General features: G+C 38.4%; 49 protein-coding genes, 1 pseudogene and 2 riboswitches (1 of these 52 running past the window's edge). Of the genes and pseudogenes, 43 read left to right on the top strand and 7 right to left on the bottom strand.

Going from position 1 to position 57,671, the window contains the following annotated elements; genetic code table 11:
• The 4 genes from thiT to nrdH form a co-directional block, all read right to left on the bottom strand.
• A protein-coding gene (thiT, locus tag SFC32_RS04410; protein ID WP_411049423.1) for an energy-coupled thiamine transporter ThiT crosses the window boundary here: on the bottom strand, nucleotides 1-202 show its start. 365 nt of this gene lie to the left of the window's left edge; 202 of the gene's 567 nt are visible here — the first part of the coding sequence; its start codon is at nucleotides 200-202; its stop codon lies beyond the left edge, outside the window.
• 68 nt (nucleotides 203-270) lie between these two features.
• Nucleotides 271-368, bottom strand: a riboswitch (TPP riboswitch).
• Nucleotides 369-437: 69 nt separating this feature from the next.
• The gene (gene nrdF / locus SFC32_RS04405; RefSeq protein WP_411049424.1) at nucleotides 438-1,400 is read right to left on the bottom strand and encodes a class 1b ribonucleoside-diphosphate reductase subunit beta; all 963 of its coding nucleotides are present in this window, start codon (nucleotides 1,398-1,400) and stop codon (nucleotides 438-440) included.
• 261 nt (nucleotides 1,401-1,661) lie between these two features.
• Nucleotides 1,662-3,821: a class 1b ribonucleoside-diphosphate reductase subunit alpha gene (gene nrdE, locus SFC32_RS04400; protein ID WP_411049425.1), complete on the bottom strand. Its 2,160-nt coding sequence runs from the start codon at nucleotides 3,819-3,821 to the stop codon at nucleotides 1,662-1,664.
• 70 nt (nucleotides 3,822-3,891) lie between these two features.
• Entirely contained in the window at nucleotides 3,892-4,119 is a 228-nt protein-coding gene (gene nrdH / locus SFC32_RS04395) for a glutaredoxin-like protein NrdH (RefSeq protein ID WP_014334480.1), read from the bottom strand.
• A gap of 284 nt (nucleotides 4,120-4,403) precedes the next feature.
• On the opposite strand from nrdH, the gene acnA reads away from it, so the two are divergent.
• The 9 genes from acnA (at nucleotide 4,404) to SFC32_RS04350 (ending at nucleotide 20,979) form a co-directional block, all read left to right on the top strand.
• Nucleotides 4,404-7,067 carry an aconitate hydratase AcnA gene (gene acnA, locus SFC32_RS04390; RefSeq protein ID WP_411049426.1) on the top strand — a complete coding sequence of 888 codons (2,664 nt, stop codon included), beginning with the start codon at nucleotides 4,404-4,406 and terminating at the stop codon, nucleotides 7,065-7,067.
• A 3-nt stretch (nucleotides 7,068-7,070) separates the two neighbouring features.
• The gene (locus SFC32_RS04385; protein WP_074563355.1) at nucleotides 7,071-8,189 is read left to right on the top strand and encodes a citrate synthase; all 1,119 of its coding nucleotides are present in this window, start codon (nucleotides 7,071-7,073) and stop codon (nucleotides 8,187-8,189) included.
• A gap of 29 nt (nucleotides 8,190-8,218) precedes the next feature.
• Nucleotides 8,219-9,394: an NADP-dependent isocitrate dehydrogenase gene (gene icd, locus SFC32_RS04380; RefSeq protein WP_093815313.1), complete on the top strand. Its 1,176-nt coding sequence runs from the start codon at nucleotides 8,219-8,221 to the stop codon at nucleotides 9,392-9,394.
• A 77-nt stretch (nucleotides 9,395-9,471) separates the two neighbouring features.
• Entirely contained in the window at nucleotides 9,472-10,272 is an 801-nt protein-coding gene (locus SFC32_RS04375) for a putative ABC transporter permease (RefSeq protein ID WP_411049427.1), read from the top strand.
• A gap of 219 nt (nucleotides 10,273-10,491) precedes the next feature.
• Nucleotides 10,492-10,755 (top strand): phosphocarrier protein HPr, encoded by a 264-nt coding sequence (locus SFC32_RS04370; protein WP_003064009.1) that lies wholly within the window; start codon nucleotides 10,492-10,494, stop codon nucleotides 10,753-10,755.
• A 4-nt stretch (nucleotides 10,756-10,759) separates the two neighbouring features.
• Nucleotides 10,760-12,493 carry a phosphoenolpyruvate--protein phosphotransferase gene (gene ptsP / locus SFC32_RS04365; RefSeq protein WP_411049428.1) on the top strand — a complete coding sequence of 578 codons (1,734 nt, stop codon included), beginning with the start codon at nucleotides 10,760-10,762 and terminating at the stop codon, nucleotides 12,491-12,493.
• A gap of 349 nt (nucleotides 12,494-12,842) precedes the next feature.
• Nucleotides 12,843-14,273 carry an NADP-dependent glyceraldehyde-3-phosphate dehydrogenase gene (locus SFC32_RS04360; protein WP_074563359.1) on the top strand — a complete coding sequence of 477 codons (1,431 nt, stop codon included), beginning with the start codon at nucleotides 12,843-12,845 and terminating at the stop codon, nucleotides 14,271-14,273.
• A gap of 184 nt (nucleotides 14,274-14,457) precedes the next feature.
• A complete protein-coding gene (locus SFC32_RS04355; protein WP_074601545.1) occupies nucleotides 14,458-16,101 on the top strand; it encodes a phosphoenolpyruvate carboxykinase (ATP) in 1,644 nt (547 codons plus the stop codon).
• A gap of 303 nt (nucleotides 16,102-16,404) precedes the next feature.
• Nucleotides 16,405-20,979 carry a S8 family serine peptidase gene (locus tag SFC32_RS04350; protein WP_411050175.1) on the top strand — a complete coding sequence of 1,525 codons (4,575 nt, stop codon included), beginning with the start codon at nucleotides 16,405-16,407 and terminating at the stop codon, nucleotides 20,977-20,979.
• A 43-nt stretch (nucleotides 20,980-21,022) separates the two neighbouring features.
• Here SFC32_RS04350 and SFC32_RS04345 read toward each other — a convergent pair whose 3' ends face one another.
• Nucleotides 21,023-22,105: a DEAD/DEAH box helicase gene (locus SFC32_RS04345; RefSeq protein ID WP_411050174.1), complete on the bottom strand. Its 1,083-nt coding sequence runs from the start codon at nucleotides 22,103-22,105 to the stop codon at nucleotides 21,023-21,025.
• Between the two features lie 155 nt (nucleotides 22,106-22,260).
• Here SFC32_RS04345 and udk point away from each other — a divergent pair, with 155 nt between their 5' ends.
• From udk to SFC32_RS04300, 9 genes are all read left to right on the top strand, one after another.
• Nucleotides 22,261-22,893 carry a uridine kinase gene (udk, locus tag SFC32_RS04340; protein WP_039697172.1) on the top strand — a complete coding sequence of 211 codons (633 nt, stop codon included), beginning with the start codon at nucleotides 22,261-22,263 and terminating at the stop codon, nucleotides 22,891-22,893.
• A 308-nt stretch (nucleotides 22,894-23,201) separates the two neighbouring features.
• A complete protein-coding gene (locus SFC32_RS04335) occupies nucleotides 23,202-24,767 on the top strand; it encodes a 2-isopropylmalate synthase (protein ID WP_074563365.1) in 1,566 nt (521 codons plus the stop codon).
• A 45-nt stretch (nucleotides 24,768-24,812) separates the two neighbouring features.
• Nucleotides 24,813-25,850 (top strand): 3-isopropylmalate dehydrogenase, encoded by a 1,038-nt coding sequence (gene leuB, locus SFC32_RS04330; protein ID WP_039697170.1) that lies wholly within the window; start codon nucleotides 24,813-24,815, stop codon nucleotides 25,848-25,850.
• Nucleotides 25,847-26,125: a DUF1294 domain-containing protein gene (locus SFC32_RS04325; protein ID WP_133017605.1), complete on the top strand. Its 279-nt coding sequence runs from the start codon at nucleotides 25,847-25,849 to the stop codon at nucleotides 26,123-26,125. The genes leuB and SFC32_RS04325 overlap by 4 nt, the downstream gene beginning before the upstream one ends.
• 38 nt (nucleotides 26,126-26,163) lie before the next feature.
• On the top strand, nucleotides 26,164-27,552 hold the full coding sequence (gene leuC / locus SFC32_RS04320) for a 3-isopropylmalate dehydratase large subunit (RefSeq protein WP_074601554.1): 1,389 nt from the start codon (nucleotides 26,164-26,166) through the stop codon (nucleotides 27,550-27,552).
• A gap of 12 nt (nucleotides 27,553-27,564) precedes the next feature.
• Nucleotides 27,565-28,155 (top strand): 3-isopropylmalate dehydratase small subunit, encoded by a 591-nt coding sequence (leuD, locus tag SFC32_RS04315; RefSeq protein ID WP_411050184.1) that lies wholly within the window; start codon nucleotides 27,565-27,567, stop codon nucleotides 28,153-28,155.
• A gap of 152 nt (nucleotides 28,156-28,307) precedes the next feature.
• The gene (locus SFC32_RS04310; protein ID WP_411050185.1) at nucleotides 28,308-28,805 is read left to right on the top strand and encodes a GAF domain-containing protein; all 498 of its coding nucleotides are present in this window, start codon (nucleotides 28,308-28,310) and stop codon (nucleotides 28,803-28,805) included.
• Nucleotides 28,805-30,484 carry a DNA polymerase III subunit gamma/tau gene (gene dnaX, locus SFC32_RS04305; RefSeq protein ID WP_411050186.1) on the top strand — a complete coding sequence of 560 codons (1,680 nt, stop codon included), beginning with the start codon at nucleotides 28,805-28,807 and terminating at the stop codon, nucleotides 30,482-30,484. The genes SFC32_RS04310 and dnaX overlap by 1 nt, the downstream gene beginning before the upstream one ends.
• A gap of 87 nt (nucleotides 30,485-30,571) precedes the next feature.
• On the top strand, nucleotides 30,572-30,766 hold the full coding sequence (locus tag SFC32_RS04300; protein WP_043878416.1) for a DUF3272 family protein: 195 nt from the start codon (nucleotides 30,572-30,574) through the stop codon (nucleotides 30,764-30,766).
• Here SFC32_RS04300 and birA read toward each other — a convergent pair.
• Nucleotides 30,747-31,679 (bottom strand): bifunctional biotin--[acetyl-CoA-carboxylase] ligase/biotin operon repressor BirA, encoded by a 933-nt coding sequence (gene birA / locus SFC32_RS04295; protein WP_411050232.1) that lies wholly within the window; start codon nucleotides 31,677-31,679, stop codon nucleotides 30,747-30,749. The two genes, SFC32_RS04300 and birA, sit on opposite strands and share 20 nt — an antisense overlap.
• A gap of 385 nt (nucleotides 31,680-32,064) precedes the next feature.
• Here birA and metK point away from each other — a divergent pair, with 385 nt between their 5' ends.
• The 7 genes and pseudogenes from metK to SFC32_RS04260 all read left to right on the top strand — a co-directional run bounded on the left by metK (nucleotide 32,065) and on the right by SFC32_RS04260 (nucleotide 39,542).
• On the top strand, nucleotides 32,065-33,255 hold the full coding sequence (metK, locus tag SFC32_RS04290) for a methionine adenosyltransferase (protein ID WP_074563374.1): 1,191 nt from the start codon (nucleotides 32,065-32,067) through the stop codon (nucleotides 33,253-33,255).
• A gap of 115 nt (nucleotides 33,256-33,370) precedes the next feature.
• Nucleotides 33,371-34,215: pseudogene (locus SFC32_RS04285) on the top strand (effector binding domain-containing protein).
• 266 nt (nucleotides 34,216-34,481) lie between these two features.
• A complete protein-coding gene (locus SFC32_RS04280) occupies nucleotides 34,482-35,741 on the top strand; it encodes a UDP-N-acetylglucosamine 1-carboxyvinyltransferase (RefSeq protein ID WP_039697159.1) in 1,260 nt (419 codons plus the stop codon).
• 75 nt (nucleotides 35,742-35,816) lie between these two features.
• Nucleotides 35,817-36,371 (top strand): GNAT family N-acetyltransferase, encoded by a 555-nt coding sequence (locus SFC32_RS04275; RefSeq protein ID WP_411049779.1) that lies wholly within the window; start codon nucleotides 35,817-35,819, stop codon nucleotides 36,369-36,371.
• On the top strand, nucleotides 36,364-37,647 hold the full coding sequence (gene spxR / locus SFC32_RS04270; RefSeq protein WP_411049778.1) for a CBS-HotDog domain-containing transcription factor SpxR: 1,284 nt from the start codon (nucleotides 36,364-36,366) through the stop codon (nucleotides 37,645-37,647). The genes SFC32_RS04275 and spxR overlap by 8 nt, the downstream gene beginning before the upstream one ends.
• Before the next feature lie 112 nt (nucleotides 37,648-37,759).
• Nucleotides 37,760-38,620, top strand: coding sequence for a methionyl aminopeptidase (locus SFC32_RS04265; protein ID WP_411049777.1), 861 nt, complete (start codon nucleotides 37,760-37,762; stop codon nucleotides 38,618-38,620).
• A 1-nt stretch (nucleotide 38,621) separates the two neighbouring features.
• Complete coding sequence (locus SFC32_RS04260) at nucleotides 38,622-39,542, top strand: YihY/virulence factor BrkB family protein (RefSeq protein ID WP_074559668.1); 921 nt, start codon at nucleotides 38,622-38,624, stop codon at nucleotides 39,540-39,542.
• A 12-nt stretch (nucleotides 39,543-39,554) separates the two neighbouring features.
• Here SFC32_RS04260 and SFC32_RS04255 read toward each other — a convergent pair whose 3' ends face one another.
• Nucleotides 39,555-39,980 (bottom strand): GtrA family protein, encoded by a 426-nt coding sequence (locus SFC32_RS04255; RefSeq protein WP_411049776.1) that lies wholly within the window; start codon nucleotides 39,978-39,980, stop codon nucleotides 39,555-39,557.
• A gap of 28 nt (nucleotides 39,981-40,008) precedes the next feature.
• A riboswitch (PreQ1 riboswitch) is annotated at nucleotides 40,009-40,121 on the top strand.
• On the opposite strand from SFC32_RS04255, the gene SFC32_RS04250 reads away from it, so the two are divergent.
• The 18 genes from SFC32_RS04250 to pheT all read left to right on the top strand — a co-directional run bounded on the left by SFC32_RS04250 (nucleotide 40,119) and on the right by pheT (nucleotide 57,605).
• Complete coding sequence (locus SFC32_RS04250; protein WP_074563380.1) at nucleotides 40,119-40,628, top strand: QueT transporter family protein; 510 nt, start codon at nucleotides 40,119-40,121, stop codon at nucleotides 40,626-40,628. Its footprint overlaps the riboswitch before it by 3 nt.
• A 108-nt stretch (nucleotides 40,629-40,736) precedes the next feature.
• Entirely contained in the window at nucleotides 40,737-42,695 is a 1,959-nt protein-coding gene (gene ligA, locus SFC32_RS04245; RefSeq protein ID WP_074481977.1) for an NAD-dependent DNA ligase LigA, read from the top strand.
• A 20-nt stretch (nucleotides 42,696-42,715) separates the two neighbouring features.
• A complete protein-coding gene (locus SFC32_RS04240; RefSeq protein ID WP_039697152.1) occupies nucleotides 42,716-43,741 on the top strand; it encodes a diacylglycerol kinase family lipid kinase in 1,026 nt (341 codons plus the stop codon).
• 318 nt (nucleotides 43,742-44,059) lie between these two features.
• A complete protein-coding gene (locus SFC32_RS04235) occupies nucleotides 44,060-44,263 on the top strand; it encodes a F0F1 ATP synthase subunit C (protein ID WP_039697151.1) in 204 nt (67 codons plus the stop codon).
• Nucleotides 44,264-44,301: 38 nt separating this feature from the next.
• Nucleotides 44,302-45,021, top strand: a complete 720-nt coding sequence (atpB, locus tag SFC32_RS04230) for a F0F1 ATP synthase subunit A (RefSeq protein WP_258255877.1) — start codon at nucleotides 44,302-44,304, stop codon at nucleotides 45,019-45,021.
• Between the two features lie 14 nt (nucleotides 45,022-45,035).
• Nucleotides 45,036-45,533, top strand: a complete 498-nt coding sequence (gene atpF / locus SFC32_RS04225) for a F0F1 ATP synthase subunit B (protein WP_411049775.1) — start codon at nucleotides 45,036-45,038, stop codon at nucleotides 45,531-45,533.
• A complete protein-coding gene (locus tag SFC32_RS04220) occupies nucleotides 45,533-46,069 on the top strand; it encodes a F0F1 ATP synthase subunit delta (RefSeq protein ID WP_039697148.1) in 537 nt (178 codons plus the stop codon). Before atpF ends, SFC32_RS04220 begins: the two co-directional genes overlap by 1 nt.
• 15 nt (nucleotides 46,070-46,084) lie before the next feature.
• Complete coding sequence (gene atpA / locus SFC32_RS04215; RefSeq protein WP_039697147.1) at nucleotides 46,085-47,590, top strand: F0F1 ATP synthase subunit alpha; 1,506 nt, start codon at nucleotides 46,085-46,087, stop codon at nucleotides 47,588-47,590.
• Nucleotides 47,591-47,604: 14 nt separating this feature from the next.
• On the top strand, nucleotides 47,605-48,480 hold the full coding sequence (locus tag SFC32_RS04210; protein WP_020916491.1) for a F0F1 ATP synthase subunit gamma: 876 nt from the start codon (nucleotides 47,605-47,607) through the stop codon (nucleotides 48,478-48,480).
• Nucleotides 48,481-48,544: 64 nt separating this feature from the next.
• The gene (gene atpD / locus SFC32_RS04205; RefSeq protein ID WP_039697146.1) at nucleotides 48,545-49,951 is read left to right on the top strand and encodes a F0F1 ATP synthase subunit beta; all 1,407 of its coding nucleotides are present in this window, start codon (nucleotides 48,545-48,547) and stop codon (nucleotides 49,949-49,951) included.
• Nucleotides 49,952-49,963: 12 nt separating this feature from the next.
• Complete coding sequence (locus SFC32_RS04200) at nucleotides 49,964-50,380, top strand: F0F1 ATP synthase subunit epsilon (RefSeq protein ID WP_004231089.1); 417 nt, start codon at nucleotides 49,964-49,966, stop codon at nucleotides 50,378-50,380.
• Nucleotides 50,381-50,502: 122 nt separating this feature from the next.
• Nucleotides 50,503-50,739, top strand: a complete 237-nt coding sequence (locus SFC32_RS04195) for a DUF1146 family protein (RefSeq protein ID WP_004231090.1) — start codon at nucleotides 50,503-50,505, stop codon at nucleotides 50,737-50,739.
• 61 nt (nucleotides 50,740-50,800) lie between these two features.
• Nucleotides 50,801-52,075, top strand: coding sequence for a UDP-N-acetylglucosamine 1-carboxyvinyltransferase (murA, locus tag SFC32_RS04190; RefSeq protein ID WP_074964794.1), 1,275 nt, complete (start codon nucleotides 50,801-50,803; stop codon nucleotides 52,073-52,075).
• Nucleotides 52,076-52,078: 3 nt separating this feature from the next.
• Nucleotides 52,079-52,267 (top strand): DNA-directed RNA polymerase subunit beta, encoded by a 189-nt coding sequence (locus tag SFC32_RS04185; RefSeq protein WP_020916495.1) that lies wholly within the window; start codon nucleotides 52,079-52,081, stop codon nucleotides 52,265-52,267.
• Between the two features lie 104 nt (nucleotides 52,268-52,371).
• A complete protein-coding gene (locus SFC32_RS04180; protein ID WP_411049774.1) occupies nucleotides 52,372-53,238 on the top strand; it encodes a DNA/RNA non-specific endonuclease in 867 nt (288 codons plus the stop codon).
• A 291-nt stretch (nucleotides 53,239-53,529) separates the two neighbouring features.
• On the top strand, nucleotides 53,530-54,573 hold the full coding sequence (pheS, locus tag SFC32_RS04175) for a phenylalanine--tRNA ligase subunit alpha (protein WP_411049773.1): 1,044 nt from the start codon (nucleotides 53,530-53,532) through the stop codon (nucleotides 54,571-54,573).
• Between the two features lie 32 nt (nucleotides 54,574-54,605).
• Complete coding sequence (locus SFC32_RS04170) at nucleotides 54,606-55,130, top strand: GNAT family N-acetyltransferase (protein ID WP_411049772.1); 525 nt, start codon at nucleotides 54,606-54,608, stop codon at nucleotides 55,128-55,130.
• Between the two features lie 69 nt (nucleotides 55,131-55,199).
• On the top strand, nucleotides 55,200-57,605 hold the full coding sequence (gene pheT, locus SFC32_RS04165; RefSeq protein ID WP_411049771.1) for a phenylalanine--tRNA ligase subunit beta: 2,406 nt from the start codon (nucleotides 55,200-55,202) through the stop codon (nucleotides 57,603-57,605).
• The last annotated feature ends 66 nt before the right edge of the window (nucleotides 57,606-57,671 follow it).

Below are 57,671 nucleotides of genomic sequence, written 5' to 3'. Positions count from 1 at the left end.
TGAAGTGAAGCAAGCCCCAGATAAGACCAGCTAGAGTTCCGTACTTTGGACCGCGACGTAGGGCAAAAAGGACGACTGGCACCGCACCGAATGAAGGGGTGAACCAGCTAGCAAAATCTGGAATATAAGATAAAGCCATAGCAAAAGCAGCAACCAATGCAGTCTCAATTAAAGCAGACAATTGAGAATTCTTCGACGACATAAAAAAGCTCCTTCTAACACAAAGGAGCTTTTCTGATAATATGTTCAATGCTATTTTAATCACGTTTAAAAAAGTCATATCACAATCCCTACGCTCGTCCTAACGAGATCAGGTTATCAGGATTTCGCAAATGCGATCTCAGCCGAAGGCACTCCTTTGTGAATTCAATTTGTTTATAGTCTAGCATGAAAGAAACTTTCTTGTCAAGACAGTTCGAAAATATTTTTTGAAAATTCTAATCAAGGCCATAATTGTAATCATCATCTTGCATAGCTTCAACAGAACCAAGAAGGTATCCGTTTCCGACCTGACTAAAGAAGTCGTGGTTTGAAGTTCCTGTTGAAATACCATTCATGACGATTGGGTTGACGTCATTTGCGGTATCAGGGAAAAGCGGGTCTTGCCCTAAGTTCATGAGAGCTTTGTTGGCGTTATAACGTAAGAAAGTCAGAACTTCCTCAGTCCAGCCAACTTGGTCATAAAGTGTTTTGGTGTAATTTTCTTCATTTTCATAGAGTTGATAAAGTAAGTCATACATCCAATCACGCAGGTCATCTTGCTCTTTCTCAGACAATTCATTGAAACCAAGTTGGAATTTATAGCCAATGTAAGTTCCGTGGACAGATTCATCGCGGATGATTAATTTGATAATTTCAGCGACATTTGCCAATTTATTATTGCCAAGATAATAAAGAGGAGTGAAAAATCCAGAGTAGAAGAGGAAAGTTTCAAGGAAAGTTGAGGCAACTTTCTTTTGCAGCGCAGTACCATTTTCATAAATATCATTGATAATTTTGGCTTTTTTCTGTAAGTATTCGTTGTTGTTCGTCCATTCAAAGATTTCTTCGATTTCTGATTTTGTATTAAGCGTTGAAAAAATGGAAGAGTATGATTTGGCGTGGACAGATTCCATAAATTGGATATTGTTGAGAACAGCTTCTTCATGAGGTGTTCTGACATCTGCACGAATAGCTTCAACACCAGATTCGGATTGCATGGTATCAAGAAGAGTTAAGCCACCAAATACCTTACCAACCAAATCTTTTTCTTGGTCTGAGAGTTTACGCCAGTCATCTAAATCATTTGAGAGAGGAATACGCGTATCAAGCCAGAATTGTTCGGTCAACTTTTCCCAAGTTGATTTATCAATGACATCTTCAATCTCATTCCAATTAATGGCTTTATAATATGTTGTCATGTTTTTTGATTTCTCCTAAGAGTAGTTGTAAGAAAGCCAACCAAAAGACCGGCATTTCAAATAGTGATTCAAGTTATGTTTTTTATCCTGTTTGGGTCGTAACGCCTACAGAGATAAAACAAAGTGTTCAATAAAGTCACGACACGAAACCAAACGACTTGATAATAGTCATTTGATGAAGTTAGTAAGTGAACTAGGCAAACCGCCCTAGCGGTTGCCGTCTTGTTATTAGGTCCTTTAGGACCAATAACAAGTGTTCAGTTAAATCGCACAGCTTTCGCATTGGTTTGAGCCAACTTCTTCACCATCATCTGTAAAGGTGCGAATGTAGTAGATTGATTTGAGTCCTTTATTAAAAGCATAGTGACGTAAGATAGAAAGGTCACGAGTGGTTTGTTTGCTTTGCATTTTCCATTCGTAGAGTCCTTCTGGAATATCGCTGCGCAAGAACAAAGTGAGGGACAATCCTTGATCGACATGTTCAGTAGCTGCAGCGTAAACATCGATGACCTTACGCATATCCATGTCGTAAGCAGACGTGTAATAAGGAATTGTGTCTGTAGACAACCCAGCTGCTGGGTAGTAAATCTTACCAATTTTCTTTTCTTGACGTTCTTCAATACGTTGTGTAATGGGATGAAGCGATGCTGAGACATCGTTGATGTATGAAATCGAACCATTTGGGGCAACAGCTAAGCGATTTTGGTGATAGAGCCCGTCTGTCATAATAGCATCACGAAGCTCAGCCCAATCTTTACCACTAGGAATAAAGTGCTCAGCGAAGAGTTCCTTGACGCGGTCAGATTTTGGTACAAAGTCACCTGTGATGTATTTATCAAAGTAGCTGCCATCAGCGTAGCTTGATTTTTCAAAGCCTACAAAGGTTTGCTTGCGTTCGCGGGCAATCTGATTAGATTCGACTAATGTCCAGTAATTGAGCAACATGAAATAGATGTTTGTAAATTCAATAGATTCCGGACTTCCATAGTGAATATGGTTTTGAGCTAGGTAGGTGTGAAGTCCCATAGCACCAAGTCCAAAGGTATGAGCTTGTTCATTCCCATGCTTGATTGTTGGCACAGCTTCAATTGATGACGTATCTGAAACAAAAGTTAGAGCGCGTGTCATAGCTTTAATAGAGCGACCAAAATCTGGAGAAGTCATCATATTAACGATGTTAGTTGAACCCAAATTACATGAAATATCTGTTCCCATTTTGACAAATTCTTGGGCATCATTGATAATGCTTGGCTTTTGAACTTGAAGCACTTCAGAACAGAGATTTGACATGATGATTTTACCATCGATTGGATTAGTACGGTTAGCTGTGTCAATGTTAATTACATAAGGATAACCAGATTCTTGTTGGAGTTTTGAAATTTCAGTTTCCAAATCACGCGCTTTAATCTTAGTTTTGACAATATTAGGATTTGCAACCATTTTGTCGTATTCTGCTGTGATGTCCACGTAGCTGTAAGGAACACCGTACTCACGCTCAACACTATATGGGCTGAAGAGATACATGTCTTCATTTTTGCGAGCTAGTTCGTAGAATTTATCAGGAACGGTGATTCCAAGTGACAGTGTTTTGACACGCACTTTTTCATCAGCGTTTTCTTTTTTAGTAGATAAGAAAGCCATGATATCTGGGTGGAAAACATCAAGGTAAACCGCACCGGCACCTTGGCGTTGACCAAGTTGGTTAGAATATGAAAAGCTATCTTCAAAGAGTTTCATGACTGGTACCACACCAGATGCTGCACCTTCATATCCTTTAATAGGAGCTCCAGCCTCACGCAAATTTGAAAGGCTAATACCAACACCGCCTCCGATTCGTGATAATTGCAGAGCTGAGTTGATGGAACGTCCAATAGCATTCATGTCATCAGTAACTGAAATTAGGAAACACGATACAAATTCTCCGCGTCGACTTCGTCCAGCGTTCAAAAAAGAAGGTGTCGCAGGCTGATAACGTTGGTTTATCATCTCAAGCGCTAAATCGCGTGCCAGCTCCTCATTTCCGTCAGCAAAATAAAGGGCATTAAAGAGCACACGGTCTTCGATACTTTCAAGATATTGGCTGCCGTCATTAGTTTTTAAAGCATACTGTTGGTAGAACTTGTAAGCTGCCATGAAAGATTTGAAGCGAAATTTGTGAGCTTGCAAGTCTTTAGCTAAGTTTTCAATAAAGTCTGGTGAGTATTTACGGATGAATTCAGCTTCAATGTAGTCATTTGCAATCAGATAATTGATTTTTTCTATGATAGTCGTAAATGTCATGGTGTTTGGAATGACATTTTCAAGAAAGAAAGCTTTGAGAGCTTCTTTATCTTTGTTTAAAGGGATTTGTCCGTTAACTGGACGGTTGATTTCATTATTAAGGCGAAAGTAAGAAACATCGCCGAGATTTTTAAGACTCATAAATAAAGTAAGTTACCTAGTTCATAGATTGAGTAAGGTAATTCCTTTCTAATTCAAAATGGAAGGACGGTTAAATAATTTCTTTTAGTTTATTTGGTTGAAATCCTGAAAAGGCAATTTCGCCAGCTTTGATAACTGGAGCGGCTGTAAAACCAAGACTTTTAACGTAATCAATCATATCTGGACGTTCATCCATGTTAATTTCTTGGAATTCAGCGCCCGCTTTTTCTAAAAGTTTTTTAGTCATTTTGCATTGCATGCAATTATTTTTTGAAAAAAGTGTAATTTTATTAGCCATTAGGCTTTCCTCCATAAATCGTTATCTTTTTTTAATTCAATGTTTAATTAGAATAGCCAAAATATACCAAAAAAGCAACCAAAAAGGCTTACAAAAACACCATATGTAGTGGTTGGTGATTGTCGTTTGTACAAAATGTAGTGATATCAAGGTTTAACAGCTTTTTTATTTTTAAGTAACACATCATGTCAGGAAATCTAACACGCACTTGTAAATTAATGTTGACAAAATTTTCTGAATTTTGTATAATTAAAAACAATATTATTATAATCGGGGGTCCGTACATGACAGAGTTCTTATCTAAATTTTCTTTCAAAGAGAATGACTATTCTTACCTAAATCTTGAAGAAGCCGTTTCTCATTATGGAGGAAATATCAAAAGAATCCCTTACACTATTCGTATATTACTTGAAAGTTTACTCAGAAAGTATGATGGAGTAGATGTTACAAAAAGTCACATTGAAAATTTAGCAACTTACAATCCTAAAAACATCCAAGGCGAAGTTCCATTCAAACCAAGTCGTGTTATCCTACAAGATTTCACTGGTGTACCAGTTGTTGTCGACCTTGCATCAATGCGTGATGCCATCGTTTCAAATGGTGGTGATGCAGATTTAATCAACCCTGAAATCCCAGTTGATTTGGTTATTGACCACAGTGTCCAGGTTGATTTCTTTGGCTGCGATACAGCTTTAGAAGATAACATTAATATGGAATTTAAACGTAACAATGAGCGTTACGAATTTTTGAAATGGGCTGAAAAATCATTCGATAATTACCGTGCTGTTCCACCAGCAACAGGGATTATTCACCAAGTTAATATTGAGTATTTAAGTGATGTTGTCATTGAAAAAGATGGCATGCTTTACCCTGATTCAATGTTTGGTACTGATAGTCACACAACAATGATCAATGGTATTGGTGTGCTTGGTTGGGGTGTCGGAGGTATTGAAGCAGAAGCAGCTATGCTTGGTGAAGCTTCATTCTTCCCAATTCCAGAAGTCATCGGTGTCCGTTTGACAGGTAAATTGCCTAAGATTGCGACTGCAACTGACTTGGCACTTAAAGTGACACAAGTCCTTCGTCAAGAAAAAGTTGTCGGCAAATTCGTTGAGTACTTTGGTGATGGTCTTTCAAATCTTAGTCTTGCAGAGCGTGCAACTATCGCTAATATGGCTCCTGAATACGGTGCAACATGTGGTTATTTCCCAATCGATGATGAAACGCTTAACTACATGCGTTTGACAAACCGTGATGAAGACCACATTGCATTGACAAAAGAATATGCTAAACGTAACAATCTTTTCTATGATCCAGAGCATCAAGCTGAATACACTAAAGTTGTTGAGATTGATTTGTCTACCATCTCACCAAGTATCTCTGGACCAAAACGTCCACAGGATTTGATTGATTTGACACAAGCAAAACAAACTTTCCAAGAAAGTTTGGTACGTGAAGCAGGTGTTCAAGGATTTGGTCTAACAGCTGATGAAATTAATAAAACAGCAACTGTTCATTTTGAAGATCAAGATGTTGAGATTAAGACTGGACATGTGGCAATTGCAGCTATCACATCATGTACGAATACTTCAAATCCTTACGTGCTCATGTCAGCTGGTTTGCTTGCCAAAAACGCTGTTGAACGTGGTTTACGCGTAGCTCCGACAGTCAAAACATCACTTGCCCCTGGTTCAAAAGTGGTGACAGGTTATCTTCGTAACTCTGGTTTGCAAACTTACCTAGATACACTTGGCTTTAACATTGTCGGTTACGGTTGTACAACATGTATCGGTAACTCAGGTAGCCTTCGCCCAGAAGTCGCTGAAGCAATTACGAATACCGATTTGTTAGCGTCAGCTGTTTTGTCAGGTAACCGTAACTTTGAAGGACGTGTTAATCCACTTGTCAAAGCAAACTTCCTTGCTAGCCCACCACTTGTTGTGGCTTATGCACTCGCTGGAAATACTAACATTGACTTGACAACAGAACCACTTGGTTTTGATCAAAACAATGAGCCAGTCTATCTTAAAGACATCATGCCAACAAATGATGAAGTAGCAAAATACGTTGACCAATTTGTCACACGTGAATTGTTCGAACACGAGTATGAGCATGTTTTCACTGACAGTGAAAAGTGGAACCAAATTCCAACAGAAGAAAGTAAAATCTATCATTGGAATGAAGCCTCAACATACATCCAAAACCCACCATACTTTGATAACTTGGGTGATGATTTAGCAATCAAACCACTTAAAAACCTTAAACCATTGGCTAAATTTGGCGATAGTGTTACAACTGACCATATTTCACCAGCAGGTAACATCGCTAAAAACAGTCCAGCTGCTAAATATTTGACAGAACATGGTGTTGATTACCTTGATTTCAACTCATATGGTAGCCGCCGTGGTAACCACGAAGTCATGATGCGCGGAACATTTGCCAACATTCGAATTCAAAACCAATTAGCCGACGGTAAAATTGGTGGTTACACAAAATACAATGGTGAATTAATGCCAATCTACGATGCAGCCATGCATTATAAAGAAGATAAGGTTGATACTTTGGTCATTGCTGGTAAAGACTATGGTATGGGATCAAGTCGTGACTGGGCTGCCAAAGGGTCAAATCTTCTTGGAGTTAAAGCTGTTCTTGCTGAAAGCTTTGAACGTATTCACCGCTCAAACCTTGTCATGATGGGGGTTTTACCATTGCAATTCTTAGAAGGTGAAACAGCAGAAAGCCTTGGATTAACAGGTTACGAAACATACGATATTAACCTTTCAGAAAATCCTGGTATTCACGATATTGTTGATGTGATTGCACGTGATGAATCAGGTGAAAAACATTTTAAAGCCATGGTACGTTTTGATGCGGATGCTGACATCCGTTACTACAAAAATGGCGGAATTCTACCAATGGTTGTTAGAAAGAAATTAGGGGGTGCTTAATATATGACAGGATCAAGTGGATTAAAAGATTTAATCGCCTGTAATACCCGTATTAGTTCGATTATTAATGATAATTTATCTTATGCAGGTTACAATATTTCAGAATTGATGGACAATGATGCTAGTTTCGAAGAAGTGATTTACCTTCTTTGGAACCTTCATTTGCCAAATAAAACAGAGCTTGATGATTTTGTAAAATTACTTCGTGATAACTATGAAATCAGTGACGCTGTTGTGCAATGTATTATGATTCAATCACGTAATCATTTGCATCCGATGAGTGTTCTTCGGTCAACAGTTAGCTTGCTAGGTGTTTACAACGTTAATGCAGAAGATAACTCAGAAGAAGCAACTTACGAACAATCTATTCAATTAATGGCAAAAATGCCAACGATTATTGCAGCTTTTGCTCGTTTGCGTGAAGGAAAAACTCCTGTGGCACCACGTAAAGATTTGTGTTTTGCAGCCAATTTCCTTTATATGTTAAACGGCGAAGAACCAACTGATTTGCAAGTTAAAGCTCTTAATCGTGCTTTGGTACTACATGCTGACCACGAATTAAATGCCTCAACATTTGCTGCACGTGTCTGTGCGTCAACTTTGGCTGATATTTATTCTTGTGTAACAACGGCGATTGGTACCCTTAAAGGACCTCTTCACGGTGGCGCTAATGAACGTGTTTTCGACATGCTGACTGAAATCCGTGAAATGGGTGATACTAAAGCTTATCTAAAAGAAAAACTTGATTCACAAGAAAAAATTATGGGATTTGGCCACCGCGTTTATAAAACACAAGACCCACGTGAAAAATATCTTCGTGAAATGGCGCAAGCTTTAACAGAAGGAACTGAAAATGAAATTTGGTTTGACTTGTCTCGTGAAATTGAAGATTACATGAAACATACTAAAGGTTTGATTCCAAATGTCGATTTCTATTCAGCGACGGTTTACCATGTGCTTGGTATTGATAGTTCAATCTTTACGTTGATTTTTGCCATGAGTCGTGTTGCTGGTTGGATTGCTCATATTCAAGAACAACAAAAACATAATAAATTGATTCGTCCACGTTCTCGTTATAAAGGTGAACTTGGTTTGAAATATGTTCCACTTGAAGATCGTTAAAAAAGATTACGAAAGGAAAAAGGAAAATTATGGCTGATAAAATCACTTTAGAAAATGGCCAATTGGTCGTTTCTAATCATCCAATTATCCCTTTTATTGAAGGGGATGGCGTTGGACGTGACATTTGGAAAAATGCGCGTGCTGTCTTTGATGCAGCTGTTGAAAAAGCTTATCAAGGTCAAAAAAAAGTTGAATGGCATGAACTTTTAGCTGGTAAAAAAGCGCATGAAGCAACTGGGAAATGGTTACCAGAAGAAACGCTTGATACGATTAAAGAAGATTTGATTGCTATCAAAGGACCACTTGAAACTCCAGTTGGTGGTGGGATTCGTTCGTTAAATGTTACACTTCGCCAAGAATTGGATTTGTATGCTTGTGTTCGCCCAGTTCGCTATTTCAAAGGAATTGAAAGTCCACTTAAAGAACCAGAAAAAACAAGTATTACTATTTTCCGTGAAAATACTGAAGATATTTACGCTGGTATTGAATGGGAAGCTGGTACAGCAGAAGTGAAAAAAGTCATTGAATTCTTGCAAAATGAAATGTCTGTCAACAAGATTCGTTTTCCTGAATCAAGTAGTATTGGTATCAAACCAATTTCAAAAGAAGGTAGTGAACGTCTGATTCGCTCAGCTATTGAATACGCTCTTGCTAATCAACTAACAAATGTCACAATTGTTCACAAAGGAAATATCCAGAAATTCACTGAAGGTGGTTTCCGCAAATGGGGTTACGAACTTGCAGAACGTGAATACGCTGATGAATTAGCAAGTGGGAAATTGGTTATGAATGACATCATTGCCGATAACTTCTTGCAACAAATCCTACTAAATCCTGAAAAATTTGATGTCGTCGCTTTGACAAACTTAAACGGTGACTATGCGAGTGATGCTCTTGCTGCTCAAGTTGGTGGAATTGGTATCTCACCAGGTGCTAATATCAACTACGTAACTGGACATGCAATCTTTGAAGCAACTCACGGAACAGCTCCTGATATTGCTGGAAAAGATATTGCTAATCCATGTTCTGTTCTTTTATCTGGTTGTATGTTGTTTGATTATATCGGATGGACAGAAGTTGCCAGCTTGATTTCTCAAGCAATTGAAACAACTTTTGCCAAAGGTCAATTTACAGCAGATTTGGCGCAAGGAAAAGCCGCTTGCTCAACAAGTGAATTTGCAGCTAAACTTATTGAAAATATGTAAAAGCTCGCCTAGAACAAGTCTTGTTCTAGGTTTTTTGTTATAATGAGAATAGTTTGAAATTTAGAGGTTGACGTTTTATGGGCTATTCTATAACGGATATTATTTTTCTATTTTTTATTTATTCATTTATCGGTTGGCTATGGGAAACCATTTATTGCTCTATTCGTGATAAAAAGTTTGCTTATCGTGGTTTCTTAGCTGGGCCTTATTGTCCAGTTTATGGCTTTGCGGTGGCGACGGTTTTAATCGGCACAAAACCATTTCAAAACAATCTACTAGGACTTTTTATCAGTGGCATGCTCATTGCGACGATTTTTGAATTTCTGGCTGGCTGGTTTTTGGAGAACTTCTTTCATATGAAACTTTGGGATTATAGCCATTTATTTGGTAATGTTAAAGGTTGGATTGCTCCTGAAATTTCACTTTTTTGGGGAGTTAGTATTTTGATACTTGTTAAATTTGTCCAGCCGACGGTCATGGCTGTTATCAATCGTTTGAATGGCTGGTTTGCCCTAGTGATTGTTTCTATCATGACAGCGGATTTGATTTGGACAGTTATAGATACTGTGAAATTTCAACAAGCAGCAGCAACGGTTGAAAAATATGTTCGCTCTGAACAGGAAAGATTGCTTCGATCTGTTAAAACAGAATTTGACGACTGGACTAAACAAAGAGAAGCTTTCAGCAAACGTTTGGAGAAATTTAGACTTCAGCTAAATGAGAATTTAAAAGTTAAGGGTGTTCAGCCATTTCGTTTTAACCAACGTCGTATGTTGCGGAACTATAAAAATCTTAGCTTGACAACAGCACCATTCTTTAATGAAATTCGTAAACAAACAGCAGCCCTAAAAAAGAAAAAAGCTGAAAAGAAAGATTAATCAATAAATGGAAGCGAGTTCAACTTGTTTCTATTTATTTTTGAAAAAAACAGGTAATTTTACAGCCTGAAAGTGCCGTTTTTCCTTAATTTTTCAAAAAAGAAGGCGCATACAAGGTGTGTAACTATTGAAATAAAAAAGGGTTTATGCTATAATCATAGCTTGTAAGGGTTATCATAAGGTAATCCGAAAAAACACAAATAAAAGGAGAACCATAATATGGCTTCAAAAGATTTTCACATTGTTGCAGAAACAGGTATTCACGCACGTCCAGCTACTTTGCTTGTTCAAACAGCTAGCAAATTCGCTTCAGACATCACTCTTGACTACAAAGGTAAAGCAGTAAACCTTAAATCAATCATGGGTGTTATGAGTCTTGGTGTTGGTCAAGGTGCTGACGTAACTATCTCTGCTGAAGGTGCTGACGCTGATGACGCACTTGCAGCAATCGAAGAAACAATGACAAAAGAAGGATTGGCTTAAGAAAATGACAGAAATGCTTAAAGGAATTGCCGCATCTGATGGTGTTGCTGTTGCTAAAGCGTATCTACTCGTTCAACCTGATTTGTCATTTGAAACTGTTACAGTTGAAGATACAAGTGCAGAGGAAGCTCGCCTAGATGCCGCATTGAAAGCATCACAAGACGAGCTTTCTATTATACGTGAAAAAGCAGTAGAAACACTTGGCGAAGAAGCAGCTGCCGTATTTGACGCACATTTAATGGTTCTTGCTGACCCAGAAATGATCAGCCAAATTAAAGAAACTATTCGTGCAAAACAAACTAACGCAGAAGCAGGACTTAAAGAAGTGACTGATATGTTCATCACTATCTTTGAAGGAATGGAAGATAACCCATACATGCAAGAACGTGCCGCAGATATCCGCGACGTTGCTAAACGTGTATTGGCTCACCTTCTTGGTGCTAAACTTCCAAACCCTGCTACAATTGATGAAGAATCAATCGTTATTGCACACGATTTGACACCTTCTGATACTGCCCAATTGAACAAACAATTTGTTAAAGCCTTTGTTACAAACATTGGTGGACGTACAAGTCACTCAGCTATCATGGCTCGTACACTTGAAATTGCTGCTGTTCTTGGAACAAACGATATCACTAGCCGTGTTAAAGATGGCGATATCGTTGCTGTAAACGGTATCACTGGTGAAGTGATCATCAACCCAACAGATGAACAAGTTGCTGAATTTAAAGCTGCTGGTGAAGCATATGCTAAACAAAAAGCTGAATGGGCTCTTCTTAAAGACGCTAAAACAGTAACAGCAGATGGTAAACACTTCGAATTGGCAGCTAACATTGGTACACCTAAAGACGTTGAAGGTGTTAATGCTAATGGTGCAGAAGCAGTTGGTCTTTACCGTACAGAATTCTTGTACATGGATTCACAAGACTTCCCAACTGAAGATGAACAATATGAAGCATACAAGGCTGTTCTTGAAGGCATGAATGGTAAACCAGTTGTGGTTCGTACAATGGATATCGGTGGGGACAAAGAACTTCCTTACTTCGACCTTCCAAAAGAAATGAACCCATTCCTTGGATTCCGTGCACTTCGTATTTCTATCTCAGAAACAGGAAATGCAATGTTCCGTACACAAATCCGTGCTCTTCTTCGTGCATCTGTACACGGACAACTTCGTATCATGTTCCCAATGGTTGCACTTCTTAAAGAATTCCGTGCTGCTAAAGCAATCTTTGATGAAGAAAAAGCTAACCTTAAAGCTGAAGGTATTGCCGTTTCAGATGATATCCAAGTTGGTATCATGATTGAAATCCCAGCTGCAGCTATGCTTGCTGACCAATTTGCGAAAGAAGTTGACTTCTTCTCAATCGGAACAAACGACCTTATCCAATACACAATGGCTGCTGACCGTATGAACGAACAAGTTTCATACCTTTACCAACCATACAACCCATCAATCCTTCGTTTGATTAACAACGTTATCAAAGCAGCTCACGCTGAAGGTAAATGGGCTGGTATGTGTGGTGAAATGGCCGGTGACCAAAAAGCTGTTCCACTTCTTGTCGGAATGGGGCTTGACGAGTTCTCTATGTCAGCTACGTCAATTCTTCGTACACGTAGCTTGATGAAGAAACTTGACACTGCTAAAATGCAAGAATACGCTAACCGCGCTCTTACAGAATGCTCAACAATGGAAGAAGTTCTTGAACTTAGCAAAGAATATGTTAATGTTGACTAATTAACATGAGAAAGCTTTTAACGTAATGTTAAAAGCTTTTTTTGATGTTAAAAATCAGGAAATCCTAATTGAATTCATTTGAAATGTTACTGTTTTTTTAATGAAAAAATATACAATTATCGAATAAAATAAAAAGTTATTCAATTGAAAAAATTCACTAAATTCTGATATTACAAGCACATAGAGGTCTTACAATGGGATTATAAATATTATTTATAAGTTTTATAATTATAACTATTTGACACCACAAAGTTTTTGTCTAAATTTTCAGAATTTTTTCGTGTTAAAATATTGAAAAAAGCTAAAAAAGTGATAAAATGGAGTTATCACATTTAAAAGGAGATATCGCTTGACTAAACAATATAAAAATTACGTCAACGGTGAGTGGAAACTTTCTAAAGAAGAAATCAAAATTTACGCTCCCGCAACTGGTGAAGAACTTGGTTCTGTTCCTGCAATGAGCCAAGAAGAAGTTGACTATGTTTATGCATCAGCTAAAGCTGCTCAAAAAGCATGGCGTGCACTTTCATATGTAGAACGTGCTGAATACCTTCACAAAGCAGCTGATATTTTGATGCGTGATGCTGAAAAAATTGGTGCTGTTCTTTCTAAAGAAATCGCTAAAGGTTACAAATCAGCTGTCGGTGAAGTTATTCGTACTGCTGAAATCATTAACTATGCTGCTGAAGAAGGCGTTCGTCTTGAAGGTGAAGTTCTTGAAGGTGGTAGCTTTGATCCAGCAAGCAAGAAAAAAATTGCTATCGTTCGTCGCGAACCAGTAGGTTTGGTGCTTGCTATTTCACCATTTAACTACCCAATCAACCTTGCAGGTTCTAAGATTGCTCCTGCCCTTATTTCAGGGAACGTTGTTGCCCTTAAACCACCTACGCAAGGTTCTATTTCAGGTCTTCTTTTGGCTGAAGCATTTGCTGAAGCTGGGCTTCCTGCAGGTGTATTCAATACAATCACAGGACGTGGTTCAGTTATTGGTGACTACATTGTAGAACATGAAGCTGTTAACTACATCAACTTTACAGGTTCTACACCAGTTGGTGAACACATTGGTCACTTGGCTGGTATGCGTCCAATCATGCTTGAACTTGGTGGTAAAGACTCAGCTATCATCCTTGAAGATGCTGATCTTGACTTGGCTGCTAAAAACATTGTTGCTGGTGCTTATGGATACTCAGGACAACGTTGTACAGCTGTAAAACGTGTTCTTGTTATGGATAGCATTGCTGACAAATTAGTTGAAAAAGTTTCTGCACTTGTTAACGACTTGACTGTTGGTATGCCAGAAGATAACGCTGATATCACTCCACTTATCGATACAAAAGCTGCAGACTATGTTGAAGGTCTTATCAAAGATGCTCAAGAAAAAGGCGCTAAAGAAGTTATCTCATTCAAACGTGAAGGTAACCTTATCAGCCCAGTCTTGTTCGATAACGTTACAACTGATATGCGCTTGGCTTGGGAAGAACCATTTGGTCCAGTCCTTCCATTTATCCGTGTGAACTCAGTTGAAGAAGCTATCGAAATTTCAAACAAATCTGAATACGGTCTTCAAGCTTCTGTATTTACAAACAATTTCCCATTGGCATTCAAGATTGCTGAACAACTTGAAGTGGGTACTGTTCACATTAACAACAAAACACAACGTGGTACAGATAACTTCCCATTCCTTGGTGCTAAAAAATCTGGTGCTGGAACACAAGGTGTGAAATATTCTATTGAAGCTATGACAACTGTCAAATCTACTGTATTTGATATTGCCAAATAATACATTTAAGGTTAGAACATTGTTCTAGCCTTTTTGTTTTTTCAGAAATAGGCGTAAGTAGACTTGTGCTTTTTTTGAAAATTTTTAGAAATTATTTCTTTTTTCTAATATTTTTACACTTTTAATTATGAAAACGCATACTTTTTTGGTAGAATGAAATTAACCATACAATAGGAGGTAGAAAATGGTAACACGTAATCAATTTTCAACTTTAGAAATGCGCAAATCAAGTCCGTATTTTTCTGCATTAAAAACTATTGTCGAAACAGCATTTTATGAAAACCAGGTTCACCCAATTAAAACCTTAGAAGAGGCATATCAACTGGCTTCAAATGCTGCAGGTACAGTGATTTTAGACATGCCTGTCATTCATACTAAGGAATTGGGACTGCCTTCCTATGCTCGTGTGTTGTTAACAAATTCTGGTGCAGTCGTTGGACGAACAGCTAAAGCCCGTCGAATTTTTGGCCAAGACGAAGAGGAAGATGAGCGTTTGTTATCCATTGTCAGAAGTGCTGTCTATCAAGCACATCGTCGTCAATTTTACAAAGCTGATGCTATTGTTGGGTTAGATGAAAAATTCATGGTACGCGCCCATTTGATGGTGCCAGAAGAAGAAGTCAATAATCTTTATTCATGGTTATTGAATTTCCAAATTCTAGATGAAGAATTCAAAAATCGTTTGAAAGTTTCTAAGGTCTACAATGAAGATGATATTTTTGTCTTCTTTAATCCAAGATGGTCTCATCCAGATTACCCAGATGGTTTGGTCTATTTTGATACTAATCACAACTGTGTAGCTATTTTAGGACTCAATTATTTTGGTGAATTGAAGAAAGCGACTTTGACACTTGCCTGGGGAACAGCTGCACGTAATGGTTACGTGTCATGCCACGGTGGTTTGAAGATTTTCCAAGGAAAAGAAGGTCAGAAGGATTATGTAGCTTCATTCTTTGGTTTGTCAGGTTCAGGAAAATCTACTTTGACTCACGCTAAACATAATGGAAAATATGATATCAAAGTTCTACACGATGATGCTTTTGTTATTTCTGAAAAAGATGGCTCATCAATTGCCCTAGAACCATCATATTTTGATAAGACAAATGATTACCCAACAGGACATCCTGAACAAGATTTCTTTGTGACAGTTCAAAACTGCGGGGTGACTTTGGATGAAAATGGTCGTAAAAAATTGATGACAGAAGATATCCGAAATGGTAACGGTCGAACGGTTAAATCTCGTTTTGCGACACCAAATCGTGTTGACCATATCGAAGAGCCGATTAATGCCATCTTTTGGATTATGAAAGACGATTCTCTACCTCCATTGATTAAGGTTAATGACCCTCTCATGGCAGCAACGATGGGATGTACCTTGATGACTAAACGGTCAAGTGCTGAAAATATTGAAGGAAATAAACAAACACTTGTCATCGAACCATTTGCCAACCCATTTAGGGTTTATCCGCTCGTTGAAGATTATCAAAAATTCCGTTCACTATTTGAAGGAGATGTTGATTGTTACATCATCAATACTGGTACTTACATGGGACAAAGTATTCCGAAAGAAGTTTCTTTAGGTATTATTGAAAAGTTAGTTGATGGTGATGCTGAGTTTAAAGATTTTGGACCAATCGAAGGTTTCCAATATTTGGATTTGGCAGAATACCCTGTTCATCATTTTGACAGCAAATATAAACAACTCATCCGTTCACGTATGCAGTTCCGTTTGAATTATTTGCTTTCATTCAACCAAAACAACCCAAAACTTGCTTTGCCAGTAGAAGCCATTTCACGTTTGGAACGGGTGATTAACAATCTAAAATAAGGTCATACTCTTATAAAACTATTTATTCGATGAAAAAGTATCCCTAGCGGATACTTTTTTGATATTTTTAATAAAAATACAATTTTTGTATCATAATTATAAGCAAGGTAATCACCAGTATTTATCACATTGTTTGTCAATAAATCTGACTATAAAAGTTTTAAATATATACCTACAACTATAAAATATGGTAAAAATAAAAGAATTTTCAGAAAATGATTGATTTTTTAATAAACTTGTGTTTTAATATCTTTTATATTGACGAGCCGTCAATATGAAATAACCATTTTTGGAGGTTTATTTATGGGTAAAAAAGAACGTTTCTCGTTGAGAAAGTACAAGGTCGGATTGGTTTCTGTATTGATTGGAGCAGTCTTCTTAGCGGGGCATGTAGCAGCAGATGAGGTTAATTCTGCGCTACAACTTAATCAGGTGGGAACAGAGCAAGTTGTTCAAGTAGTTGATAGCAGTCTGCCGGTAGATGAAAATCAAGCTGAGCTTGCTACAGAACAAACATCAGAAGTTTTGTCTCAGACTGTTAATCAAGGTGATGTCACTTTGTCTGACAATCAAGAAGCAAGTCTTCCGACAGAAAATGAAGTGACTGACAACACTCAAGATAAAATCAGTACAGTCAGCAATCAAACACTTGACACGGCATCACAGCAAGAAGCAAGTCAAGCTAAACAACCAGAAACTCCACAAAGTATTGATACAGATGAGCAAATCAAAGTTCCAGAGGTTTGGGAGAGCGGCTATAAAGGTCAAGGAACTGTTGTAGCAATCATTGATTCAGGTTTGGATGTTGATCATGATGTTTTGCACATCACAGATCCATCAAAAGCAAAATACAAGAGTCAAGAGGAAATGGATGCGGCTAAAGCTGCTGCAGGCATTACTTACGGAAAATGGTTTAATGACAAGGTTATTTTCGGTTATAACTACGTTGATGGAAATACCAATTTGAAAGAGGGAATTGAAGATTCTCATGGTATGCACGTTACAGGGATTGCAGCTGGGAACCCAACTCAAAAAGCTGGAGATGAGTATATCTATGGTGTGGCACCAGAAGCTCAAGTCATTTTCTTGCGAGTTTTTTCAGATTTGAAAAATACAACTGGTCCGGCATTGTATGTTAGAGCAATCGAAGACGCTGTTAAGCTTGGAGCTGATTCTATTAATCTAAGCCTCGGTAGTACCACGGGTTCAACAGCTAATATTGAGGAGAGCCTGCTTGAGGCTATTGAAGCAGCCCAACGAGCAGGTGTAACGGTTGTTATTTCAGCAGGGAACGATGGGGCATTTGGTGATAATCAAAAACCTTTTGCTGAAAATATTGATTATGGCTTAGTTGGCAATCCTTCAACAGCAAAAGGAGCCATTTCTGTTGCGTCTTACAATAGCGATTATACCAGAGGTCAAGCCATTACATTTGTTGGAATGGAGAATAATGCGGATTTAGACTACGGAAGATGCCCATTTTCTGACCCAAATAAAAGTGAAAAGAAATTTGAAATTGGTAGAGATTATGACTATGTCTACGTAGGTACAGGTACAGCAGAAGAAGTGCAAGGGGTTGATTTAACAGGAAAAATTGCTCTTATTAAGCGTGGTGGTTTAACCTTCTCTGAAAAAATTGCTAACGCCATTGCTCAAGGAGCTGAAGGAGTCGTTATTTTTAACAACGACCCTCAAGGAGCAAACATCAGTATGTCTCTTGATGATTCAGCCATTGCTATTCCAGCCGTATTTATTCCGTATAAATTTGGTAATGCTCTTGCAAACGGTAATTATAAAATTCGTTTCAGTGGTAATCTTGAAAAATTTGATAATATCGAAGCTGGGCATTTTTCAAGCTTTAGTAGCTGGGGATTGACGAGTGATGGTGAGTTAAAACCTGATGTTTCAGCACCCGGAGGAAGTATTTATTCATCGTTTAATGATGGTCAATACGGTTTGATGAGTGGTACAAGTATGGCTGCTCCTCACGTAACAGGTGTTGTAGCTTTGGTTAAGCAGTACCTCAAGGAAAAATACCCAGAAAAATCAGATGCCGAAATAGCTTACTTGGTAAAAGCTTTGATTATGAGCAATGCTAAGGCGCATTATGATGAACAAGCAGGTGAATTTAGTTCGCCACGCCAACAAGGAGCAGGGCTAGTTGACACAGCATCAGCTATTAGTTCTGGTTTATATCTGACAGGTGATGACGGTTACGGCAGTATTACTCTAGGAAATGTTGGAGATACTTTTAATTTTGATGTAACTATTCATAACATTAGCGACCAAGATAAGACATTAACCTATGAAACAAATCTTCAAACAGATGCTGTCGAGGATGGTAAGATTACTTTATCACCACGACACTTGGCAAGTATCGCTGGTAGAACTATTACTGTGAAGGCTAATAGTTCTGAGAAAGTAACGATTGCTGTTGATGCACGTCAGTTTGCTGAGCTATTAACAAAAGAAATGCCAAATGGTTATTATCTTGAAGGTTTTGTTCGTTTCTTGGATTCAGTTGATTTTGCTGAAGTTGTCAGCCTTCCGTTTGTTGGATTTAGAGGTGATTTCCAAAATCTAGCTGTTGTGGAAGATCCTGTCTACAAATTGGTAGCTGATGGTAAAGAAGGTTTTTATCTAGAAATTGATGGTGACCATATTGTTTCTGGTTCTGATGATACGACAGCTTTACTAACAAATTCGACTGATAGTTCAAAACCAATCGTTCTCGGTACTTATGCCAACAATGATGGAGACTTTGTCTTGCACATGGATGAAAATGGCACAACTCGACTTGCCATCTCACCAAATAATGACGGCAAGCAAGATTTCGTAGCTTTCAAAGGTGTCTTTTTAAGAAATTATACTGATGCTAGCGCTGCGGTGTATGCAGCAGATGATGTCAATTTTGAGCATCCTTTATGGCAAAGTGAGACTTTTTCTGGAGTTAAAAATTATAAGAGCGAAAGAGGTTCAACAGCTCTTTCATCAACGATTTGGTATGGTGATAATTTGGACGGTAAGGACTTGTCAGATGGTTCATACAAGTATGTCTTGACTTACTATCCAACCGTTATTGGTGCACAAGCTCAACATTTAGCATTTGATATTATTGTCGATCGTAAAAATCCAGTTATCACAACTGCAACTTATGATGCTGCTAGCCAAAACTTTAATCCTAGAAAAGCTTTAGATGATGGTTCAGGCGTTTTACGTGGACGTGTTTATTATATCGATGACCATTACACCCCTGTTTATCTTGAACAAAATCCAGATGGCTCGTTTACTTTGCCGCTTGATGCTGCTTCGCTAGAAGATTTTTACTATGTGGTAGAAGATTTTGCTGGCAATACGGAAACGGCTAAAGTTAGTGATTTGGTCAATGTCGGGAATGAAAGTGGGCGTGTTACAATCAACCTTCTTGATGGTCAGACAAATGTTGCAAGTTATGTTGATTATACGTTTATTGTCAAAGACCATGATGGTAATGTTATCACTGATTTGAAGTATTATGGCAATGATTTATCTACGGTTAATTTGCCATTTGGTGATTATACTGTAGAACTTGCACTTTATGATACAGATGCTGCCGAATTAGCTGGTCCAACTAGCCAAATTATTAAGCTTTCAGATGCGGATAGTTACAAAACAGTGAATTTCTATGTTCATATGCGTAATCAGGCAGCATTGGTACTTGATTTTGATAAGGAACTTCCAAAAAGTACAACAGTTTCTATTTCAAATAAAAATGGCAAACTGACAGTTATTCCAGCAGCAAGATATGCTAAGAAAGATTATGGTAAAAACGTATATGTTGGAGACTACACATTAGAATTGCCACTTCCAGTTGGTTATGAGCTTTATGAGGATCCACATTTCACAGTTGTTTATGGAAAACAAAATCATATTGCTTTTAGTATTATTGATAAAACTGCTTTGATTGCGGCGACACAAGCAATAAATGGTATTGAAAATGAAGCGCGTTATTATAATGCTTCACTAGAAAAACTCTTAGCTTATCGAGATGCATTGACAAGCGCGCAAGCCATTTTGTCAGGAAAATACACACAAGTTGAAGTTGATGCAGCACTTCAAACATTACAAGATGCTATTGAAGCTTTAGATGGCAAAACGACAGACTTTAAGGCATTGACTGAAGAAGATAGTCAGTTTCAAGCAGAACAAGAAGACCCAGCTTATTACAATGCTGGAGTCGCAGCACGTACCACTTATGACACTCAGCACCGTAAAGCGAACTTAGTGCTTGCAAAAGGTTCAGTAACCCAAGAAGAAGTTGATGCGACATTGAAAAAATTGAAATCTGCGCGTGAAGCTCTTGATGGAAAAGCAACAGATTTCCGAGCACTTTCAAATCTTTCAAACAAATCAAAAGTCTTGAAAGTCACATCAGCTAAATATAAAAATGCAAGTGAACCAGCAAAAACAGCCTATAATCAAGCTTTAGTCGAAGCGCAAGCTGTTTTGAGCAACTCAGAAGCAACTCAAGGTGAGGTCGATGCTGCCTTAGCTAACCTAAAAGCGGCAGAAGCTGAGCTTGATGGAAAAGAAAAGCAAACCACATCTACTCAAACTGAGCTTAATGATTTCATTCCAAAAGAGGTTATTAAGAGTGAAACACCACCACAATCGATGAGAACTCAAAGTGCCAGTGAGAAAGGAGGAGAGGTAGTAGCACTAGGGGTGAATAAACGAGGTTTAGCAGGAAAATCTGCTTCGCCACTTAAACAATCCAAAGAGACTGCTTATCTTCCTACGACATCTAGTCAATCAGAATCATTCTTAGTTTCATTAGGATTTATAATCTTAGCAGGTGTTTCTCTTATTTGGGAAAATCGAAAACACGTACAAGAATAAAAAATAATGCATAGCCTAGATGGCTATGCATTTTTAGATATTATTATTTCAAATGAAGTTCTTGTTTTTTAAGATAAACTTCTGAGACATCAGCGAATTTTTTAAGTTTTTTCAAGTCTTCTTTGTGGCTGACAAATGTGATAACAACACCTGATTTTCCCATACGTCCTGTACGGCCAGCACGGTGTGTGTAAGTTTCCTTATCACGAGCAACTTCAAAATTGATGACATATTCAAGATTGTCAATATCGATACCGCGTGCCACCAAATCTGTTCCCAGAAGAAGTGAGATATCATGATTCTTGAATTTTTCAAGGATGACTTTACGGAATTTTACGTTGATATCTGAGGCTAAAGAAACAGCAGAAGCACGGTTGAACTGTAAGCGTTCCTCAGCTGCACCGAGGTCTGAAAGGCTATTGAAGAAGACGAGACCACGAAAATCAGGAATGTTTGCGAATTTACGAAGCAATTCAACACGGTCACGCTTGTCAACTGAAATGTAGTAGTGAGCAATCTGGTCAAGTTTTTGGTCAGAAAGATCGATAGTAATCGTATTTTCAGCTAAAACTTCAGGATCAACTTTATCTGTTGCGCTCATGTAAATCATTTGATGGTCGCGCGGAACACGGTGAACGATATTTTCAACAAAGTGATATTGTGAATCGCTAAGCAATTCGTCAAATTCGTCTAAGATGATTGTATCAACGTTCATCATTTTGATTTTTTTATGTTTAACGAGTTCGAAGACACGACCTGGTGTTCCGACAAGAATTTCAGGACCTTTTTTCAAACGTTCAATTTGACGTTTTTGGCTTGAGCCAGAAATAAAGAGTTGTGTAGACAGGTTTAATGGCTCAGCCCATGTTTTTGTAACTTCAAAAATTTGCCCAGCCAACTCGGTATTTGGAGCTAAGATAAGCAATTGCTGAGATTTTTTAGGCTTTAATTTTAGAAGTGCGGGAAAGAGATAAGCTAGGGTTTTACCAGTACCAGTCGGGCTAATGCCGAGTAAGTTATCTCCTTGTGAAATAGGTTCAAATACCTGTTTTTGAATGTCTGTCAGCTCTGAAAAGCTAAGTGATTTTAGCTGTTCCTGCCAAACTTGTGGAAATTGTGAAATCATAGGTTTCCTTTTCTATTCTATCTAGTCTTTACTTCATTATAACATAGAAAAAGCTAACTTTTTTTATTTAAGGGGCAAGTAAGGGATTTCAATGTTTGAAAATTTTAAAAAAAGTAGTAGAATAGATAGGAAATATTTTTTATTTGGAGTAATAAATGCGTAAAAAACCTATTATTATTGGTGTGACTGGTGGTTCTGGTGGCGGAAAAACCAGTGTTTCTAAAGCAATTTTGGCTAACTTCCAAGACCAAAAAATTGCTATGATTCAACACGATTCTTACTACAAAGATCAAAGCCATTTGACTTTTGAAGAGCGTGTTTCAACTAACTATGACCACCCACTTGCTTTTGATACTGATTTGATGATTGAACACATCAATGAATTGATTGCAGGTCGCCCAGTAGATATTCCAATTTACGACTACACACTACACACTCGTAGTGAAAAAACATATCGTCAAGAACCTCAAGATGTTATCATCGTTGAAGGTATCTTGGTTCTTGAAGACAAACGTCTTCGTGATTTGATGGATATCAAACTTTTTGTTGATACTGATGACGATATCCGTATCATCCGTCGTATTAAACGTGATATGGAAGAACGTGGACGTAGCCTTGATAGTGTTATTGAACAATACACTTCTGTGGTTAAACCAATGTTCCACCAATTTATCGAACCAACCAAACGTTATGCTGACATCATCATCCCAGAAGGTGCTTCAAACGTTGTCGCGATTGACCTTATCAACACTAAAATTGCTGCAATTTTGAAAGAAAATGAAGAATAAGTGAAGGGCTGGAAAATCCAGCTCTTTTTACTTTTAGTAATTATTTTCAGAAAATTTATTTTATTTAGATTATTCTGTTGACTTTTACCTTAGAAAGGGGTATTATGTTAAAAAACGAAAAACATCGAAGGGAAAATAAGTCAATGACATTCGCAACAATGACAGTCTTGCTATTGCGTAATGAGGGCTAGTGCAGCATAAGCATTAGTCCTGTTTGGCTTACCAAGCGGGATAAAAACATCTCGCTTGACCGTGAGATGTTTTTATTTTTATCTTATTGTTTTTGCTAGAATTAGAAAGAGGTTACTATGCGTAAAGTTGAATTTCTTGATACCACTCTTCGTGATGGCGAACAAACGCCAGGGGTGAATTTTTCAGTTAAAGAAAAAGTTGCGATTGCTAAGCAACTTGAAAAATGGGGCATTGCATCAATTGAGGCTGGGTTCCCAGCTGCCAGCCCAGATTCTTTTGAAGCTGTTCGCCAAATTGCTGAAGCTATGACAACAACAGCGGTGTCAGGATTGGCTCGTTCAGTCAAAGCCGATATCGATGCTTGCTATGAAGCTTTGAAAGATGCTAAATACCCGCAATGTCACGTCTTCATCGCGACAAGTCCAATTCACCGTGAATACAAACTGAAAAAGACAAAAGAAGAAATTCTTGATATTATCAAAGAACATGTAACTTATGCGCGTAGTAAATTTGATGTGGTAGAATTTTCTCCAGAAGATGCTACTAGAACGGAACTTGATTATCTTCTTCAAGTAGTTCAAACAGCGGTAGATGCTGGCGCAACTTACATTAATATTCCTGATACTGTTGGGTTTACAACGCCTGAAGAGTTTGGTCATATTTTCAAATACCTTATTGAAAATGTAACATCTGACCGTGAAATTATCTTTAGTCCGCACTGTCACGATGACCTTGGGATGGCAACAGCTAACACACTTGCTGCTATTAAAAATGGTGCAGGACGTATTGAAGGTACGGTCAATGGTATCGGTGAGCGCGCAGGTAACGTTGCCCTTGAAGAAGTTGCAGTAGCTCTTAATATCCGCGAAGATTACTATCAAGCAACGTCAGATATTGTTCTTAATGAAACAGTTAACACCTCAGAATTGATTTCTCGCTTCTCAGGTATTCCAATTCCTAAAAATAAAGCAGTTGTTGGTGGAAATGCCTTCTCACACGAATCAGGGATTCACCAAGATGGTGTGCTTAAAAATCCACTTACTTATGAGATCATTACACCAGAGCTTGTTGGGGTTAAGCACAACTCACTTCCTCTTGGAAAACTTTCAGGTCGACACGCTTTTGTTGAAAAATTAAAAGAATTGGAAATTGCGTTTGAAGAGGCTGAAATTAAACCACTCTTTGGTAAATTCAAAAAGTTGGCTGATAAGAAAACAGAAATTACAGATGCTGATATCCGTGCTTTGGTTGCTGGAACAGAAATCGAAAATCCAGAAGGTTTCCATTTTGGTGATTTGAAATTGACGTCTAATCCAGACGAAACGGTTACTGCTGAGGTGACAATGATTAATGCTGAGGACGAAGAAGTCGATGTAACAGCTGATGGTAAAGGCTCAGTTGAGGCTGTTTATAATGCCGTTGATAAATTCTTCAACCAAAAAGTTCGTCTACTAAGCTACACAATGGATGCCGTGACAGATGGTATCGATTCTCAAGCGCGCGTATCCGTTTCAGTTGAGAATGATGATACAGGTACTATTTTTAACGCCTCAGGTATTGATTTCGATGTTCTTAAAGCTGGTGCCATTGCTTATGTGAATGCTAATGCTTTGGTTCAAAAGGAAAATGCGGGAGAAATTGGCAAAGCTGTTTCATTCCGTGATGTGCCAACAAATGATTAAGAAAGGATAGAGCAAGTAACGTATTTTCTTGCGAGTGATACAAGGATGACTAAAAAAATTGTGACATTGGCTGGTGATGGTATCGGACCAGAAATCATGGCAGCTGGTCTTGAAGTTCTTGAAGCTGTTGCTGATAAGATTGGATTTGATTATGATATCGATGCTAAACCTTTTGGTGGTGCAGGGATTGACGCTTGCGGTCATCCCCTACCAAAAGATACATTGGATGCTGCCAAAGCTGCGGATGCTATTTTGTTAGCAGCTATTGGTGGACCGAAATACGATAATGCAACAGTTCGTCCTGAACAAGGGTTGCTTGCTATTCGTAAAGAATTGAATCTGTTTGCTAATATCCGTCCTGTTCGTATTTTTGATGCTCTCAAACACTTGTCACCATTAAAACCTGAACGCATTGAAGGGGTTGATTTTGTGGTGGTTCGTGAATTGACAGGTGGAATTTATTTTGGTGAACACAAATTAGAAGATGAAGCTGCGCGTGATATCAATGACTATTCTGCTCAAGAAATCCGTCGCATCATTCGAAAAGCTTTTGAATTGGCACAAGTTCGTGGCAAAAAAGTGACTAGCATTGACAAACAAAATGTTTTGGCAACTTCAAAGTTATGGCGAAAAGTAGCTGAAGAAGTGGCGCTAGAATTCCCAGATGTGACTTTGGAACACCAATTGGTAGATAGCGCAGCCATGATTATGATTACTAATCCATCACGTTTTGATGTTGTGGTAACTGAAAATTTATTTGGTGATATTTTGTCTGATGAATCAAGCGTGCTTCCAGGAACTCTTGGCGTAATGCCTTCAGCTAGCCATTCAGAAAATGGGCCAAGTCTTTATGAACCAATTCATGGCTCAGCACCAGATATTGCTGGCAAAGGTATTGCAAATCCAGTCAGCATGATTTTGTCTGTTGCGATGATGCTTCGTGAAAGTTTCGGGGAACTTGCTGGGGCAGAAATGATTGAAGAAGCTGTCGACAAGACCTTTAATCAAGGTATTTTGACACGTGATCTAGGTGGTCAGGCAACAACAGCAGAAATGACAGCAGCCATTATTGCAAATCTATGAGTTTAAAAGATTATACAGTCCTTGCTTTTATCTTTTGGAATGTTTTTGTTTTTATCACTTATGGGGTTGATAAACAAAAAGCTAAGTCTGGCCATTGGCGAATTCCTGAAAAGACATTGTTGTGGGAAAGTATCTTGCTTGGTGGTCTTGGAGCTTTTCTTGGTGGAAAGATATTTCATCACAAAACATTAAAGTGGTATTTTAAAGCATCTTGGTATTTAGGGATTATTATTGATATTGCTTTTATTTATTGGATTTCAGTCGTGTGGCACTAAATACTAAAAAGATAAGAGTAAAGACAGTGGAGGAAAATATGAGCGGAAAATCGATTTTTGATAAGCTTTGGGAACGTCATGTGATTACTGGCGAAGAAGGTGAACCACAGCTTATGTATGTTGATCAGCATTATATTCATGAAGTAACAAGTCCGCAGGCCTTTCAAGGTCTTAGAGATGCTGATCGTAAAGTGCGTCGTCCAGAGTTAACATTTGGAACAACTGACCATAATGTTCCAACGGTTGACATTTTCAATATTCGTGATTTGATTTCAAAAAATCAAATTGACACTCTTGCAAGAAACGTTGAAGAATTTGGTATTGACGCAGCAACACATGGAAGCGAACGTCAAGGGATTGTTCATATGGTTGGTCCGGAAACAGGACGCAGTCAACCTGGCAAATTTATTGTCTGCGGGGACAGCCATACGGCGACACATGGCGCTTTTGGAGCTATTGCTTTTGGTATTGGAACATCAGAAGTGGAGCATGTGTTTGCGACACAATGCATTTGGCAAGTGAAACCTAAAAAAATGAAGGTCGAGTTTGTCGGAAAACCACAAAATGGGGTTTATTCAAAAGACTTTATTTTGGCTTTGATTGCTAAATACGGTGTTGATGCTGGCGTGGGTTATGCGGTCGAATATTGTGGTGAAGCTATTGATGCTCTTTCAATGGATGAACGCATGACCATTGCCAATATGTCGATTGAATTTGGTGCTAAAATGGGCTTGATGAACCCAGATCAAAAGACATTTGATTATGTGAAAGGTCGTGAGGCTGCACCAAAAGGTGATAAATTTGAGCAAGCTGTAGAAGATTGGAAGACATTAGTTTCTGATCCTGATGCAGAGTACGACAAGGTAATCACTATCGATGTTTCTGACTTGGCACCTATGGTGACTTGGGGGACAAACCCTGAAATGGGTGTTGAATTTGGTCAACCATTCCCAGAAATCAAAGACATGAATGACGAACGTGCCTATCACTACATGGACATGAAACCGGGTGAGAAAGCAGAAGATATTGACCTTGGTTATGTCTTTATCGGTTCTTGTACCAATGCTCGACTTTCAGACCTTCAATTAGCAGCTAAAATTGTCAAAGGAAAACACATTTCTCCAAATTTGACAGCTATCGTTGTTCCAGGATCTCGACCTGTTAAGAAAGAAGCAGAGCGCCTTGGACTTGATAAGATTTTCTTGGATGCTGGCTTTGAATGGCGTGAGCCAGGCTGTTCAATGTGTCTTGGAATGAACCCAGACCATGTGCCAGAAGGTGTACATTGTGCCTCAACAAGTAACCGTAACTTCGAAGGGCGCCAAGGTTTTGGAGCTCGGACACATCTTTGTAGTCCTGCCATGGCGGCAGCGGCAGCGATTGCTGGTAAATTTGTAGATGTTCGTCAACTATCAGAAGTAGAATAAAGGAGAGAGACCATGGAAAAATTTACCGTCTATACAGGGAAGTCTGTCCCTTTGATGAATGATAATATTGACACTGACCAACTGATTCCAAAGCAATTTTTAAAAGCTGTTGATAAAAAAGGTTTCGGAAAAAATCTCCTCTTTGAATGGCGCTACCTTAATGATAATTACGATGAAAATCCTGATTTTATCTTTAATCAGCCTGAATATCGTGATGCGACGATTTTAATTTCTGGAGATAATTTTGGGTCAGGGTCATCACGTGAACATGCTGCCTGGGCGCTTGAAGATTATGGTTTTCGTTGTGTGATTGCGGGTTCGTTTTCAGACATTCATTACAATAATGAATTAAAAAATGGCATGCTTCCCATTGTTCAACCATTGGAAGTGCGTCAAAAGTTAGCAGCCCTACCAGCAGGAGAAGAAATTACCATTGATTTACCAAATCAAGTCATCAAATCATCAGCTGGCGATTTTCCATTTGATATCGATGGTGAGTGGAAACGTAAGCTTGTTCTTGGTCTTGATGATATCGGCATTACTCTTCAATATGAAGAGTTGATTTCAGCCTACGAAAAAAATCGTCCAAGTTATTGGCAATAAAGTATTAAGCAGTAGGCAACCAAACTAAGCAGTCATTTTAATATAAACTGAGTTGAGATGCCATTGTCTCAGCTCTTTTTTACGTCAAATTCACCAAAATATCATTTTTTCAAAGTATGACGAAGTAGGCTTTTTTTGATATAATTAAGCTTATGGAAAATACTAAGAAAATTGAGAATTATGAAATCATGTTAGCGCAAGCAAAGGCTTTGTTTGCTAACGAAAAAAACTTGTTGTCTAACCTTTCAAATGCAAGTGCGCTCTTGAAGATGACTTTGCCAAATTCTGTTTTTACTGGCTTTTACCTTTTCAATGGTGAAGAGTTGCTTCTTGGGCCATTCCAAGGTGGGGTATCTTGCGTACATATTAAACTTGGTAAAGGTGTTTGTGGAGAATCAGCAGCTAAACGAGAAACAATGATTGTTGCAGATGTGACAAAACACGCCAACTACATTGCATGTGATTCTGCTGCCATGAGTGAAATCGTTGTTCCAATGGTTAAAGATGACAAACTTGTTGGTGTTTTAGATTTGGATTCACGTTTGACAGATGATTATGATGCTGTTGACCAAGAGTATCTTGAAAAATTTGCAGCTATTCTTGTCGAAAAATCATATTGGAATCTAGATATGTTTGGAGTTGAAAAATAATGTATCAAGCCCTCTATCGAAAATACCGTAGCCAAACCTTTGATGAAATGGTTGGGCAAACGGTTATTTCAACGACTTTAAAACAAGCAGTTTCTTCTGGCAAAATCAGCCATGCTTACTTGTTTTCAGGTCCACGAGGAACTGGTAAAACCAGTGCCGCTAAAATTTTTGCAAAGGCTATGAACTGCCCTCACCAGGTCAATGGTGAACCATGTAATCATTGCGATATTTGTCGTGATATTACAAATGGTAGTCTTGAAGATGTCATTGAGATTGATGCGGCGTCTAATAATGGGGTTGATGAAATTCGTGAAATTCGTGATAAGTCAACCTATGCACCAAGTCGTGCCACTTATAAAGTTTATATCATCGATGAAGTTCACATGCTTTCAACGGGGGCATTTAATGCGCTTCTAAAAACCTTAGAAGAACCAACAGAAAATGTTGTTTTCATCTTAGCGACTACTGAACTGCATAAAATTCCTGCGACAATTTTGTCACGTGTTCAACGTTTTGAGTTTAAAGCTATTAAATTAGCGGCTATTCGAGACCATTTGGCTAATATTCTTGGCAAAGAAGGCATTACATACGAAGAAGATGCTTTGACCTTGATTGCACGCTGCGCAGAAGGTGGAATGCGTGATGCTTTATCTATTCTTGACCAAGCACTAAGTCTTACAAGTGATAATCATATCTCACTTGGCATTGCTGAAGAAATCACAGGCAGTATTTCAATGACAGCTTTGGATGATTTTGTAGCAAATATTTTAGCCAATCAAACTAGCCAAGCTTTGACAAATCTTGAAACAATTTTCGATAGTGGCAAGAGCATGAGTCGTTTTGCGACAGATTTATTGAACTATCTTCGTGATTTATTAGTGGTTCAAAGCGGTGGTGAAAATACCCATACGAGTCAAGTTTTTCAAGAGAATTTGGCTAATGTTCAACAAGAGCGTATTTTTGCGATGATTGACTTGGTGACCAAAGCCTTACCTGAAATAAAAAACGGTGTTCAGCCTAAGATTTATGCCGAAATGTTGACCATTCAATTGTCAGAATCAGGGAAACAAACTGCTCTAGCTCAGGTTCCAGAAGGATTGTCAGATGAGTTAGCTAGACTACAGTCAGAAATTAAAGACTTGAAAAATCAACTAGCTAATCTGGACAGCTCTGCGATTTCACCAAAATCAACCAAGCGTCCAAAAGCAAATTCTAGCTATCGCTACAAGGTTGACCGCGTCAAGATTTTAAACATCATGGAAGAAACGATTGTTGATAGTCAGAAATCAAGAGAGTATCTTGAAGCCCTTAAAGGCGCTTGGAATGAAATTTTGGATAGCATTTCAGCTCAAGACCGCGCACTTTTGCTTGGTTCTGAACCAGTTCTTGCCAATAGCGAAAATGCCATTTTAGCTTTTGATGCAGCCTTTAATGCTGAGCAAGCCATGAAACGAACAGACCTTAATGACATGTTTGGTAATATCATGAGTAAAGCTGCTGGTTTCTCACCAAATATTTTGGCTGTGCCTCGAAAGGACTTTAACAGCATCCGAACTGAATTTGCTCAAAATCTTAAAAAGAAAAAGCAAAACCCAGTAGAGGAAGAAGTTAAAGATGACTCTTTCATTCCAGAAGGTTTTGACTTTCTAGCAGATAAAATTAACAAAGTAGAAGATTAAAAGGAAGTTTCAATCGAAACTTCCTTTTAACGTGAAATCGTGCCAGCGAAAACTGCTAAAAGCAGCTATCTATGCTATAATAAAGATATGACTATAAAACGTTTTATTTTAATGGCACTCATGTGCGCCTTTGAAACCTACTTTTTTAATGAATGTTTATTTAATGGTGATTATTTCTTTGCTTTCTTTTGGGGGTTATTTTTGCTACGTGACCTTCAACGTGCCTACACGGTTGATAAGGTCTTGCAGACCCTAACATCAACTACCAAGAAGAAAGACTGATTTCACCGCTACGAAGCAATTTTTCTTGACCATTGTCAAGTTTGACAATCAGGTGCCCTTGATTGGTAATGTCTTGGGCGATTCCTGAGTATAGACAATCATTTTCTGTAAAAGTCACTTGTTTATCTAAGACAAGTGATTTTTCTTTGTAAACTTTGATTAAATCTTTTTCTGGAATAGTGAAGAAGAGTTTCCAAATTTCGGTGATGAGTTGGTTGCGCGTGATGCTAGGTTGCTCAGAAAAAAGTGAGCCAGCTTTTTTGGAAATATCATCTGGAAAATCCGTAATGTGAAAATTAATGCCAACGCCGATAATGACATTGGTAATCAAGCCAGTTTCAACCGATGAGATAGCTTCAGTTAAAATGCCAGCGATTTTTTTACCATTGTAATAGATGTCATTGACCCATTTGATGTCTGTTTCGATGCCAGTTAGTCGCGAAATGGCTTTAACAACACTAGATGCCACCATAAGCGTATAGGGTTTTACTTCTTCAAAAGGAACATTTGGTTTAAGGTGAAGTGACATATAAATGCCACCTTGTTTTGAGGCAAAAAATTGTCTACCAAATCTTCCTTTAGCTTGCTCTTGACTTGGAGCTAAGTAGAGGTGTGCTTCTTTATCTTCATCTAAATGATTTTTAGCATCTAATTGAGTTGATTGGCTTTTTTCGTTGAGACTAACAGCTATCTTTAAATCTTTAGAAATGATTTCTGGAAGTAGCAAGTCACCTGAGAGAATTTTATAGCCACGTTTTTTAACAGAATCAATCTGAACGCCTTTTTCTTCTAAAGTCTTGATGGCTTTCCAAATAGCGGTGCGTGACAGTTCGAATTCATTTGCCAAAGTCTCTCCGCTAATGTAATCATTTTGGTTTTGTAAATAATGATAAATTTTTTCGTAGGTTTTCATACCAATAGTATAATATATTTTTTCTAAATATTCTTAATGAAAAATGAATTTGTTACGAAATGGTAAGAATTTTTCTATAGGCAATTTGGGTAAAACGTGGTACAATATTCTAGTTAATGAGTCCCGATAAGACAATCTGGCGGTTTAATAGTGTGTTCTTCTTCGTTAGCTCATCTTGATATACTTCAGTATTATCTGCGATTTCGCTGACTTGACTAACACGCTATTGACCGCGCCATCTCTTTTTAGATGATTTAGATTGGTACTTTGTAACTCATTAGAAATGTCTACTTTTAATGTGGAGGTTTCGAAAGGGAAAAATTCCCGACATTTTAATGCCTATAGGTATTAAAATGAAAAATTAATGATATGGGGGGACATTTTTATGTCAGAACGTAAACTTTTCACGTCTGAATCAGTTTCTGAGGGGCATCCAGATAAGATTGCAGACCAAATTTCAGATGCTATTTTAGATGCTGTGTTGGAACAAGATCCTGATGCACACGTTGCAGCAGAAACAGCTGTATACACTGGGTCAGTCCATGTTTTTGGAGAAATTTCAACAACAGCTTATGTTGATATTAACCGTATTGTTCGCGATACTATCGCAGAAATCGGTTATACAAATGCTGAGTACGGCTTTGCTGCTGAATCAGTTGGGGTTCATCCATCATTGGTTGAACAATCACCTGATATCGCACAAGGGGTTAACGAAGCATTAGAGGTTCGTGGAAATGCTGATCAAGATCCACTTGATTTGATTGGTGCTGGTGACCAAGGTTTGATGTTTGGTTTTGCTGTTGATGAAACACCAGAATTGATGCCATTACCAATTTCACTTTCTCATAAATTGGTTAAAAAATTGGCAGATTTGCGTAAATCAGGCGAAATTTCATACCTTCGCCCAGATGCGAAATCACAAGTTACAGTTGAGTATGATGAAAATGACAAACCAGTTCGTGTCGATACTGTCGTTATCTCAACTCAACATGACCCAGAAGCAACCAACGAACAAATTCACAATGACGTGATTGAAAAAGTCATCAAAGCAGTTATTCCAGCTAAATACCTTGATGACAAGACTAAATTCTTCATCAATCCAACTGGTCGTTTCGTAATCGGTGGTCCTCAAGGGGATTCTGGTTTGACTGGTCGTAAGATTATCGTTGATACTTACGGTGGTTATGCACGTCATGGTGGTGGTGCTTTCTCTGGTAAAGACGCTACAAAAGTTGACCGTTCTGCATCATACGCTGCACGTTACATCGCTAAAAATATTGTTGCTGCTGGTTTTGCAAGCAAAGCAGAGGTGCAATTAGCTTATGCTATCGGTGTGGCACATCCAGTTTCAGTTCGTGTTGATACATTTGGTACTAACACAGTTGCTGAAAGCAAATTGGAAGCTGCTGTTCGTGAAGTCTTTGACCTTCGTCCAGCAGGTATCATTAAGATGCTTGATTTGAAACGTCCAATTTACCGTCAAACAGCTGCTTACGGACACATGGGACGTACAGATATCGATCTTCCATGGGAAAAACTTGATAAAGTCGATGCTTTGAAAGAAGCTGTAAAATAAATATAGAAACGTTGCACTGATAGTGCGGCGTTTTTTTATCCTAGATTTTTTGTTTTAAAAATAATGGGAAAATCTTTCAATCTTTTGCTAGACTATACAGTAGGAGGTGAGGGTAATGATTTCACGATTTAATCAAACAATGACTTACCTTGAAAGTGTATTAACGACCGAAATTGATAAACAAAAAGTTCAACACTTATCAGGATATTCCTATGCTATGTTTCTCGCTTATTTTCTGTCTTGGCAGATATGACCTTATCGGAGTATTTGCGTAAGCGTAGATTATCAGAAGCGGTTAATGATTTGAAGATGTCATCTGATAAGGTGATTGATATTGCTATGAAATATGGTTATGATTCTGCGGATAGTTTTAGCGCAGCTTTTAAAAAATTCCACGGTTCAACGCCAACTGAAGTTCGTAAGGGAATGCCCTACAAAGTATTTCCAAAAGTTTACTTATCATTAACGGTAAGTGGAGGTAAGTCTATGAATATCACAATTGAAAAGAAAGCGGCTTTTGCGGTTGCTGGTGTTTTAGCATCGCAGATTGAAAGTAAAGATTGCCCAGGAGTTTGGGATGAACTCTATGCTAAATTTGATATTGCTGATTTAAAAGCATTAGGAAATGGTCAAAGTTTTGGTGTCTGCTCAGAGCTCTCATCTGGTGTGGGACTTAATTACTTAGCGGGATATGATGTTACAGATAAGAAAAAGGCACAAGAGTTGGGCTTGAGTCTTTTAGAAGTAGCAGAAACGCAGTATGCGATTGTTCCAGTCAGAGGCAATGTTCCAGAGGCTATTCACGAAGCCTGGAAATATGTTCTTGAAGTATTTTTTCCAGAAAATGGTTATCGCCACTCTGGTGCTCCAGATTTTGAAGTTTATGCAGAAGGAGATATTCACGCTGAAGATTATGAAATGGCTTTGTGGATACCGATTGTTAAAGAAGAGGTTAAATAGCTGACCAATATTTTTAATAAAGTCCATCAGTTTGTTACACTTGCCATAAAGTAGACATTTGAAACAGGTTTAACCTTGATTTTAAAGTTTTTTGACTAAAAAAGTTTGAAAAATAAAAGTAGTAGTTTCTGCTTATGATATTAAAACACGAAAAAATATGACAAAATCTTAACAAAGTGTCAAAATATTCACCATAATCAGTTTGTCAAATGCCATAATCTATGATAAAATGTAAAGGTTGAATTCTAGCAGAAAGTTTTGAATGTATGCGTAAAATTGTTATTAATGGTGGCAAACCTTTAAAGGGAGAGGTTGCTATTTCGGGTGCTAAGAATAGTGTTGTGGCTTTGATTCCAGCAGCTATTCTATCTGATGATATTGTTATTTTGGATGGAGTTCCTGCCATTTCCGATGTTGATAGTTTGATTGAGATTATGGAAGTGATGGGAGCTAAGATTAAGCGAGAAGGCGAAACGCTTGAAATCGATCCACGTGGTGTTAAAAATCAACCAATGCCATATGGAAAAATCAATAGCTTGCGTGCTTCTTATTATTTCTATGGTAGTTTGCTTAGCCGATTTGGTGAAGCGACTGTTGGACTTCCAGGTGGATGTGATCTTGGGCCTCGTCCAATTGACCTTCACTTGAAAGCTTTTGAAGCTATGGGAGCTCAAGTATCTTATGAAGGCGAAGCTATGCGCCTTGCAACAGATGGTGAACCAATTCATGGAGCTCACATCTACATGGATACTGTTAGTGTTGGTGCAACAATCAACACTATGCTTGCTGCGACAAAAGCTAAAGGTCGTACTATCATCGAAAATGCCGCTCGTGAACCAGAAATTATTGATGTTGCGACATTGTTGAACAATATGGGGGCTCACGTACGTGGTGCAGGTACTGATGTTATCACTATTGAAGGGGTTGAAAGCCTTCATGGAACACGTCATCAAGTGATTCCTGACCGTATTGAAGCAGGTACTTATATTGCTATGGCAGCAGCAATCGGTGAAGGTGTTCGCATCACTAACGTCCTTTATGAACACTTAGAGAGTTATATTGCAAAACTCGAAGAAATGGGTGTTCGTATGACGGTTGAAGAAGATGCTATTTTTGTTGAAAAACAGTCAACTCTAAAAGCTGTATCAGTGAAAACATCACCATATCCTGGTTTTGCAACTGATTTGCAACAACCAATCACACCATTGTTGTTAGTGGCAGAAGGTCGTGGTACGATTTTGGATACCATCTATGAAAAACGTACTAACCACGTCGCTGAATTGGTGAGAATGGGTGCGGATATTTCAATTGTTGGCGGACGTATTGCTTATCAAGGACCTAATAAATTGACAGGAGCACCTGTTAAAGCGTCAGACTTGCGTGCTGGTGCAGCTCTTGTGACAGCTGGTTTGATGGCAGAAGGTCAAACAGAAATTACCAACGTTGAATTTATTTTACGTGGTTACTCAAATATTATCGAAAAATTGACAGCCTTAGGTGCTGATATTAAATTAATCGAAGAATAAGAAGGAGCCTTAGGGCTTCTTTTTTGTTTGAATTCTGCTAAACCAAATTTTAAAGTCGTGTGTTATAATAAGGACATGGATATTTGGACGCGTTTAGGACGTTATGCCTCTTTTGAAACAGAACGCATGTATTTACGTCCTTTTACATACAAGGATAGTCAGGATTTTTTTGAGATTTGTAGCAATCCTGATAATCTTCGTTTTATTTTTCCAAGTCGTGCCACACGTGAGGAAAGTGATTTTCTCATGGTTCATTATTTTATGAAGGAACCGCTCGGTGTTTGGGCGATTGAAGACAAAAAAACTCGTAAAATGATTGGCTGTATTCGTTTTGAAAAACTTGATTCTAATCACGTGACAGCAGAAATTGGTTATTTTATGAATCAAGCTTTTTGGGGCAAGGGATTAATGACAGAGTGCTTAAAAACACTTGCTTTTTTGAGCTTTCAAGAGTTAGGTCTGCAAAATTTACATGTGATTGCTCATGCAGAAAATATAGCCAGTCAGCGAGTAGCGCAAAAATCAGGTTTTCGGTTGAAGCGTCAATTCAAGGGAAGTGACCGCTATAGCCGAAAAATGCGCGATTATGTTGATTATCAGTTGAGTAAAGGTGACTATCGTTATGAGTAAACATCAGAAAATATTAGAGTATCTGGAGAATTTGGCGGTTGGTAAGCGCGTGAGTGTGCGAAGTATTTCTAATCATTTAAATGTTAGTGATGGGACCGCTTATCGTGCTATCAAAGAAGCCGAAAATCGTGGTATCGTAGAGACAAGACCTCGAAGTGGAACGGTTCGTATCGAAAAGAAACCTGCCGTTCGCATTGAGCGCTTGACTTATTCAGAAATTGCTCGCATTAGTGATTCAGAGGTTTTGGCAGGAAAGTCTGGACTTAGCCATGAGTTTAGCAAGTTTTCAATTGGGGCTATGACCCAAGAAAATATCTTGCGTTATTTGGTTAAAGGTGGGCTTTTGATTGTTGGGGACCGTGAAAACATCCAATTGCTGGCGCTTGAAAAACATAATGCCATTTTGGTGACTGGAGGATTTTCTGTCTCAGAAGCTGTTATTCGTCTAGCTGATGAGCTTGGTATTCCAGTTATGGTGACTAATTACGATACGTTTACGGTTGCCACGATGATTAACCATGCTTTGTCTAATCTACGCATTAAGACAGATTTGACAACGGTTGAGCAAGTTTATCAAGTCAAAGCAGAATATGGATTTTTGCACGAAGGTGACACTGTGCGTGATTTTAACACCTTGATTAAGCAAACCAAGAATGTCCGTTTTCCAGTTGTTAATAGTAAAAATCTTGTTGTCGGTGTTGTCAGTATGTTTGACGTTGTTGATAAGGAAAATAACGTTGATATCAAAAGTATCATGTCTCGCAATTTGATTGTCGCTAAACCGCAAGCAAGTCTGGCTAACATTAGTCAAAAAATGATTTTTGAAGACCTTAATATGCTTCCAGTTGTAGCAGAAGATTTGACTTTACTTGGAGTGATTACACGCCGTCAGGCTGTCGAGAATCTACAGAACCTACAGCATTCAAGTCCTTACACTTACAGTGATCAGATGCTGTCTAATTTGAAGCAAGAAGATGGTGTTTACCAATTTATCGTCGAACCAGCGATGATTGACCATGCAGGAAATTTTGCGCAGGGTGTTCTGACCGAATTTATCAAAGAAATCAGTGTTCGTGTTTTAACTAAAAAACATCAAAAGAATATCATTATTGAACAATTGATGCTTTATTTCTTGCAAGCTGTTCAGATTGATGATCGTTTGGTGATTCAACCAAGGATTATTACAGAAAAACGTCGTAGCTCGGTGATTGATTTTGAAATTCTTTTAGATGATCAAATTGTCGCCAAAGCCTTAGTAACGACAAAAATAAATTAATTTTTTCTATCAAAAAGTGACTAGAACGTTACCTTTTTGACAGTTTGGTGACTATCAGTGTATAATTAAGAGTACTGATTCTTTTTAGAGTTTATTATAGGAGATAGATAATATGATTACATTAAAATCAGCTCGTGAAATCGAAGCAATGGATCGCGCAGGAGATTTCCTTGCTTCTATCCACATCGGTTTACGTGATGTTATTAAACCAGGTGTTGACATGTGGGAAGTTGAAGAATATGTTCGTCGCCGTTGTAAAGAAGAAAATGTTCTTCCACTTCAAATTGGTGTTGATGGTTCAATCATGGATTACCCATATGCTACATGTTGTGGTCTTAATGATGAAGTGGCTCACGCTTTTCCACGTCACTACATCCTAAAAGAAGGCGACTTGCTAAAAGTTGATATGGTTATGAGTGAACCACTTGATAAGTCAGTGGTTGACGTATCAAAACTAAACTTTGATAACGTTGAACAAGTTAAAAAATACACGCAATCATATTCTGGTGGTGTGGCTGACTCATGCTGGGCATATGCGGTTGGTGAGGTTTCAAAAGAAGTTAAAGAACTTATGGACGTCACAAAAGAATGCCTTTATATCGGTATTGAAAAAGCAGTCGTTGGAAACCGTATTGGTGATATCGGTGCAGCGATTCAAGAATATGCTGAAAGCCGCGGCTACGGTGTCGTTCGTGATTTGGTAGGTCACGGTGTTGGTCCTACAATGCACGAAGAACCAATGGTCCCTCACTATGGTAAAGCAGGTCGTGGACTTCGTTTGCGCGAAGGTATGGTATTGACTGTTGAACCAATGATTAATACAGGAACATGGGAAATCGATACTGACATGAAAACTGGCTGGGCTCACAAAACCCTTGATGGTGGGCTATCATGTCAATACGAACATCAATTTGTTATCACAAAAGACGGTCCTGTTATTCTAACAAGCCAAGGAGAAGAAAGAACTTACTAAGATGAAGCGAAAGCAATTCTTAGACAAATTATGGTCTAAATTAGAGTGGCAACCGCTGCAAGTTTATTTAAAACACTATCGCAGTGCTGAGATTGATTTATCAGCAATTGCTGTTGCTTATTATTTACTGCTGACAGCCTTTCCGCTGATTGTCATTGCAGCTAATATTTTCCCTTATCTGAACATTGATGTTAATATTTTGTTGGCATTTATGAAGAAAAATTTGCCAACTAACCTTTACCCATCGGTATCGGCTATTACGATTGATATTTTCTCAAAACCTTCAGGTAGTATTTTGGGAGTTGCCACTTTAACAGCATTTTGGACTATGTCTAAATCGTTGACCTCTCTTCAAAAAGCAATTAATAAAGCCTACGGCGTAGCGCAACACAGAGATTTTGTGATTGGTCGATTAGTGGGAGTAATTGGAAGTCTCTTGATTCTTTTCTTACTGACTTTCGTCTTAATCTTTTCGACTTTTTCAAAAGCTGTTTTGCAAGTGATCAATTCATACTATGATTTAAGTGACACGATGGCTACCGTGATTTTGAATCTAGCACAGCCGGTGACTGTCTTGACCATTGTTATTGGATTGATGTTACTGTATTTTATTCTGCCTAATGTCAGAATTCGACGTTTTCGCTACATCTTACCTGGAACCATTTTTACCTCAGTCGTCATTGTGTTCTTGAATAACTTGTTTAGTAGTTATATTCTAAGAACCTTTGAAAGAATGGTTGACATTAAAACATTTGGATCAGTTGTGATTTTTGTATTAATGTTATGGTTTATCTTTCTTGCCCATATCTTGATTTTAGGAGCTATTTTTAACGCTACTTATCAAGAATTGCGTCAAGGAAAAATGGAAAGTAGACGAGGCGATTTGTTGTCACTTTTGGCACAACGAGGCAAAAAAAAATAACACCTTTGGGTGTTATTTTTTGTCTTTAAAGACTAATAATTTGCTAAGGACGTAATTTAAGATGATGATTAATACTTGAGAAAAGAGAGTTTCGATAGCATTGACCATTGAAATATTGTCGTTAACAAATTGTCCGATGATGTGCGGGAATTTTGTGACCAAAAAGAATGCCAAAGCTAAATCTAAAATGAGTGTTGACAAACGTGCAATGGTAAATTTGACTAAACGCTCAAACCAACCTTTACGAACTTGATTGAAAACAAAATAATCGTTAGTAAAGAAGGCAAATAAAATGGCAACAATATTGGCAATAACAGCTGAGAAAGTTGCAGAACTTGTCAGTGAAAAGATAACTAAACGTGTTCCCATGTAGACAAGAGTTGTTAGAACACCAAAAAAGAGATACTTAAAAACTTCGCTTGTGATTAATTTTTTCATAGGTCTACTATATCAAATTTTAGAAAAATGTGCTATACTTTTAAGCGTTGTCTTGACGACCCTTGGTGCTTAGTTCCCTTTCGCCAAGCATATTACAAACGTTGAAACCTAAGCTTTCAAACGTCAAAGGAGAAGAAAATGGAAAAATTCACTATGCGTGATTTTGTTCGAGTTGCCCTTGTTGCAGCACTTTATGTTGTTTTAACAATCACACCGCCTCTAAATGCGATTTCTTACGGTGCTTATCAGTTCCGAGTATCAGAAATGTTAGTATTTTTGGCTTTTTATAATCGTAAATATATTATCGGCTTAACAGCAGGTTGTATGATTGCTAATTTATATAGTTTTGGTCTCATCGATGTCTTTGTCGGTGGTAGCCAGACTTTTATTTTCTTGATGCTAGGTGTAACCTTGTTTGACCGCTATAAAGATCAATATCTCTTTAATGGTTTATTTAACAAAGCATTCTTTTATTTCTCACTATTATTTGCGGCTTCAATGTTTACCATTGCTACCGAGTTACATATTGTTGCCAATGCACCTTTCTTGATGACTTGGTTTACTTCAGCTGTTGGAGAACTTGCTTCTCTTCTAATTGGCTCACTTGTCATGGATAAATTAGCCAGTCGCATTGAATTGACTGCTTGATATACCAAAAGAATTTCCAAAAGTGGAAGTTCTTTTTTCTATATAATATCTTCAAAAAATGATAAGTTTTAAAGAGTATTTTTCTTTAGATGTGTTAAAATAGTATATATGAAAGAACGTATTCAAAAATTGGTTGACGAACTCAACCAGTATCGAAAAGAGTATTATACACAAGACCAACCAACGGTCTCTGATAGTGAGTATGACAAGCTCTATCGTGAATTGGTAGAGCTTGAAAAGGCTAATCCAGACTTGATTTTGCCGGATAGTCCGACACAAGCAGTTGGGGGTCTTATTTTAGATGGCTTTGAAAAATATCAACATGAAACACCACTGTATAGTTTACAAGATGCTTTTTCACGTGAGGAATTAGATGATTTTGATCGTCGCGTCAAGGCAGAATTTCCAAATGCATCTTACATGGCTGAGCTTAAGATTGATGGACTTTCAGTATCATTAGTCTACGTAGACGGTGTACTTCAAGTTGGTGCAACACGTGGTGATGGTTCAATCGGTGAAAATATCACTGAAAATGTCAAACGCATCAAAGACATTCCACACAAATTGGAAGAGTCTTTGACAATCACGGTTCGAGGCGAAGCTTATTTGCCGAGAGAATCTTTTGATAAGATTAACGAAGAACGTCGGGAAAGTGGTCAGTCAGAATTTGCCAATCCTCGTAATGCCGCAGCTGGTACCCTTCGTCAGTTGAATACTGCAGTCGTTGCAAAACGTAATCTAGCAACCTTCTTGTATCAAGAAGTGGCGTCAACAAGTATGACCACACAAAATGACGTTTTAGAAGAATTGTCTCGTTATGGTTTTTCAGTTAATCCAAAACGCATTACAACATCTTCAATGGAAGATATCTGGGCATTTATTCAAGAAGTGGCTGCAGAGCGTGATAGCCTTCCGTATGATATTGACGGTATCGTTATTAAGGTTAATAGCCTTGCTATGCAAGAAGAACTTGGATTTACAGTTAAGGCACCACGTTGGGCGATTGCTTATAAATTCCCAGCTGAAGAAAAAGAAGCTGAGATTTTGTCAGTAGATTGGACGGTTGGACGTACAGGTGTTGTTACCCCAACAGCTAATTTGACGCCTGTTCAACTTGCAGGAACAACTGTTAGTCGTGCGACTTTGCACAATGTGGATTATATTGCTGAAAAAGATATCCGAATCGGAGATACCGTTATTGTCTACAAGGCGGGAGATATTATTCCAGCGGTACTTCACGTGGTTGAAAGTAAGCGTGATAAGCAAGTCCCAATGCCAATTCCTGAGACGTGTCCGTCATGTGGCAGTGAGCTGATTCACTATGAGGATGAAGTGGCGCTTCGCTGTATTAACCCACTTTGCCCAAGCCAGATTCAAGAGCGCTTAACGCATTTTGCCAGTCGAGATGCCATGAATATTACTGGTCTTGGACCTTCAATTGTTAAGAAACTCTTTACAGCGGATTTGGTTCATGACGTTGCAGATATTTATCGACTAAGTGTCGAAGATTTGCTGACGCTTGATGGCTTTAAAGAAAAATCAGCTGAAAAACTTTACAATGCTATCCAAGCATCAAAAGCTAATTCAGCAGAAAAATTATTATTTGGTTTAGGAATCCGTCATGTTGGTGCTAAAGCAAGTCGTCAGCTCCTAGAAGTTTTTGAAAGTATCGAAAACCTTGTGGCAGCAGATGAAGAAGCTATTGCTAATATTGATGGTCTTGGAACAGTTATTGCTAAGTCACTGCGCAGCTATTTTGCAAAAAAAGAAGCCGAAGAACTTTTGGCAGAATTGAAAAATGCTGGTGTTAATTTTGCTTATCTTGGAAAGAAAGTTTCCAAAGATGCTCAATTAGCTGGTTTGACAGTGGTTCTAACTGGAAAACTCCAACGCTTAACGCGAAATGAAGCTAAAGAAAAGTTGCAGGATTTAGGAGCTAAGGTTACAGGCAGTGTTTCTAAAAAGACAGATATTGTCGTTGCAGGAGCAGATGCAGGATCAAAATTGACAAAAGCCCAAGCTCTTGGAATTGACGTTCGTGATGAAGCTTGGTTAGAAAGTTTATAATCTTTTTGAGGTAATATAATATGGTCAAAAAACAAAAACGAGCACGTTTAATCTATAATCCGACCTCTGGCCAGGAAATTATGAAGAAAAATGTTGCCGAAGTTCTAGATATTTTAGAAGGCTTTGGTTATGAAACTTCTGCCTTTCAAACAACACCCGAAGAAAATTCAGCTCGCAATGAAGCTGAGAGAGCAGCAAAGGCTGGCTTCGATTTAGTCATTGCTGCAGGTGGTGATGGAACGATTAATGAGGTTGTTAACGGAATTGCTCCGCTAGAAAAACGACCAAAAATGGCAATTATTCCAACAGGTACAACAAATGACTTTGCGCGTGCCCTTAAGATTCCTCGTGGGAATCCCGTTGAAGCTGCAAAAATTATTGGTAAAAACCAACTGATTCACATGGATATTGGTCAAGCGCGTGAGGATACGTATTTTATCAATATCGCTGCTGCAGGTTCATTCACAGAATTGACTTACAGTGTGCCAAGTCAGTTGAAAACCATGTTTGGTTACCTAGCTTATTTGGCAAAGGGGGTTGAACTTCTACCAGGAATTCGTACAGTTCCAGTTCGCATCAAACATGAAAAAGGTGTCTTTGAAGGTGATGTGTCAATGATTTTTGCTGCCATCACTAATTCAGTAGGTGGCTTTGAACAAATCGCTCCAGATGCTAAACTTGATGATGGTAAGTTCACTTTGATTTTAGTGAAAACAGCTAACTTGATTGAGATTTTACGTTTGATTCGACTAGTTCTTGATGGTGGTAAACATATCGGTGATAAGCGCATTGAGTACATCAAGACAGACTTCTTGGAAATTGAACCTCTATCAGACAAGAAAATGATGATTAATTTGGATGGTGAGTACGGTGGTGACGCGCCAATCGTGCTTCGTAATCTTAAAAATCATATTACTTTCTTTGCTAACACGGATGAAATTTCAGATGATGCCTTAGTTTGGGATCAAGAAGATTTAGCGCTAGAAGCTATTGCTCAAAAATTTGCTCATGAAGTTGAAGACTTAGATGAGTCAATGGACAAATAATTCACACTTTAAGTAGTAGAAAGTGTTTTCAAAATCATATGTAAAATTAACTATGAAAGCAGTTTCTGGACATTATGTCCAAAAACGTGTTTTCCAACATCATTTGTATAGAAAATCTATCATAAAATGTTAGTAAATAAGGCTCATAAAGCCTAGAGGAAAGCGGATTTGACCGTTTTCCTTTTATTATTGCTCAAAAACTAAACAAAGGTTAAGTATAGTTTGGGAAAACGTTTCCGAAAACGGTGATTTCGTTGACAATTCCTTAAAATAGGACTAAAATAACGAAGTAAAAAATTTTAAAAGGAGATTCATATCATGTTGAATTTAAAAATCTTAGCACTTGGTCTTGCCGTACTAGGAGTTAGTCTTGGTGAAGGTATCCTCGTTGCCAACATTGCAAAATCTGCAGCACGTCAACCTGAAATGTTCAGTAAATTGCAAACACTTATGTTCCTTGGAGTAGCCTTCATCGAAGGTACATTCTTCGTCCTTCTTGCATCTACATTCTTCGTTGGATAATTCTAACTAAGAACTTATAAAAAGAAGGAGGGATAAAGTTGGAAACATCTGTAAATCCAACAGCGCATGTCTTTGGTATTGAGTTTGACTTAACCATTTTAGCGATGTCTCTCTTGACGGTGATTATTTCCTTCGGTATCATTTTTTGGGCAACTCGAAAAATGACTCTGAAACCTAAAGGAAAACAAAATTTCATTGAGTATGTCTACGAGTTCGTACAAAATACGATTAAACCTAATCTTGGAGAATACACTCCTAAGTACAGCTTGTTGATGTTCACATTCTTCTTTTTCATTCTGATTGCTAACAACCTTGGTTTGCTAGTTAAATTGGAGTCTGAAGATTATAACTTTTGGACATCTCCAACATCAACTTTCATGGTCGATTTTACTTTGTCTTTAATCATCGCGATTGTTGTCCATGTTGAAGGTATTCGAAAGAAAGGTGTCAAAGCATACTTGAAAGGTTATCTAAGTCCTTTCCCAATGATGCTCCCAATGAACATCTTAGAGCAACTTACTAACGTATTGTCACTTGCTCTACGTTTATTTGGTAACATTTATGCTGGTGAAGTCGTTACTGCTTTGATTGTAGGCTTTGGTACAAAAAGCTTAATTTTTGCACCATTGGCATTTGCCCTTAACTTGGCTTGGGTTGCTTTCTCAGCCTTTATCGGATGCATTCAAGCGTATGTATTCACTATTTTGTCATCTAAATATATCTCAGAAAAACTCCCAGAAGATGAGGATGAATCTTAAGAAAGGAATAATCAATGGAAACACTAATCAATAGTACAAGTATTGGTAATATTATTATTACTGCTGGTTCAGTGATCCTTTTGTTGGTTCTCATCAAACTTTTTGCTTGGGAACAATTGACAGGGATCTTTACCGCTCGTGAAGAAAAAATTGCTAATGATATTGATGGTGCAGAAGCAGCACGTAAAGAAGCAGAAGCTCTTGCTGCTAAACGCCAAGAAGAGTTAGCTGGCGCTCGTACTGAGGCAACTCAAATTATTGATGATGCCAAAGAAACTGGTAAAAATCAAGAGGCTAAAATTGTCGCTGAAGCACGCGAAGAAGCTAGCCGCTTGAAAGCTAAAGCTAATCAAGATATCGAACAAAGTAAAGTAGAAGCTCTTTCAAGTGTTAAAGGTGATGTCGCTGATTTGACTGTCCTTTTGGCAGAAAAAATCATGACAGCTAATCTTGACAAAGAAGCTCAAAGCAATCTCATTGATAGCTATCTTGACAAGCTAGGAGATGCCTAATGGATAAAAAGACACAAGCTCTTGTTGAGCAATATGCGAAAAGTCTCGTAGAAATTGCTATTGAAAAAGACAGTTTAGCTGAACTCCAATCAGAAACAGAAGCTTTGTTGTCTGTTTTTGAAGAGACAAACTTAGCTGACTTCTTGTCGAGTTTAGTCGTTTCACGTGATGAAAAAGTAAAACTTGTTAGGTTGCTTCAAGAGTCTAGTTCAGTTTACATGAACAATTTTCTTGAGGTAATTTTACAAAACGAACGAGAAGCGTTCTTGAAAGCCATCTTAGAAGGTGTTCAAAAAGATTTTGTTATTGCTACAAATCAACACGATATTGTTGTGACAACCGCAGTAGCTTTAACTGATGAACAAAAAGAACGTATCCTAGCTTTAGTTGCTGAAAAATTCGGTGTTAAAGCTGGAAAACTCGTTGAAAACATTGACGAATCAATCCTTGGTGGATTTGTTATCAATGTTAACAATAAAGTAATTGACACAAGTATTCGTCGTCAATTGCAAGAATTTAAAATGAATTTGAAATAGAAAGTGGTGTGACTTTTGGCAATTAATGCACAAGAAATTAGCGCTTTAATTAAAAAGCAAATTGAAAACTTCCAGCCAAATTTTGACGTCACAGAAACTGGTGTTGTCACTTATATCGGTGATGGTATCGCTCGTGCTCGTGGTCTTGATAATGCCATGAGTGGAGAACTTCTTGAATTTTCAAATGGTGCTTTCGGTATGGCTCAAAACCTTGAGTCAAATGACGTTGGTATCATCATTCTTGGAGATTTCTCTACAATTCGTGAAGGTGATGAAGTAAAACGTACTGGTAAAATCATGGAAGTACCAGTAGGTGAAGCTCTTATCGGTCGTGTTGTTAACCCACTTGGTCAACCAGTAGATGGTCTTGGTGATATCAAGACAACTGCTACACGTCCAGTTGAAACACCTGCACCAGGCGTTATGCAACGTAAATCAGTTTCTGAACCACTCCAAACAGGTCTTAAAGCGATTGACGCTTTGGTTCCAATTGGACGTGGTCAACGTGAATTGATCATTGGTGACCGTCAAACAGGTAAAACATCTGTTGCGATTGACGCAATTTTGAACCAAAAAGGACAAGATATGATTTGTATCTATGTTGCGATTGGTCAAAAAGAATCAACTGTTCGTACACAAGTTGAAACACTTCGTAAATACGGTGCCCTTGATTACACAATCGTTGTGACAGCCTCAGCTTCACAACCTTCTCCATTACTTTACATCGCTCCATATGCTGGTGTTGCAATGGCTGAAGAATTCATGTATAACGGAAAACATGTATTGATCGTTTATGATGATCTATCAAAACAAGCGGTGGCTTACCGTGAACTGTCACTTCTTCTTCGTCGTCCACCAGGACGTGAAGCTTACCCAGGTGATGTCTTCTATCTTCACAGCCGCTTGCTTGAACGTTCTGCGAAAGTTTCTGATGCTCTTGGTGGTGGTTCAATTACAGCCCTTCCATTTATCGAAACACAAGCTGGTGATATCTCAGCTTACATCGCAACTAACGTAATCTCAATCACTGACGGACAAATCTTCTTGCAAGAAAATCTTTTCAACTCAGGTATTCGTCCTGCGATTGATGCTGGTTCATCAGTATCACGTGTTGGTGGTTCAGCACAAATCAAAGCAATGAAGAAAGTTGCTGGTACACTTCGTCTTGACTTGGCTTCTTACCGTGAACTTGAAGCCTTCACTCAATTTGGTTCTGACTTGGATGCCGCAACTCAAGCTAAACTTAACCGTGGACGTCGTACAGTTGAAGTGCTTAAACAACCTGTTCACAAACCACTTCCTGTTGAAAAACAAGTTGTGATTCTTTATGCACTTACTCATGGTTTCTTGGATGATGTGCCAGTAAATGACATCCTAGCATTCGAAGAAGCTTTGTATGATTACTTTGATGCACACTACGAATCAATCTTTGAAACTATCCGTACAACCAAAGATTTACCAGAAGAATCTGTCTTAGATGCAGCTATTCAAGCCTTTAAAGATCAGTCAGAATTCAAATAAGAGGGAGGTAGCATATGGCAGGCTCTCTTAGTGAAATCAAAGGGAAAATTATTTCAACTCAGAAAACAAGTCACATCACAGGTGCCATGCAAATGGTATCTGCTGCGAAATTGACTAAATCTGAGCAAGCAGCAAAAGATTTCCAAGTTTATGCTTCAAAAATTCGTCAAATCACTACTGACTTATTGAAATCAGAACTAGTTAATGGTTCAAAAAATCCAATGCTAGCCGCTCGTCCGGTTAAAAAGACTGGTTACATTGTTATCACGTCTGACAAAGGACTTGTTGGTGGATATAACTCAAAAATCTTGAAAGCAATGATGGATCTTATTGAGGAATATCACCAAGATGGCAACTACGCTATTATTGCCATCGGTGGTATTGGTGCTGATTTCTTTAAAGCTCGTGGAATGAACGTTGTCTTTGAATTGCGTGGTTTGGAAGATCAGCCATCATTTGAACAAGTTGGAAATATCATCGCAAAATCTGTTGAGATGTATAAAAACGAATTGTTCGATGAATTATATGTATGTTACAATCACCACGTGAACAGCTTGACTAGTCAAGTTCGTGTTCAACAAATGCTTCCAATTGCTGAATTGGATGCTGATGAAGCAGCAGAAGAAGGTGTAAGTGGATTTGAATTGGAACCAAATCGTGAAATGATTTTGGAACAACTCTTGCCACAATATACTGAAAGCCTTATTTATGGTGCCATTGTTGATGCTAAAACTGCTGAACATGCCGCTGGCATGACAGCTATGCAAACAGCTACTGATAATGCCAAAAACGTTATTAACGATTTGACTATTCAGTACAACCGTGCGCGTCAAGCTGCTATTACGCAAGAAATCACTGAAATTGTAGCAGGTGCTAACGCACTAGAATAATATGAGAGCTTCTTAGCCTCATAAAAAGGGAGAAAATCCCTAAAAAATCTAAAAGGAGAAAAACATGAGCTCAGGCAAAATTGCTCAGGTTGTAGGTCCAGTTGTCGACGTTGCGTTTGCTGCTGGTGACAAACTACCTGAGATTAATAATGCATTGATTGTTTATAAAGATGGCGATAAATCTCAAAAAATCGTGCTCGAAGTTGCTCTTGAACTTGGAGACGGTCTTGTACGTACTATCGCTATGGAATCAACTGATGGGCTTACACGTGGATTAGAAGTTTTCGATACTGGTCGTCCAATCAGTGTACCAGTTGGTAAAGAAACTTTGGGTCGTGTGTTTAATGTTCTTGGGGATACAATTGACCTTGATGAACCATTTGCAGAAGATGCACCACGCGAACCAATTCACAAAAAAGCACCAGCATTTGATGAATTATCAACATCATCAGAAATCCTTGAAACAGGTATCAAAGTTATTGACCTTCTTGCCCCTTACCTAAAAGGTGGTAAAGTCGGACTTTTCGGTGGTGCCGGTGTTGGTAAAACCGTTCTTATCCAAGAATTGATTCACAACATTGCCCAAGAACACGGTGGTATCTCAGTATTTACCGGTGTTGGGGAGCGTACACGTGAAGGTAATGACCTTTACTGGGAAATGAAAGAATCTGGCGTTATCGAAAAAACAGCCATGGTCTTCGGTCAAATGAATGAACCACCTGGAGCACGTATGCGTGTTGCCCTTACTGGTTTGACTATCGCGGAATACTTCCGTGATGTTGAAGGACAAGACGTGCTTCTCTTCATCGATAACATCTTCCGTTTCACTCAAGCAGGTTCTGAAGTATCAGCCCTTCTTGGTCGTATGCCATCAGCCGTTGGTTACCAACCAACATTGGCTACTGAAATGGGGCAATTGCAAGAACGTATCACATCAACTAAAAAAGGTTCTGTTACATCAATCCAAGCCATCTACGTGCCAGCCGATGACTACACTGACCCAGCGCCAGCAACAGCATTCGCTCACTTGGATTCAACAACTAACCTTGAACGTAAGTTGACTCAAATGGGTATCTACCCAGCCGTTGACCCACTTGCTTCAAGTTCACGTGCCCTTGCACCAGAAATTGTTGGTCAAGAACACTATGAAGTAGCAACAGAAGTTCAACGTGTTCTTCAACGTTACCGTGAATTGCAAGATATCATCGCAATCCTTGGTATGGATGAATTGTCAGATGAAGAAAAAACATTGGTTGGACGTGCTCGTCGTATCCAATTCTTCTTGTCACAAAACTTCAACGTTGCTGAACAATTTACAGGTATGCCTGGTTCATACGTACCAGTTGCTGAAACTGTTCGTGGCTTCAAGGAAATCTTGGAAGGTAAATACGATGATCTTCCAGAAGATGCTTTCCGTAACGTAGGTCCAATCGAGGATGTAGTTGAAAAAGCTAAGAAAATGAATTACTAATGAGGTGATACCATGACATTTATGACTGTTCAGGTAGTAACACCAGATGGTATTCGCTATGATCACCATGCTAATTTTATTTCAGTAAAAACACCGGATGGTGAGATGGGGATTTTGCCAGAACACATTAACCTCATTGCTCCGCTAACAGTTCACGAGATGAAAATTCATCGTACAGATGATCCTAATCACGTGGATTGGGTAGCTATCAACGGTGGTATTATTGAGATTAAAGATAATCTTGTGACAATTGTTGCAGATTCTGCAGAACGTGAACGCGATATCGATGTTAGCCGTGCTGAACGCGCTAAGATTCGTGCTGAACGTAAATTGGAACAAGCTCAAAGTACTCACGATATCGACGAAGTACGTCGTGCACAAGTTGCTCTTCGCCGTGCTTTGAACCGTATCAGTGTTGGTAATAAATAAACGAAAAGGTCTGAGAGTTTATCTCAGGCTTTTTTAATTACTTTTTGATGTTTTTTTCATGAAGAAAGCTTACACTTGTGCAGTTTTTTGTTGTCGAAAATGAAATCTGATATAATAGTTCTATGGAAATTTTAAATAGTTCAGTGACTTTGATTAGTCACCTTGTTTTTATTGCAATGACACATCAAATTCTTCGAAATTTATTTGATTGGTCAAAATTAATTAAAAATACGCCTGAGAATATTGGTCGCCTTAAAGTATTTATTCTTTTGGTTAGTATTGCACTTGGTTATATGGTAAGCCATTTTATTTTAGAAATCATTACAGTTAGTCAGACTTTCTTCTTTGGTTTTCAATAAAAGCAATAATTGCTAAACTATGATATAATTTTGATATTATAATATAAGAATGGAGTTCATTTTGGATAAAATTATTATTGAAGGCGGTAATACACGCCTAGAAGGAGAAGTAATCATTGAAGGAGCAAAGAATGCGGTTCTTCCTCTTCTTGCAGCGACAATTTTACCGAAGGAAGGAAAGACAGTTTTAACAAATGTCCCAATCCTTTCAGATGTCTTTACGATGAATAATGTTGTCCGTGGTTTAGATATTCAAGTTGATTTTGATGAAGCAAAGAACACCATTGAAGTGGATGCTTCAGGAGATATTTTGGATATTGCCCCATATGAATATGTTAGCAAAATGCGTGCTTCAATCGTTGTTTTAGGACCAATTTTAGCGCGTAAAGGTCATGCAAAAGTATCAATGCCTGGTGGCTGCACGATTGGTAGTCGTCCAATTGACCTTCACCTTAAAGGTTTGGAAGCTATGGGGGCAAAAATCACACAAGCTGGTGGTGATATCACAGCGACTGTTGACGGGAAACTTAAAGGGACAACAATTTACATGGATTTCCCATCAGTTGGTGCAACACAAAACTTGATGATGGCAGCAACTTTGGCAGAAGGTGTGACAGTTATTGAAAATGTAGCACGTGAGCCTGAAATCGTTGATTTGGCTATGTTGCTTAATAAAATGGGTGCTATCGTTAAAGGTGCTGGTACAGAGACTTTGACCATTACTGGTGTCGATAGTCTTCATGGTGCTGAACATGATGTGGTTCAAGACCGTATTGAAGCTGGAACTTTCATGGTAGCGGCAGCTATGACATCAGGTAATGTTCTTGTTAAGGATGCTATCTGGGAACACAATCGTCCTTTGATTTCAAAATTGATTGAGATGGGTGTGACCGTTATTGATGAACCTGAAGGAATTCGTGTTGTTGCAGATACAGCAAAATTGAAACCTGTAACAGTTAAAACACTTCCTCATCCAGGTTTCCCAACAGATATGCAAGCACAATTTACAGCCTTGATGGCAGTTGTCAATGGCGAATCAACAATGATTGAAACGGTCTTTGAGAATCGTTTCCAACATTTGGAAGAAATGCGCCGTATGGGCTTGCAGTCAGAAATCATGCGAGATACAGCTATGATTCATGGTGGGCTAGAGCTTCAAGGTGCTCCAGTTATGTCAACTGACCTTCGTGCTAGCGCAGCCCTTATTTTGACAGGGATGGTGGCAAAAGGAACAACAACAGTTGGTCGCTTGAATCACCTTGACCGTGGATACTACAAATTCCATGAAAAATTGGCTAAACTCGGTGCAAATATTAAACGTGTAAGTGAGGCTTAAAAAATGACAAGTGGCTGGAAATACGTAGCAAAACAGTTAGGATTAGTTCTAGTGGTTGCTCTTTTGGCTTGTTTATTTTTAGCAGTTGGATTGATGATTGGATATGCCGTCATTGGTGATGGTAAAAATCCATTCTCAATTTTATCGATTGATAAATGGCAAGCAATTATTGGCAAATTTACAGGCCAATAAGCTATTTGTATTTTAGAGCAGCTTGACGAAAATGTAGAAGTGGGATAATCGACTTTATGATTTTGATAAAGCACGATGTTCCACTTTTTTAGTGAAAGGATTTTATGGCAAAGAAATCAAAACTGTCTAAACAGACAAAATCATTTATTTCTTTATTAGTTTTATTGGTTAGTATTGGTGCGGGTTGGCTGACAACTTCAGATTCAAGTGATCCTGTTAATCAAGTTATTTCCTTGATTACGGGAGAATCATCTTCAAAGATTGTGTCAAATCAGTCTTCTGCTAATCAAGCAACACCAAGTCAAGAATTAGCAGACTCAGTCTTAACAGACAGTGTTAAAGCTCAGCTTGGTTCAAATTTAGAATGGAACGGTGCGGGAGCTTATTTGGTTAACGGAAATAAAACCGATTTGAATGCAAGAGTAGCCAGCAAACCTTATGCCAATAACAAAACAAAAATTGTGCAAGGTCAGACTATTCCAACGGTCGCAAATGCTTTGTTGAGTAAGTCGACACGTCAATATAGAAGCCGTGAGGAAACTGGAAATGGCTCAACTTCATGGACACCAGCGGGCTGGCACCAAGTGCAAAATCTTTCTGGAACATACAGTCACGCCGTGGACCGTGGGCACTTGCTCGGCTATGCTTTAGTTGGTGGCTTAAAAGGCTTTGATGCTTCAACAAGCAATCCTGAAAATGTAGCCACTCAGACAGCCTGGGCAAATGAAGCTAGTTCAGAAGACTCAACGGGTCAAAATTACTACGAAGGTCAGGTCAGAAGAGCACTTGATCAGAATAAACGTGTTCGTTACCGCGTGACTTTAATCTATGATGGCGATAATATTCTTGCTAGCGGGACACATTTGGAAGCAAAATCATCTGATGGTAGTTTAGAGTTTAATGTTTTCATTCCGAATGTCCAAAGTGGTTTAAGCTTTGATTATTATTCAGGTCAGGTTAGTGTGAATTAAGCTGCTATATTCAACCTTGTCAAATGGCAAAAAATTTGCTAGAATGGGGTGTAAATTGAATAGTGTCTTATGAGACTAGTAACCTTATGGCAGTTTAACAGGGAATGGAAGTCGTGACTGGAAGCTTCCTAGATGAAAGTTTGGCGAATTCACTCATGTTAAAGACGATGAATTAAGGTCTGCTAGTCAGATAAAAAACGGATGGTACCGCGTGTCAACGCTCCGCTATTGGAGTGTGGCACGCTTTTTTCGTTTAAAAACATTAGGGGTTGCCCCAAGGAAGGAATTTTAATGGATTTACAAGCGCAGTTAGAAGAATTAAAATCATCTACGCAAGCTAAATTGGCTAAAATGCGTGGAAACAATGCAAAAGAACTTCAAGAATTACGTGTGCAAGTTCTTGGTAAAAAAGGATCATTGACAGAATTATTGAAAGGTTTGAAAGATCTTTCTAAAGAAATGCGTCCAGTTGTCGGAAAACAAGTTAACGAAGTACGTGACGTTTTGACAAAAGCTTTTGAAGAACAAGCTAAAATCGTTGAAGCTGCTAAAATCAAAGCACAATTGGAATCAGAAAGCTTGGATGTGACTCTTCCAGGACGTCAAGTAAACCTTGGTAACCGTCACGTTTTGACACAAACAAGTGAAGAAATTGAAGATATTTTCCTTGGTATGGGATTCCAAGTTGTTGATGGTTATGAAGTTGAATCTGACTACTACAACTTTGAACGCATGAACTTGCCAAAAGATCACCCAGCACGTGATATGCAAGATACTTTCTACATTACTGAAGAAATCTTGCTTCGTACTCACACAAGTCCAGTACAAGCACGTACACTTGATAAACACGACTTTTCTAAAGGTCCTTTGAAAATGATCTCACCAGGACGTGTTTTCCGTCGTGATACAGATGATGCGACACACAGTCACCAATTCCATCAAATCGAAGGTCTTGTTGTTGGTGAAAACATTTCTATGGGTGACCTTAAAGGAACTCTTGAAATGATTATCAAGAAAATGTTTGGTGAAGATCGTAAAATCCGTCTTCGTCCTTCATACTTCCCATTCACTGAACCATCAGTAGAAGTTGACGTGTCATGCTTCAAATGTGGTGGTAAAGGTTGTAACGTATGTAAGAAAACTGGTTGGATTGAAATCCTTGGTGCTGGTATGGTACACCCTTGCGTTCTTGAAATGTCTGGTGTAGACTCAGAAAAATATTCTGGATTTGCTTTTGGTCTTGGTCAAGAACGTATTGCGATGCTTCGTTACGGTATCAATGATATCCGTGGCTTCTATCAAGGCGATGTCCGTTTCTCAGATCAATTTAAATAATTAATTAGTAAGAAAAAGAATTGGAGGTCATCATGGCAGAAATCAAAGTTGAAAAAGTGACCTTGGATAAGTTAGATGTGCTACAAAAGCTTAGTATCGATACTTTCCGTGAGACCTTTGGTTTTGATAATACCGAGGAGGAACTTCAAGAATTTTTCAATGACAATTATACTTTAGCGCAACTTGAAAAAGATGTGACAGATAAAGAATCTGATGTTCGATTTGTCTTAGTTGATGGGCGCGAGGTTGGCTTTATGAAAGTGAACTGGGGCGCAGCACAGACAGAGCATGAACTAAAAAATGCTTTTGAAATCCAACGTATTTACATTCTTAGTGAATGTCAGGGACTAGGCTTAGGTAAGAAATTATTTGAGCTGGCGCTTGATATGGCTAAGGCAGGCGGATTTGATTGGGCTTGGTTAGGTGTCTGGGAAGGCAATGTCAAAGCTCAAGGTTTCTACCGTAAATACGGCTTTGAAAAATTTTCAGAGCACTCATTTAAAGTTGGCGATAAAGTAGACACAGATTGGCTTATGCGAAAAGCCTTAAAAGAATAAGAGTAGAAAGGGATAAAGAAGCTTACCTGTCAAACGTATTTTGACTGCGAAAAGCTTTTAACACATATTATGTTAGTAAGTTATAAATGGTTAAAAGAGCTTGTTGATGTTGATGTAACAACACATGAGCTTTCTGAAAAAATGTCAACAACAGGGATTGAGGTTGAAGGAGTTTCATCACCATCTGAAGGATTGACAAAATTGGTTGTTGGTCACGTTGTATCTTGTGAAGATGTTCCTGAAACACACTTGCACCTTTGCCAAGTAGATACTGGTGATGATGAATTGCGCCAAATCGTTTGTGGTGCTCCAAATGTTACTGCAGGTATCAAAGTTATCGTAGCTGTACCAGGTGCACGTATTGCTGATAACTACAAAATCAAAAAAGGTAAAATCCGTGGTATGGAATCACTTGGTATGATTTGCTCACTCCAAGAACTTGGTTTGCCAGAATCAATCATTCCAAAAGAATTCTCAGATGGTATTCAAATCTTGCCAGAAGATGCTAAACCAGGTGACAGCATTTTCCCATACCTTGATTTGGATGATGAAATTGTTGAGTTGTCAATCACACCAAACCGTGCAGATGCCCTTTCAATGCGTGGGGTTGCACATGAAGTAGCTGCTATCTACGGAAAAGAAGTTCACTTCCCAGAAAAAGAACTTAAGGAAGTTTCTAAAGCTGCAAAAGACGTTATCGATGTTGCTATCGAGTCTGACAAAGTCTTGACTTACAAAGCACGTGTCGTTGAAAACGTGACTGTTAAACCAAGTCCACAATGGATGCAAAACCTTTTGATGAACGCTGGTATTCGTCCAATCAACAATGTTGTCGACGTGACAAACTACGTGCTATTGTACTTCGGTCAACCAATGCATGCTTTTGATTTGAATAAATTTGAAGACAATAAAATCGTCGCTCGCAATGCGCGTGCTGGTGAAAAATTGGTCACTCTTGATGGTGAAGAACGTGAATTGACAGAAGAAGATCTTGTTATCACAGTTGCTGACAAACCAGTTGCTCTTGCTGGTGTGATGGGTGGTCAAGCTACTGAAATCGACAACGCTTCTAAAAACGTTGTTCTTGAAGCTGCTGTCTTTGATGGTACAGCCATCCGCCGTACTGGATCTCGTTTGAATCTTCGTTCTGAAAGCTCAGCTCGTTTTGAAAAAGGAATCAACTACGCTACTGTTGATGAAGCGCTTGATTTTGCAGCAGCAATGCTAACAGAATTAGCTGAAGGCGAAGTTCTTTCTGGTCGTGTGGAAGCTGGTTCAGTTCCAACTGAAGATGTTGAAGTATCAACAACACTTGACTACGTAAACGTTCGTTTGGGAACAGAATTGACTTTTGCTGATATCGAAGATGTCTTTGCAAAACTTGGTTTTGGTTTGTCAGGAAATGCTGATAAATTCACAGTTTCAGTACCACGTCGTCGTTGGGATATTGCTATCCAAGCTGACTTGGTTGAAGAAATTGCTCGTATTTACGGTTACGATAATCTTCCAACAACACTTCCACAAGCTGCTGGTACTGCAGGTGAATTGACAGCAACACAAAAATTGCGTCGTAAAATGCGTTCAATTGCTGAAGGTGCTGGATTGACTGAAATCGTCTCATATGCTTTGACAACACCTGAAAAAGCAACTGAATTCACATTGCAACCAAGCAATTTGACTGAATTGATGTGGCCAATGTCAGTAGAACGTTCAGTTCTTCGTCAAAACGTTGTTTCTGGTATGCTTGATACCATTGCTTATAACGTTGCTCGTAAAAATAGTAACATGGCAATCTATGAAATTGGTAAAGTCTTTGAACAAAAAGGTAATCCAAAAGAAGAATTACCAAACGAAATCAGCACATTTGCCTTTGCTATTTCAGGTTTGGTAGCTGAAAAAGATTTCCAAACAAAAGCAACTCCAGTTGATTTCTTCTATGCAAAAGGTATCGTTGAAGCTATCTTTAACAAACTTGATTTGACTGTTGAATACGTTGCCGAAAAAGGTCTTGAAAGCATGCACCCAGGTCGTACAGCAAGCATCTACTTGGATGGTCAATTGGTTGGTTTTGTTGGTCAAATTCACCCACAAACAGCTAAAAACTACAACGTTCCAGAAACTTACGTAGCTGAATTGAACTTGGATATCATCGAAGCTGCTCTTCAAGCTGATAAAGCATTTGTTGAAATCACTAAATTCCCAGCAGTTTCTCGTGATATTGCTTTGCTATTGCCAGCAACTACTACTCACAAAGAAATCGTTGCTGCTATTGAATCAGCTAAAGTGAAACGTTTGACTGATATCAAGCTCTTTGACGTTTATGCTGGTGCTAATATCGCTGAAGGTATGAAATCAATGGCTTACAGCCTTACATTCCAAAATCCAAACGATAACTTGACTGATGAAGAAGTTACTAAATACATGGATAAAATCACTAAAGTCCTTGTTGAACAACTCGGAGCAGAAGTTCGTTAATCATTTGATACAATATTAGGCTATTTGGGTTAATATAGATAAACCACCGCTACGAAAGTAGTGGTG

It is taken from the genome of Streptococcus sp. TATVAM-FAB8, assembly GCF_046592795.1.
Lineage (GTDB): Bacteria > Bacillota > Bacilli > Lactobacillales > Streptococcaceae > Streptococcus > Streptococcus ruminicola.
The sequence above is the reverse complement of the archived record's forward strand: the minus strand, read 5'-3'. Positions and strand labels throughout refer to the sequence as shown.

What these genes read in the sequence shown, in the direction of transcription:
- nrdE (WP_411049425.1), bottom strand. Translation starts at nt 3,821, where the DNA reads ATGAGTCTTAAAAATCTCGGCGATGTTTCTTACTTTCGCCTTAATAAT.
- SFC32_RS04180 (WP_411049774.1), top strand. Translation starts at nt 52,372, where the DNA reads ATGGCAAAGAAATCAAAACTGTCTAAACAGACAAAATCATTTATTTCT.
- SFC32_RS04195 (WP_004231090.1), top strand. Translation starts at nt 50,503, where the DNA reads ATGGAAATTTTAAATAGTTCAGTGACTTTGATTAGTCACCTTGTTTTT.
- SFC32_RS04240 (WP_039697152.1), top strand. Translation starts at nt 42,716, where the DNA reads ATGGTCAAAAAACAAAAACGAGCACGTTTAATCTATAATCCGACCTCT.
- SFC32_RS04235 (WP_039697151.1), top strand. Translation starts at nt 44,060, where the DNA reads ATGTTGAATTTAAAAATCTTAGCACTTGGTCTTGCCGTACTAGGAGTT.
- nrdF (WP_411049424.1), bottom strand. Translation starts at nt 1,400, where the DNA reads ATGACAACATATTATAAAGCCATTAATTGGAATGAGATTGAAGATGTC.
- SFC32_RS04370 (WP_003064009.1), top strand. Translation starts at nt 10,492, where the DNA reads ATGGCTTCAAAAGATTTTCACATTGTTGCAGAAACAGGTATTCACGCA.
- pheS (WP_411049773.1), top strand. Translation starts at nt 53,530, where the DNA reads ATGGATTTACAAGCGCAGTTAGAAGAATTAAAATCATCTACGCAAGCT.
- SFC32_RS04200 (WP_004231089.1), top strand. Translation starts at nt 49,964, where the DNA reads ATGACATTTATGACTGTTCAGGTAGTAACACCAGATGGTATTCGCTAT.
- SFC32_RS04260 (WP_074559668.1), top strand. Translation starts at nt 38,622, where the DNA reads ATGAAGCGAAAGCAATTCTTAGACAAATTATGGTCTAAATTAGAGTGG.
- leuB (WP_039697170.1), top strand. Translation starts at nt 24,813, where the DNA reads ATGACTAAAAAAATTGTGACATTGGCTGGTGATGGTATCGGACCAGAA.
- SFC32_RS04255 (WP_411049776.1), bottom strand. Translation starts at nt 39,980, where the DNA reads ATGAAAAAATTAATCACAAGCGAAGTTTTTAAGTATCTCTTTTTTGGT.
- udk (WP_039697172.1), top strand. Translation starts at nt 22,261, where the DNA reads ATGCGTAAAAAACCTATTATTATTGGTGTGACTGGTGGTTCTGGTGGC.
- ligA (WP_074481977.1), top strand. Translation starts at nt 40,737, where the DNA reads ATGAAAGAACGTATTCAAAAATTGGTTGACGAACTCAACCAGTATCGA.
- SFC32_RS04250 (WP_074563380.1), top strand. Translation starts at nt 40,119, where the DNA reads ATGGAAAAATTCACTATGCGTGATTTTGTTCGAGTTGCCCTTGTTGCA.
- SFC32_RS04265 (WP_411049777.1), top strand. Translation starts at nt 37,760, where the DNA reads ATGATTACATTAAAATCAGCTCGTGAAATCGAAGCAATGGATCGCGCA.
- atpF (WP_411049775.1), top strand. Translation starts at nt 45,036, where the DNA reads ATGGAAACACTAATCAATAGTACAAGTATTGGTAATATTATTATTACT.
- SFC32_RS04385 (WP_074563355.1), top strand. Translation starts at nt 7,071, where the DNA reads ATGACAGGATCAAGTGGATTAAAAGATTTAATCGCCTGTAATACCCGT.
- SFC32_RS04310 (WP_411050185.1), top strand. Translation starts at nt 28,308, where the DNA reads ATGGAAAATACTAAGAAAATTGAGAATTATGAAATCATGTTAGCGCAA.
- SFC32_RS04355 (WP_074601545.1), top strand. Translation starts at nt 14,458, where the DNA reads ATGGTAACACGTAATCAATTTTCAACTTTAGAAATGCGCAAATCAAGT.
- nrdH (WP_014334480.1), bottom strand. Translation starts at nt 4,119, where the DNA reads ATGGCTAATAAAATTACACTTTTTTCAAAAAATAATTGCATGCAATGC.
- SFC32_RS04185 (WP_020916495.1), top strand. Translation starts at nt 52,079, where the DNA reads ATGACAAGTGGCTGGAAATACGTAGCAAAACAGTTAGGATTAGTTCTA.
- SFC32_RS04280 (WP_039697159.1), top strand. Translation starts at nt 34,482, where the DNA reads ATGCGTAAAATTGTTATTAATGGTGGCAAACCTTTAAAGGGAGAGGTT.
- leuC (WP_074601554.1), top strand. Translation starts at nt 26,164, where the DNA reads ATGAGCGGAAAATCGATTTTTGATAAGCTTTGGGAACGTCATGTGATT.
- dnaX (WP_411050186.1), top strand. Translation starts at nt 28,805, where the DNA reads ATGTATCAAGCCCTCTATCGAAAATACCGTAGCCAAACCTTTGATGAA.
- leuD (WP_411050184.1), top strand. Translation starts at nt 27,565, where the DNA reads ATGGAAAAATTTACCGTCTATACAGGGAAGTCTGTCCCTTTGATGAAT.
- spxR (WP_411049778.1), top strand. Translation starts at nt 36,364, where the DNA reads ATGAGTAAACATCAGAAAATATTAGAGTATCTGGAGAATTTGGCGGTT.
- atpD (WP_039697146.1), top strand. Translation starts at nt 48,545, where the DNA reads ATGAGCTCAGGCAAAATTGCTCAGGTTGTAGGTCCAGTTGTCGACGTT.
- metK (WP_074563374.1), top strand. Translation starts at nt 32,065, where the DNA reads ATGTCAGAACGTAAACTTTTCACGTCTGAATCAGTTTCTGAGGGGCAT.
- acnA (WP_411049426.1), top strand. Translation starts at nt 4,404, where the DNA reads ATGACAGAGTTCTTATCTAAATTTTCTTTCAAAGAGAATGACTATTCT.
- SFC32_RS04375 (WP_411049427.1), top strand. Translation starts at nt 9,472, where the DNA reads ATGGGCTATTCTATAACGGATATTATTTTTCTATTTTTTATTTATTCA.
- SFC32_RS04210 (WP_020916491.1), top strand. Translation starts at nt 47,605, where the DNA reads ATGGCAGGCTCTCTTAGTGAAATCAAAGGGAAAATTATTTCAACTCAG.
- SFC32_RS04275 (WP_411049779.1), top strand. Translation starts at nt 35,817, where the DNA reads ATGGATATTTGGACGCGTTTAGGACGTTATGCCTCTTTTGAAACAGAA.
- SFC32_RS04350 (WP_411050175.1), top strand. Translation starts at nt 16,405, where the DNA reads ATGGGTAAAAAAGAACGTTTCTCGTTGAGAAAGTACAAGGTCGGATTG.
- SFC32_RS04335 (WP_074563365.1), top strand. Translation starts at nt 23,202, where the DNA reads ATGCGTAAAGTTGAATTTCTTGATACCACTCTTCGTGATGGCGAACAA.
- birA (WP_411050232.1), bottom strand. Translation starts at nt 31,679, where the DNA reads ATGAAAACCTACGAAAAAATTTATCATTATTTACAAAACCAAAATGAT.
- SFC32_RS04300 (WP_043878416.1), top strand. Translation starts at nt 30,572, where the DNA reads ATGACTATAAAACGTTTTATTTTAATGGCACTCATGTGCGCCTTTGAA.
- ptsP (WP_411049428.1), top strand. Translation starts at nt 10,760, where the DNA reads ATGACAGAAATGCTTAAAGGAATTGCCGCATCTGATGGTGTTGCTGTT.
- pheT (WP_411049771.1), top strand. Translation starts at nt 55,200, where the DNA reads ATGTTAGTAAGTTATAAATGGTTAAAAGAGCTTGTTGATGTTGATGTA.
- SFC32_RS04325 (WP_133017605.1), top strand. Translation starts at nt 25,847, where the DNA reads ATGAGTTTAAAAGATTATACAGTCCTTGCTTTTATCTTTTGGAATGTT.
- SFC32_RS04220 (WP_039697148.1), top strand. Translation starts at nt 45,533, where the DNA reads ATGGATAAAAAGACACAAGCTCTTGTTGAGCAATATGCGAAAAGTCTC.
- icd (WP_093815313.1), top strand. Translation starts at nt 8,219, where the DNA reads ATGGCTGATAAAATCACTTTAGAAAATGGCCAATTGGTCGTTTCTAAT.
- SFC32_RS04345 (WP_411050174.1), bottom strand. Translation starts at nt 22,105, where the DNA reads ATGATTTCACAATTTCCACAAGTTTGGCAGGAACAGCTAAAATCACTT.
- SFC32_RS04170 (WP_411049772.1), top strand. Translation starts at nt 54,606, where the DNA reads ATGGCAGAAATCAAAGTTGAAAAAGTGACCTTGGATAAGTTAGATGTG.